The 55,446-nt window shown below is 62.4% G+C and carries 58 protein-coding genes, 3 tRNA genes and 2 pseudogenes (1 of these 63 cut by a window edge); 43 read left to right on the forward strand and 20 right to left on the reverse strand.

Going from position 1 to position 55,446, the window contains the following annotated elements:
* The 4 genes from rph to FA94_RS05860 all read left to right on the forward strand — a co-directional run.
* Positions 1–360, forward strand: partial view of a ribonuclease PH gene (rph, locus tag FA94_RS05845; RefSeq protein WP_035547766.1) — the final stretch only. 381 nt of this gene lie to the left of the window's left edge; only the last 360 of its 741 coding nucleotides appear in the window; its start codon lies beyond the left edge, outside the window; its stop codon occupies positions 358–360.
* Positions 353–1,000 (forward strand): RdgB/HAM1 family non-canonical purine NTP pyrophosphatase, encoded by a 648-nt coding sequence (gene rdgB, locus FA94_RS05850; RefSeq protein ID WP_035547768.1) that lies wholly within the window; start codon positions 353–355, stop codon positions 998–1,000. Before rph ends, rdgB begins: the two co-directional genes overlap by 8 nt.
* Positions 997–2,226: a radical SAM family heme chaperone HemW gene (gene hemW, locus FA94_RS05855; protein WP_035547770.1), complete on the forward strand. Its 1,230-nt coding sequence runs from the start codon at positions 997–999 to the stop codon at positions 2,224–2,226. Before rdgB ends, hemW begins: the two co-directional genes overlap by 4 nt.
* Before the next feature lie 55 nt (positions 2,227–2,281).
* Positions 2,282–2,371 (forward strand) — tRNA-Ser (locus FA94_RS05860).
* A 195-nt stretch (positions 2,372–2,566) separates the two neighbouring features.
* Here the strand turns inward: FA94_RS05860 and FA94_RS05865 are convergent.
* A complete protein-coding gene (locus FA94_RS05865; RefSeq protein ID WP_156126537.1) occupies positions 2,567–3,439 on the reverse strand; it encodes a hypothetical protein in 873 nt (290 codons plus the stop codon).
* Between the two features lie 196 nt (positions 3,440–3,635).
* Between FA94_RS05865 and FA94_RS05870 the strand changes: the two genes are divergently transcribed.
* On the forward strand, positions 3,636–4,103 hold the full coding sequence (locus FA94_RS05870) for a FapB/FapC family functional amyloid domain-containing protein (protein WP_051980385.1): 468 nt from the start codon (positions 3,636–3,638) through the stop codon (positions 4,101–4,103).
* Here FA94_RS05870 and FA94_RS05875 read toward each other — a convergent pair.
* Entirely contained in the window at positions 4,093–4,323 is a 231-nt protein-coding gene (locus FA94_RS05875; RefSeq protein ID WP_035547774.1) for a hypothetical protein, read from the reverse strand. The genes FA94_RS05870 and FA94_RS05875 overlap by 11 nt on opposite strands.
* Positions 4,324–4,487: 164 nt before the next feature.
* Positions 4,488–5,708, reverse strand: coding sequence for a Bcr/CflA family multidrug efflux MFS transporter (locus tag FA94_RS05880; RefSeq protein WP_035547777.1), 1,221 nt, complete (start codon positions 5,706–5,708; stop codon positions 4,488–4,490).
* Positions 5,709–6,042: 334 nt separating this feature from the next.
* On the opposite strand from FA94_RS05880, the gene FA94_RS05885 reads away from it, so the two are divergent.
* From FA94_RS05885 to FA94_RS05905, 5 genes are all read left to right on the forward strand, one after another.
* Positions 6,043–6,576, forward strand: coding sequence for a hypothetical protein (locus tag FA94_RS05885; RefSeq protein WP_035547778.1), 534 nt, complete (start codon positions 6,043–6,045; stop codon positions 6,574–6,576).
* A 131-nt stretch (positions 6,577–6,707) separates the two neighbouring features.
* Positions 6,708–7,991: a glutamate-1-semialdehyde 2,1-aminomutase gene (gene hemL, locus FA94_RS05890; protein ID WP_035547781.1), complete on the forward strand. Its 1,284-nt coding sequence runs from the start codon at positions 6,708–6,710 to the stop codon at positions 7,989–7,991.
* A gap of 5 nt (positions 7,992–7,996) precedes the next feature.
* Positions 7,997–9,154, forward strand: a complete 1,158-nt coding sequence (gene ribD, locus FA94_RS05895; RefSeq protein ID WP_035547783.1) for a bifunctional diaminohydroxyphosphoribosylaminopyrimidine deaminase/5-amino-6-(5-phosphoribosylamino)uracil reductase RibD — start codon at positions 7,997–7,999, stop codon at positions 9,152–9,154.
* Between the two features lie 15 nt (positions 9,155–9,169).
* Positions 9,170–9,787: a riboflavin synthase gene (locus FA94_RS05900; protein ID WP_035547786.1), complete on the forward strand. Its 618-nt coding sequence runs from the start codon at positions 9,170–9,172 to the stop codon at positions 9,785–9,787.
* Positions 9,787–10,806: a D-cysteine desulfhydrase family protein gene (locus tag FA94_RS05905; protein WP_035547789.1), complete on the forward strand. Its 1,020-nt coding sequence runs from the start codon at positions 9,787–9,789 to the stop codon at positions 10,804–10,806. The genes FA94_RS05900 and FA94_RS05905 overlap by 1 nt, the downstream gene beginning before the upstream one ends.
* 64 nt (positions 10,807–10,870) lie before the next feature.
* Here the strand turns inward: FA94_RS05905 and FA94_RS05910 are convergent, their stop codons facing one another.
* Together FA94_RS05910 and FA94_RS05915 are read right to left on the reverse strand one after the other, a co-directional pair.
* The gene (locus tag FA94_RS05910) at positions 10,871–11,176 is read right to left on the reverse strand and encodes a hypothetical protein (protein WP_035547792.1); all 306 of its coding nucleotides are present in this window, start codon (positions 11,174–11,176) and stop codon (positions 10,871–10,873) included.
* Between the two features lie 172 nt (positions 11,177–11,348).
* Entirely contained in the window at positions 11,349–12,326 is a 978-nt protein-coding gene (locus FA94_RS05915; protein WP_035547795.1) for a LysR family transcriptional regulator, read from the reverse strand.
* A 154-nt stretch (positions 12,327–12,480) separates the two neighbouring features.
* Between FA94_RS05915 and FA94_RS05920 the strand changes: the two genes are divergently transcribed.
* From FA94_RS05920 to FA94_RS05940, 5 genes are all read left to right on the forward strand, one after another.
* Positions 12,481–14,772 (forward strand): NADP-dependent malic enzyme, encoded by a 2,292-nt coding sequence (locus FA94_RS05920; RefSeq protein ID WP_035547797.1) that lies wholly within the window; start codon positions 12,481–12,483, stop codon positions 14,770–14,772.
* 145 nt (positions 14,773–14,917) lie between these two features.
* Positions 14,918–16,051 carry a bifunctional 3,4-dihydroxy-2-butanone-4-phosphate synthase/GTP cyclohydrolase II gene (gene ribBA / locus FA94_RS05925; protein WP_035547800.1) on the forward strand — a complete coding sequence of 378 codons (1,134 nt, stop codon included), beginning with the start codon at positions 14,918–14,920 and terminating at the stop codon, positions 16,049–16,051.
* 51 nt (positions 16,052–16,102) lie between these two features.
* Complete coding sequence (gene ribH / locus FA94_RS05930) at positions 16,103–16,612, forward strand: 6,7-dimethyl-8-ribityllumazine synthase (RefSeq protein WP_035547803.1); 510 nt, start codon at positions 16,103–16,105, stop codon at positions 16,610–16,612.
* Positions 16,609–17,043, forward strand: coding sequence for a transcription antitermination factor NusB (gene nusB, locus FA94_RS05935; RefSeq protein ID WP_035547806.1), 435 nt, complete (start codon positions 16,609–16,611; stop codon positions 17,041–17,043). Before ribH ends, nusB begins: the two co-directional genes overlap by 4 nt.
* A gap of 156 nt (positions 17,044–17,199) precedes the next feature.
* Positions 17,200–18,396 (forward strand): pyridoxal phosphate-dependent aminotransferase, encoded by a 1,197-nt coding sequence (locus FA94_RS05940; RefSeq protein ID WP_035547808.1) that lies wholly within the window; start codon positions 17,200–17,202, stop codon positions 18,394–18,396.
* Between the two features lie 120 nt (positions 18,397–18,516).
* On the opposite strand, the gene FA94_RS05945 is transcribed toward FA94_RS05940, so the two are convergent.
* A complete protein-coding gene (locus FA94_RS05945; RefSeq protein ID WP_035547812.1) occupies positions 18,517–19,698 on the reverse strand; it encodes a lytic transglycosylase domain-containing protein in 1,182 nt (393 codons plus the stop codon).
* A gap of 609 nt (positions 19,699–20,307) precedes the next feature.
* Here FA94_RS05945 and FA94_RS05950 point away from each other — a divergent pair.
* A complete protein-coding gene (locus FA94_RS05950; protein ID WP_035547815.1) occupies positions 20,308–21,876 on the forward strand; it encodes a UbiD family decarboxylase in 1,569 nt (522 codons plus the stop codon).
* A 53-nt stretch (positions 21,877–21,929) separates the two neighbouring features.
* Complete coding sequence (locus FA94_RS05955) at positions 21,930–22,607, forward strand: LysE family translocator (RefSeq protein ID WP_035547818.1); 678 nt, start codon at positions 21,930–21,932, stop codon at positions 22,605–22,607.
* A gap of 96 nt (positions 22,608–22,703) precedes the next feature.
* Here FA94_RS05955 and FA94_RS05960 read toward each other — a convergent pair whose 3' ends face one another.
* The 3 genes from FA94_RS05960 to FA94_RS39080 all read right to left on the reverse strand — a co-directional run bounded on the left by FA94_RS05960 (position 22,704) and on the right by FA94_RS39080 (position 24,678).
* On the reverse strand, positions 22,704–23,669 hold the full coding sequence (locus FA94_RS05960) for a threo-3-hydroxy-L-aspartate ammonia-lyase (protein ID WP_035547820.1): 966 nt from the start codon (positions 23,667–23,669) through the stop codon (positions 22,704–22,706).
* 150 nt (positions 23,670–23,819) lie between these two features.
* Complete coding sequence (locus FA94_RS05965; protein ID WP_035547823.1) at positions 23,820–24,137, reverse strand: hypothetical protein; 318 nt, start codon at positions 24,135–24,137, stop codon at positions 23,820–23,822.
* A 379-nt stretch (positions 24,138–24,516) separates the two neighbouring features.
* A complete protein-coding gene (locus FA94_RS39080; RefSeq protein WP_176058684.1) occupies positions 24,517–24,678 on the reverse strand; it encodes a hypothetical protein in 162 nt (53 codons plus the stop codon).
* Positions 24,679–24,900: 222 nt separating this feature from the next.
* Here FA94_RS39080 and FA94_RS05970 point away from each other — a divergent pair, with 222 nt between their 5' ends.
* The 6 genes from FA94_RS05970 (at position 24,901) to FA94_RS05995 (ending at position 29,248) form a co-directional block, all read left to right on the forward strand.
* On the forward strand, positions 24,901–25,836 hold the full coding sequence (locus FA94_RS05970; protein ID WP_035547827.1) for a Rossmann-like and DUF2520 domain-containing protein: 936 nt from the start codon (positions 24,901–24,903) through the stop codon (positions 25,834–25,836).
* A 77-nt stretch (positions 25,837–25,913) separates the two neighbouring features.
* On the forward strand, positions 25,914–26,234 hold the full coding sequence (locus FA94_RS05975) for an EthD family reductase (RefSeq protein ID WP_035547830.1): 321 nt from the start codon (positions 25,914–25,916) through the stop codon (positions 26,232–26,234).
* A gap of 240 nt (positions 26,235–26,474) precedes the next feature.
* Entirely contained in the window at positions 26,475–27,038 is a 564-nt protein-coding gene (locus FA94_RS05980) for a YggT family protein (RefSeq protein ID WP_035547831.1), read from the forward strand.
* An 83-nt stretch (positions 27,039–27,121) separates the two neighbouring features.
* Positions 27,122–27,195: transfer RNA gene (locus FA94_RS05985), tRNA-Gly, on the forward strand.
* 321 nt (positions 27,196–27,516) lie between these two features.
* Positions 27,517–27,858, forward strand: coding sequence for a helix-turn-helix transcriptional regulator (locus tag FA94_RS05990; protein ID WP_035547834.1), 342 nt, complete (start codon positions 27,517–27,519; stop codon positions 27,856–27,858).
* A gap of 10 nt (positions 27,859–27,868) precedes the next feature.
* Positions 27,869–29,248: a type II toxin-antitoxin system HipA family toxin gene (locus tag FA94_RS05995; protein ID WP_051980387.1), complete on the forward strand. Its 1,380-nt coding sequence runs from the start codon at positions 27,869–27,871 to the stop codon at positions 29,246–29,248.
* 24 nt (positions 29,249–29,272) lie between these two features.
* On the opposite strand, the gene FA94_RS06000 is transcribed toward FA94_RS05995, so the two are convergent.
* The gene (locus FA94_RS06000; protein WP_231584855.1) at positions 29,273–29,602 is read right to left on the reverse strand and encodes an aggregation-promoting factor C-terminal-like domain-containing protein; all 330 of its coding nucleotides are present in this window, start codon (positions 29,600–29,602) and stop codon (positions 29,273–29,275) included.
* Between the two features lie 474 nt (positions 29,603–30,076).
* Between FA94_RS06000 and trmB the strand changes: the two genes are divergently transcribed.
* A complete protein-coding gene (gene trmB / locus FA94_RS06005; RefSeq protein WP_035547839.1) occupies positions 30,077–30,859 on the forward strand; it encodes a tRNA (guanosine(46)-N7)-methyltransferase TrmB in 783 nt (260 codons plus the stop codon).
* A gap of 106 nt (positions 30,860–30,965) precedes the next feature.
* Here the strand turns inward: trmB and FA94_RS06010 are convergent, their stop codons facing one another.
* From FA94_RS06010 to FA94_RS06020, 3 genes are all read right to left on the reverse strand, one after another.
* On the reverse strand, positions 30,966–31,802 hold the full coding sequence (locus FA94_RS06010) for an undecaprenyl-diphosphate phosphatase (RefSeq protein ID WP_035547842.1): 837 nt from the start codon (positions 31,800–31,802) through the stop codon (positions 30,966–30,968).
* Positions 31,803–31,881: 79 nt separating this feature from the next.
* The gene (locus tag FA94_RS06015; protein ID WP_035547844.1) at positions 31,882–32,475 is read right to left on the reverse strand and encodes a DUF1439 domain-containing protein; all 594 of its coding nucleotides are present in this window, start codon (positions 32,473–32,475) and stop codon (positions 31,882–31,884) included.
* A gap of 55 nt (positions 32,476–32,530) precedes the next feature.
* Positions 32,531–32,839 carry a YkgJ family cysteine cluster protein gene (locus tag FA94_RS06020; protein ID WP_035549396.1) on the reverse strand — a complete coding sequence of 103 codons (309 nt, stop codon included), beginning with the start codon at positions 32,837–32,839 and terminating at the stop codon, positions 32,531–32,533.
* Positions 32,840–33,173: 334 nt separating this feature from the next.
* On the opposite strand from FA94_RS06020, the gene hemN reads away from it, so the two are divergent.
* The 4 genes and pseudogenes from hemN to FA94_RS39365 all read left to right on the forward strand — a co-directional run.
* Positions 33,174–34,559: an oxygen-independent coproporphyrinogen III oxidase gene (gene hemN, locus FA94_RS06025; RefSeq protein ID WP_035547847.1), complete on the forward strand. Its 1,386-nt coding sequence runs from the start codon at positions 33,174–33,176 to the stop codon at positions 34,557–34,559.
* A 106-nt stretch (positions 34,560–34,665) separates the two neighbouring features.
* Positions 34,666–34,750 (forward strand) — tRNA-Leu (locus FA94_RS06030).
* Between the two features lie 162 nt (positions 34,751–34,912).
* On the forward strand, positions 34,913–36,127 hold the full coding sequence (locus FA94_RS06035; protein ID WP_035547849.1) for a tyrosine-type recombinase/integrase: 1,215 nt from the start codon (positions 34,913–34,915) through the stop codon (positions 36,125–36,127).
* Positions 36,128–36,188: 61 nt separating this feature from the next.
* A pseudogene (locus FA94_RS39365) lies at positions 36,189–36,374 on the forward strand (preprotein translocase); the annotation flags it as partial.
* 174 nt (positions 36,375–36,548) lie between these two features.
* Here FA94_RS39365 and FA94_RS06045 read toward each other — a convergent pair.
* The 4 genes from FA94_RS06045 to FA94_RS37805 all read right to left on the reverse strand — a co-directional run bounded on the left by FA94_RS06045 (position 36,549) and on the right by FA94_RS37805 (position 41,188).
* Complete coding sequence (locus FA94_RS06045; protein ID WP_156126541.1) at positions 36,549–37,874, reverse strand: ABC transporter transmembrane domain-containing protein; 1,326 nt, start codon at positions 37,872–37,874, stop codon at positions 36,549–36,551.
* Between the two features lie 690 nt (positions 37,875–38,564).
* Positions 38,565–39,734 carry an IS91 family transposase gene (locus tag FA94_RS06050; protein ID WP_035547855.1) on the reverse strand — a complete coding sequence of 390 codons (1,170 nt, stop codon included), beginning with the start codon at positions 39,732–39,734 and terminating at the stop codon, positions 38,565–38,567.
* Positions 39,735–39,755: 21 nt separating this feature from the next.
* Complete coding sequence (locus FA94_RS06055) at positions 39,756–40,631, reverse strand: site-specific integrase (protein ID WP_035547857.1); 876 nt, start codon at positions 40,629–40,631, stop codon at positions 39,756–39,758.
* Positions 40,632–40,789: 158 nt separating this feature from the next.
* A complete protein-coding gene (locus tag FA94_RS37805) occupies positions 40,790–41,188 on the reverse strand; it encodes a VOC family protein (RefSeq protein WP_081935718.1) in 399 nt (132 codons plus the stop codon).
* A gap of 373 nt (positions 41,189–41,561) precedes the next feature.
* On the opposite strand from FA94_RS37805, the gene FA94_RS39085 reads away from it, so the two are divergent.
* The 10 genes and pseudogenes from FA94_RS39085 (at position 41,562) to FA94_RS06100 (ending at position 48,161) form a co-directional block, all read left to right on the forward strand.
* Positions 41,562–41,714 carry a hypothetical protein gene (locus FA94_RS39085; RefSeq protein WP_197070177.1) on the forward strand — a complete coding sequence of 51 codons (153 nt, stop codon included), beginning with the start codon at positions 41,562–41,564 and terminating at the stop codon, positions 41,712–41,714.
* On the forward strand, positions 41,707–42,183 hold the full coding sequence (locus tag FA94_RS06060) for a hypothetical protein (RefSeq protein WP_081935720.1): 477 nt from the start codon (positions 41,707–41,709) through the stop codon (positions 42,181–42,183). Before FA94_RS39085 ends, FA94_RS06060 begins: the two co-directional genes overlap by 8 nt.
* 114 nt (positions 42,184–42,297) lie before the next feature.
* Positions 42,298–43,262, forward strand: a pseudogene (locus FA94_RS06065) (DUF932 domain-containing protein).
* A 73-nt stretch (positions 43,263–43,335) separates the two neighbouring features.
* Entirely contained in the window at positions 43,336–44,331 is a 996-nt protein-coding gene (locus tag FA94_RS06070) for a YqaJ viral recombinase family nuclease (protein ID WP_035547859.1), read from the forward strand.
* 20 nt (positions 44,332–44,351) lie between these two features.
* The gene (locus tag FA94_RS06075; protein WP_035547862.1) at positions 44,352–45,305 is read left to right on the forward strand and encodes a recombination directionality factor; all 954 of its coding nucleotides are present in this window, start codon (positions 44,352–44,354) and stop codon (positions 45,303–45,305) included.
* A complete protein-coding gene (locus FA94_RS06080) occupies positions 45,302–46,333 on the forward strand; it encodes a hypothetical protein (RefSeq protein ID WP_035547865.1) in 1,032 nt (343 codons plus the stop codon). Before FA94_RS06075 ends, FA94_RS06080 begins: the two co-directional genes overlap by 4 nt.
* A gap of 99 nt (positions 46,334–46,432) precedes the next feature.
* Positions 46,433–46,693: a hypothetical protein gene (locus tag FA94_RS06085; RefSeq protein ID WP_035547868.1), complete on the forward strand. Its 261-nt coding sequence runs from the start codon at positions 46,433–46,435 to the stop codon at positions 46,691–46,693.
* A 106-nt stretch (positions 46,694–46,799) separates the two neighbouring features.
* Positions 46,800–47,183, forward strand: a complete 384-nt coding sequence (locus FA94_RS06090) for a hypothetical protein (RefSeq protein ID WP_035547871.1) — start codon at positions 46,800–46,802, stop codon at positions 47,181–47,183.
* Positions 47,180–47,473 (forward strand): hypothetical protein, encoded by a 294-nt coding sequence (locus FA94_RS06095; protein ID WP_035547872.1) that lies wholly within the window; start codon positions 47,180–47,182, stop codon positions 47,471–47,473. The genes FA94_RS06090 and FA94_RS06095 overlap by 4 nt, the downstream gene beginning before the upstream one ends.
* Position 47,474: 1 nt before the next feature.
* Positions 47,475–48,161: a cysteine peptidase family C39 domain-containing protein gene (locus FA94_RS06100; protein WP_051980389.1), complete on the forward strand. Its 687-nt coding sequence runs from the start codon at positions 47,475–47,477 to the stop codon at positions 48,159–48,161.
* On the opposite strand, the gene FA94_RS06105 is transcribed toward FA94_RS06100, so the two are convergent.
* Positions 48,105–48,446 carry a helix-turn-helix domain-containing protein gene (locus tag FA94_RS06105; protein ID WP_035549403.1) on the reverse strand — a complete coding sequence of 114 codons (342 nt, stop codon included), beginning with the start codon at positions 48,444–48,446 and terminating at the stop codon, positions 48,105–48,107. The two genes, FA94_RS06100 and FA94_RS06105, sit on opposite strands and share 57 nt — an antisense overlap.
* Before the next feature lie 255 nt (positions 48,447–48,701).
* Here FA94_RS06105 and FA94_RS37810 point away from each other — a divergent pair, with 255 nt between their 5' ends.
* From FA94_RS37810 to FA94_RS06115, 3 genes are all read left to right on the forward strand, one after another.
* Positions 48,702–48,959 (forward strand): GntR family transcriptional regulator, encoded by a 258-nt coding sequence (locus FA94_RS37810; RefSeq protein WP_081935722.1) that lies wholly within the window; start codon positions 48,702–48,704, stop codon positions 48,957–48,959.
* Positions 48,960–49,021: 62 nt separating this feature from the next.
* The gene (locus FA94_RS06110) at positions 49,022–51,007 is read left to right on the forward strand and encodes a hypothetical protein (protein WP_035547876.1); all 1,986 of its coding nucleotides are present in this window, start codon (positions 49,022–49,024) and stop codon (positions 51,005–51,007) included.
* A gap of 76 nt (positions 51,008–51,083) precedes the next feature.
* Positions 51,084–51,689: a hypothetical protein gene (locus FA94_RS06115; RefSeq protein WP_156126544.1), complete on the forward strand. Its 606-nt coding sequence runs from the start codon at positions 51,084–51,086 to the stop codon at positions 51,687–51,689.
* A 218-nt stretch (positions 51,690–51,907) separates the two neighbouring features.
* Here the strand turns inward: FA94_RS06115 and FA94_RS06120 are convergent, their stop codons facing one another.
* Entirely contained in the window at positions 51,908–52,792 is an 885-nt protein-coding gene (locus FA94_RS06120) for a LysR family transcriptional regulator (protein WP_035547882.1), read from the reverse strand.
* 124 nt (positions 52,793–52,916) lie between these two features.
* Here FA94_RS06120 and argC point away from each other — a divergent pair, with 124 nt between their 5' ends.
* Complete coding sequence (gene argC / locus FA94_RS06125) at positions 52,917–53,843, forward strand: N-acetyl-gamma-glutamyl-phosphate reductase (RefSeq protein WP_035547884.1); 927 nt, start codon at positions 52,917–52,919, stop codon at positions 53,841–53,843.
* Between the two features lie 239 nt (positions 53,844–54,082).
* Positions 54,083–54,619 (forward strand): hypothetical protein, encoded by a 537-nt coding sequence (locus FA94_RS06130; RefSeq protein ID WP_035547887.1) that lies wholly within the window; start codon positions 54,083–54,085, stop codon positions 54,617–54,619.
* A 106-nt stretch (positions 54,620–54,725) separates the two neighbouring features.
* On the opposite strand, the gene FA94_RS06135 is transcribed toward FA94_RS06130, so the two are convergent.
* The gene (locus FA94_RS06135) at positions 54,726–55,121 is read right to left on the reverse strand and encodes a nuclear transport factor 2 family protein (protein ID WP_035547890.1); all 396 of its coding nucleotides are present in this window, start codon (positions 55,119–55,121) and stop codon (positions 54,726–54,728) included.
* Positions 55,122–55,446: the final 325 nt, after the last annotated feature.

Consider the following 55,446-nt stretch of genomic DNA (forward strand, 5'->3'; position numbering starts at 1 on the left):
GGCGGCACGCGCACGGCGAGCATTACCGGCGCTTTCGTGGCCGCGCATGACGCGGTGGCCAAGTTGCTGGCCACGGGCCGCATCGAAAGCTCGCCGATCAACGACTACGTCGCGGCGATTTCGGTCGGCGTGTACGACGGCTTGCCGGTGCTCGACCTCGATTACGACGAAGACTCGCAGTGCGATACCGACATGAACGTCGTGATGACCGGCGCGGGCGGTTTCGTCGAAGTTCAGGGCACGGCCGAAGGCGTGCCGTTCTCGCGCGCCGAAATGAACGCGCTGATGGACCTGGCGAGCGACGGCATCACCACGCTGATCGCGAAGCAGAAAGAAGCGCTGGAGCAAAAGAGTGAATGAGGTTCGTCAAAGCGGCGGCGAGTCCGGCTCGGATTCGCCGTTGAAAAAGGTGGTGCTGGCGTCGAATAACGCCGGCAAGCTGCGCGAGTTCGCGGCGCTGCTCGGCGCGGCCGGCATCGAACTGATTCCGCAAGGCGAGTTGAACGTGCCGGAGGCGGAAGAGCCGTATCCGACTTTCGTCGAAAACGCGCTGACCAAGGCGCGTCATGCGGCGAAGCTGACCGGCCTGCCCGCCCTCGCCGACGACTCCGGCCTGTGCGTGCGTGCGTTGCGCGGCGCGCCGGGCGTTTATTCGGCGCGCTACGCGCAGTTGGCCGGCGGCGAGAAAAGCGACGCCGCGAACAACGCGCGGCTCGTCGCCGCGTTGCAAGGCGAGACCGATCGTCGCGCGTATTACTTCTGCGTGCTGGCGCTGGTGCGTCACGCCGACGACCCCGAACCGCTGATCGCCGAAGGCCGCTGGCATGGCGAAATTCTCGACACGCCGCGCGGCGAGCATGGTTTCGGCTACGACCCGCACTTCTTCCTGCCGTCGCTGAACGCGAGCGCCGCGCAGCTCGAACCGGCGGTGAAGAACGCCGGCAGTCATCGCGCGATGGCGTTGCGGCAACTGCTCGCGCGCCTGACGGAGGAAGCGTGATTCCGATCAAACCGGTGCCGGCCGACATCGGCAATGGCGTCATCAAGGCATTCACGTCGCCGGGCAGTATCCGGCTGACGTCGCTGCCGCCGTTGGCGTTGTACGTGCATTTTCCGTGGTGCGTGCGCAAGTGTCCGTATTGCGATTTCAACTCGCATGAGTGGAAAGGCGACACGTTCCCGGAAAACGAATATCTCGACGCGTTGCGCGCCGATCTGGAGATGGCGCTGCCGCTGGTGTGGGGACGCCAGGTGCATACGGTGTTCATCGGCGGCGGCACGCCGAGCTTGCTGTCGGCGGCGGGACTCGACCGGATGCTGTCGGACGTGCGTGCGCTACTGCCGCTCGACGCCGATGCGGAAATCACGCTCGAAGCGAACCCCGGCACCTTCGAAGCCGACAAGTTCGCGCAGTTTCGCGCGAGCGGCGTGAACCGGCTGTCGGTGGGAATTCAAAGTTTCAACGAGGCGCATCTGAAAGCGCTCGGCCGGATTCACGACGCGACGCAGGCGCGCCACGCGGTCGAGGTGGCGGCCACCACGTTCGACAACTTCAATCTCGACCTGATGTTCGCGCTGCCGGGGCAAACGCTCGCCGAATGCCAGGCCGATATCAATACGGCGTTGGCATTCGCGCCGCCGCATCTGTCCTTGTATCACCTCACACTCGAACCCAACACGCTGTTCGCGAAGTTCCCGCCGGCGCTGCCCGACGACGACGCCTCCGCGGATATGCAGGACTGGATTCACGAGCGCACCACGGCTGCCGGTTACGGTCGCTATGAAGTGTCGGCGTACGCGCAGCCGCATAAGCAGAGCAAGCACAATCTGAACTACTGGCGCTTCGGCGACTATCTCGGCATCGGCGCGGGCGCGCATACCAAGCTGTCGTTTCCGAATCGCGTGCTGCGCCAGGTGCGCTACAAGCATCCGTCCACCTTTATCGAGCAGGCCATGGCCGGCACGGCGGTGCAGGAAGAGAACGAAGTCGGGCCGCGCGATCTGCCGTTCGAATTCATGCTGAACGCGCTGAGGCTGGTGGAAGGGTTTCCGGTGCATCGGTTTATCGAGCGCACCGGGTTGTCGATGACGTCGATCGAGCCGGCTTTGCAGGAAGCGGAACGTCGCAAGCTGATCACGCGCGACCATGAAAAGATTGCGCCGACACCGCTCGGTCAGGCGTTCCTGAACGACTTGCAGGAGCTGTTTCTGAAAGATCCGCTGTGATAGCGGTTCGAGCGAGTGCCGCACGGCCGATTTTTCAGGTTACAATTTAGGGCTTGGAGGTGTGGCCGAGTGGTTTAAGGCACCGGTCTTGAAAACCGGCGAAGGAGCAATCTTTCCGTGAGTTCGAATCTCACCGCCTCCGCCAGAACAAGTGTTTTATCTCTTCGGAATCGCTCTGATTCCTTGGCCGGGAAGCCTCGCAGGTTGCACTTCCCGGCATCGACAGTACTGTCTTTCCCTCAGCAAAACCCGAAACGCCGAATGCGCCGACAGCCATCCTGGTCCGATGGTCCCGTCTGGATTGCTAGCGACCGGCTGACTCTCGACGACGCTGTTGTCGCTACTGCGGCAACTCGTTTTGAAGGTGTTGTAACGCCTGATTCGCCTGTTGCAGTTGCTGCTCGACCCCATGCAATTGATTGTTGACGTTAGCAAGCTGCGCGCTCAACGCGCTCTGCAGAAACGCCAGTTCCAGTGGCGACCGGTTCGCGTGCTGGGGCCCCGGAAATGGATGCAGCTGACCTTGCAAGTGTTGGCGCTGCTGCAGTAAGTCCTGCCTCTGAAGCTGCAACTGTTGCACCTGCTGCTGCAACTGTCCGATGGCATGGTGCCCAAAACTCATCCCCCCAGGCGCCCCACCACGCCAGCCTCCCGGCACCCCGACCTCACCGTGCGCATGCCAGCTACCGCTATCGTCCGGTTTGACGGGATACGCGTACTTCGTCGGCCTATCCGGCCGGTGGACTCGCCAGGTACCGTTGTCTTTGTCGTACCTCACCGGGTAAGTCTGAGTGCCTTGCCTGATGTATGCCGCCCCGCTGTCGTCTTTGTACACGCCTCGATGGATCGCATCGGCCCGTAGTCGACCCACCGGTTCGATCGCGTAATGCGCGGGCACACCGAACCCCGCGTTGCTCGTGAACGGCCGCGACTCGTCCGGACTGACTCCACTCGCGCGTCTTTCCCCATTCGACGACCCGTGTGCCGACGTATCGAACACGGCTGGCGCCGCACCCGACGTTTCCGCCGGCCCTGCGCCTTGCGTCGCCTGTGCCTGTGCCTGTGCCTGTGCCTGACCTGATGCGTTCGCTTGACTGTTGGCTGACTGGACTCTCATTTCGCTATCCTTGTCTACGTGAAAAGTCGAATCGGCTTCGCCGAGCACTTTCCATTGCAGAAGTGCGAGTCCATTGAAGCACCAGAGCGCCGGCACAAGGTCGTAGTCTTATATCGGGCATATTGTTTCGTCAGCCTCCATCTCTCCAGCGACGCTCACTTCGTTCGGCCCGATTCAAACAGGCGTATCGCTCTACCGATAGAAAACTCAGGTCGACCGCGCCCCTCAACTTCCCGTTTCCCCGGTCGATATCCAATCTATCGATGCGGTACGCACACGCCAGGAGGCGCTCATGAAAGTCCGTTCATTAGTCGTTACGTTGATTTACGTGGCCGCGGGTTCGGGCGCATCGTACGCGTTCGCAGGGGTATCGACGGCTTTGTCCGACGATGACAGCGCCGCCGTGTTCGGCTCGGCGACATTGTCAAATCTGCAGGATATCGGCGGCAGCGCGAAACTCGGGCCCGCTTCGGCGGCACTCGGTACGGATGCGTTGCGCGGCGTCAGCGGCAACCTCGGCGTCAATCTCGCCGCCGGTGCGCTGAACGCGCAAGCCAATGAAATCGCGGTGATCGACACGCCTCGCGCGGAGATTTCCACGCAGCAGAATGTGCATGCCGTCGCACAGTTGAGCGGCAGCGATAGCGCAGAACTCGGCGCTCATGCATTAGCCGGTGCGAGCGGCAACGTCGGTGTGAATATCGCCGCCGGCGCAGGCAATGCGCAGTTCAATGGACTCGTGGTCCATCTCACACACTAAGCGCTTCCAGCCTTTCGCGCGCGTCCGCACACCGGCGATTCAGGTCGCGATGCATCAACTGGCTGTCGAGCAGCGCCGATACATCAGACAAACCGAAATCAAAGCGCAGGACGTATTCGATGTCCGTGTAATCGTGATAGGCGCCGCTGTCAGCCAGCTTCTGCGCTTCAGCGAAAGCGGCATGTTGCCGTTCGCCATTCATCAAATCTCTGATCGCCATGATTGCCGCTCCGAGGAACAGTGGTCCCATCATAGCAATGCAAATCGAAACACAGGGTCGCGCGCGTGCAACACCTGGTGTTTTCCGTAGACACATCGCATTGCGCGACGTGCACAAGCGCGCGCCGCTTCAGGCACCTTTGTCACCGTTGCGTAACGCGGCGTTCACACAGCCGCGACCGGCGCCTTCGTTCCATGCCATCTGACAACGAGAATCCGGCCCACATAACACAACACGCCCGCGACGCCGATGACGACACCCATGCCCTTCGGCGAGCCGTCCTGCCACCATCCGACCGCCAGACTCGACACCGCGCCGAGCGCCAGCTGCACCGCGCCGAACACGGCCGCCGCGGCGCCGGCATTGACCGGATAGCGATGCATCAGATCGGTCGTGCAATTGGCTGACAACAGTCCCACCACGCCGACCACGAAGAACAGACCGAACACGATCGACCACAATCCGCCGAGCCCGGTCAGCGACACGAAACACACGAACAACGACGCGATACAACTGACGGTGGCCGCGAACGAGATGATCGGCAGCGACCCGAGTTGCCCAACGAGCCGCGTATTCATGAAGTTGCCGAACATGATGCCGACGATATTCAGCGCGAACAGAAAGCCGTAATGCTGGGCCGACACATGGAAGTACTCGATATAAACGAACGGCGTCGCCGTGATGTACGCGAACATCGACGCGAACGCCATGCCGCCGCACAGCATGTGCCCCCACGCCACCGGATCGCGCAGCAGCTTGCCGTACGCGCCGAACGACTTCAGCAGCGCCGACTCGGCCCGCTTCTCGCGCGGCCACGTTTCCGGCACCTTGAGAAACGCGGTGACCGCGCACAGCGTGCCGAACAGCGTCAGCACCACGAACACCACGCGCCAGCCGCCGAGCAGCAGCAACTGGCCGCCGATCAGCGGGGCGAGCAGCGGCCCGATCGACGTGACGATGGCGAGCATCGACAGCACGCGGGCGGCATCGGTTGGACCGTGCGCGTCGCGCGCGATTGCCCGTGCGAGCACCGACGCCGCGCCCGCGCCCAGTGCCTGCACGAAGCGGAACGTCACCAGCGAGCCGATCGAGAACGACAACGCGCAGGCCACGCTCGCCAGCGCATACATGATGATGCCGCCGAGCAGCACCGGCCGGCGTCCATAGGTATCCGACAGCGGACCGTAGAGCAGCATGCCGATCGAAAAGCCGAACATGAAGCTGGTCAGCGTGGTCTGCGCGGCGCCGTTGGTGATCGCGAATGCCTGCGCGATAGTCGGCAGGCTCGGCAGATACATATCGATGGAGATCGGCCCGCATGCGGCGAGCGCACCGAGCAACAGAATCAGCCGGCCATCGGGCCGGCGTCTGGTGACGTGAGACATGGGAATCCAGATGATGCGCCGCGCCGTGACCGGCGGCGGAACGGGTGAAACGGGGAATGCGACGACTTGACCGCCTCAATTGTACGCGACGGTTAATCTGAACATCGTGCAACACCGCTTGGCACCGCATGGCACCACTTGGCGCCGCGACACACCGCGCAGCCGCACGCACTATCGCATCCGCGAATAATGCGCGTCCATGCTGAACCGCACGCGTAGGCCCCGGCCCACCACGGCGACCGCACCGCCGATCGGTTAAGCTGCCGCCAGACCGATCCGGACGCCGCATGACGATCCGGGCCGCCCATCTCCCCCCTCCCGCAACGACCACGCGATGACCGCCTTCCTGCTGATCTGGAGCCCCAAGAAATGGCCTTGGCCCGAACTGCCTGACGTGGCGAAGCGCGTCGCCGCAGGTGTCGCGGTGTCCGACGTCTGGGGCTGCGGATTCGCGCGCGGCATCCTGCCGGGCGATCGGGTGTTTCTGCACCGTGTGGCCATGGAACCCAAGGGTATCTTCGGCTCCGGCTACGTGACGCGTGCGCCGTACGAGGTCCCGGACGCGGCGACGAAGCGCGGCTACCGCCTGTGTATCGACTTCGCGTACGACTGGCTGGTCGATGCGCATGCAAGCGTGGTGATTCCGCGCGACACGTTGCGCGTGCATCCATTCTCGGTGCAGACATGGGACGCGCAAAGTTCCGGCACCGTCATCAAGCCGATCGCCGAAGGCGCGCTGGAAAAGCGTTGGCGCGAGCTAACCGGTGCACGTCCGTCGCCGGCACTCGAACCGCCGACCACACCGCCGCGTTCCAGTAAAGTCAGCGCGCACGCCGCGGTGGCGGCAAAAAGCGCGCGCAAAACCTGAGGTCACGTACAAGGCCAGCCGCAAAGCCGCTTCACGCTGACTCCGGTACAATTTCCTCACCGATCCCAGCGCCGCGCGAACCGCCTTCCGGCAACCCGCGCCGCTGCGCAACCTCTATTCCAGCTATCGCCATGTCCAACAACGAAACCCTCTTCGAACGCGCGCAACATACCATCCCCGGCGGCGTGAACTCGCCGGTACGCGCGTTCCGCTCGGTCGGCGGCACGCCGCGTTTCATCGAGCGCGCGCAAGGCCCGTACTTCTGGGACGCGGACGGCCAGCGCTACATCGACTACATCGGCTCGTGGGGGCCGATGATTCTTGGCCACGTCCACCCCGACGTGCTCGAAGCGGTCCAGCGCGTGCTCGGCAACGGCTTCTCGTTCGGCGCGCCGACCGAGTCCGAAATCGAAATCGCCGAAGAAATCTGCAAGCTGGTGCCGTCGATCGAACAGGTTCGTATGGTGTCGAGCGGCACGGAAGCCACCATGAGCGCGCTGCGTCTCGCACGCGGCTTCACGGACCGCAGCCGCATCGTCAAGTTCGAGGGCTGCTATCACGGTCACGCGGACAGCCTGCTGGTCAAGGCCGGCTCGGGCCTGCTGACCTTCGGCAATCCGACCTCGGCGGGCGTGCCGGCCGATATCGCGAAGCACACCACCGTGCTCGAATACAACAACGTCGCGGAACTCGAAGAAGCGTTCAAGGCGTTCGGCAACGAGATCGCTTCCGTGATCGTCGAGCCGGTGGCGGGCAACATGAATCTCGTGCGCGCCACGCCGGAATTCCTGCAAGCCTTGCGGCGCCTGTGCACCGAATACGGCGCCGTGCTGATTTTCGACGAAGTGATGTGCGGTTTCCGCGTCGCGCTGGGCGGCGCACAGCAGGTCTACGGCATCACGCCGGACCTGACGTGTCTGGGCAAAGTGATCGGCGGCGGCATGCCGGCCGCGGCATTCGGCGGACGGCGCGACATCATGGCGCACCTCGCGCCGCTCGGCGGCGTCTATCAGGCCGGCACGCTGTCGGGCAATCCGATCGCGGTCGCCGCGGGCCTGAAAACCTTGCAACTGATCCAGGCACCGGGCTTTTACGACACGCTTACCGCCCGCACCACGCGCCTCGCGCAAGGTCTGGTGAAGGTCGCGCATGAAGCCGGCGTGCCGTTCGCGGCCGATTCCCTCGGCGGCATGTTCGGCCTCTACTTTGCCGACGCGATTCCGGCGAGCTTCGCCGAAGTGACGAAGAGCGACGTGCCGCGCTTCAACGCGTTCTTCCACAAAATGCTCGACGCCGGCGTGTACTTCGCGCCGTCGGCGTACGAAGCGGGCTTCGTGTCGATCGTTCACGACGACGCGATCATCGACGCCACGATCGACGCGGCGCGTGGCGCGTTCGCTTCGCTCGCGGCCTGAAGCCGATGTTCTCGCAAACCGACTTCGTCCATATGGAACGCGCGCTCGCTCTCGCGAAGCGCGGCATGTACACCACCGATCCCAATCCGCGAGTCGGCTGCGTGCTCGTCAAGAACGGCGAAGTGATCGGCGAAGGTTTCACGCAACCGGCCGGCCAGGATCATGCGGAAATCCGCGCATTGAAAGACGCGCGTTCGCGCGGTCACGATCTGCGCGGCGCCACGGCCTACGTCACGCTCGAACCGTGCAGCCACTTCGGCCGCACGCCGCCGTGCGCGAATGCGTTGATCGAAGCGCAGGTCGCGCGTGTGGTCGCGGCAATGGAAGACCCCAATCCGCAAGTGTCCGGACGCGGCCTCGCAATATTGCGCGACGCCGGTATCGAAGTGCGTTGCGGACTGCTCGCGCAGGAAGCGCATGAACTGAACATCGGCTTCGTATCGCGCATGACGCGTGGCCGCCCGTGGGTGCGCATGAAGGTGGCGGCGTCGCTCGACGGCCGCACGGGCTTGCCTTCGGGTGTCAGCCAGTGGATCACTGGCGAAGCGGCGCGCGCCGATGGTCACGCGTGGCGCGCCCGGGCGTCGGCGATTCTGACGGGTATCGGCACCGTCAGGGAAGACGATCCGCGCATGACCGTGCGCGCCGTCGACACGCCGCGCCAGCCGCAACGCGTGTTGATCGACAGTCAGCTCGACGTGCCGCCCGAGGCGCAGATTCTGGCCGGTGCGTCCACGTTGATTTTCTGCGGCAATCTGGATCAACGCCATACCGAGCGCGCCAACGCGCTGCGCGATCGCGGCGCCGAGATCGTCCAGCTGGCGAACCCCGCCGGCAAGGTCGACCTGCCCGCCGTGCTGAACGTGCTCGGCCAGCGCAACGTGAACGAACTGCATGTCGAGGCGGGCTACAAGTTGAACGGTTCGTTGCTGCGTGAAGGCTGCGTCGACGAACTGCTTGTGTATCTCGCGCCGAGCCTGCTCGGCATGGACTCGATGAGCATGTTCAATCTGAGCGCGCCGGACACGCTGGACGGCCGCGTCAAACTGAATTTCCATGCGATCGACCGGATCGGCGACGATCTGCGGATTCTCGCGCGCTTCACGCCTCACGGCGCGAGCGAGCCCGGCACCGATCCCACGTCTGAACCCATTTCAAATTGATCGAGGATTAGCACGATGTTCACAGGAATCGTCGCGGCAGTGGGCCGCATTGAATCAGTCAAGTCGCTCGGCACCGACGGCGACGCGGGCGTGCGCCTGAACGTCGAAGCGGGCGGGCTCGATCTCGGCGACGTGCAACTCGGCGACAGCATCACAATCCAGGGCGCCTGCATGACCGTGGTCGCGCTGACCGCGCATTCGTTCGAAGTCGACGTGTCGCGCGAAAGTTTGAACTGCACGGCAGGGCTCGGCGAAACCGGCGAGGTGAATCTCGAGAAGGCGCTGCGCGCGCATGACCGGTTGGGCGGGCATATCGTTTCCGGTCACGTCGACGGACTCGGCACGGTCACGCATTTCGCGCCGGTGGGTGAATCGCATGAATTGCGCGTGCTGGCGCCGCGTGAGATTGGCCGCTACCTGGCGTTTAAAGGATCGATCACGGTGAATGGCGTGAGCCTGACGGTGAACTCGGTTAAAGATCGCGACGATGGCTGCGAGTTTTCGATCAATCTGATTCCGCACACGGTGCAGGTGACGTCGCTGAAGAATCTGCGCGAGGGGTCGGCGGTTAATCTGGAGATCGATCTGATTGCGCGGTATGTGGAGCGGATGCTGTCGACGTCGCAAAGCTAATGGCCCTCGCCCCCACACCCCAACTCGATCTGTCGAAGTTTCCGCGCCGCGCCCTCCTCGAAGGGCCGACGCCGATCCAGCATCTGCCTCGCCTGAGCGCCCACTTAGGCGGCGTGAGCGTGTTCGTCAAACGAGACGATCTGAACGGTCTGGGCGGTGGCGGCAACAAGTTGCGCAAGCTCGAATTCCTGATCGGCGAAGCATTAGCGAGCGGCGCGGACACGATCATTACCGTCGGCGCGCGGCAGTCGAATCACGCGCGCCTGACGGCTGCGGCCGCTGCGCGTGTCGGCCTCGGGTGCGAGCTGGTTCTGACGAGAGCGGTGCCGCGTGACGACCCCGACTACGTCGACAACGGCAACATTCTGCTCGACGCATTGTTCAACGCGCGCGTGCACGATTTGCCGGGCTCGGCCAACGCGCTGCAATTCGCCGAGGACCGCGCGAACGAGTTGCGTGCGCAAGGCCGTCGCGTCTATGTCTGTCCGTTGGGCGGCTCGAGTCCGGTGGGCTGTTTGGGCTATGCGGATTGCGCGGCTGAAATCGTCGGCCAGGCGAAGGCGGATGGCCTGTCGTTCGATCGCATCGTGGTTCCCAACGGCAGCGGTGGGATGCACGCCGGGCTCGTCGCCGGATTGGTGGCGATGGGACGGGATCCGTCGCTCGTGAGCGCGTTCACGGTGTATGGCAAGGCCGAACAGGCCCGCTCGACCACGCTCGATAAAGCGAACCAGACGGCTCAACTCATCAACGCGACTCTCCGCGTCGACAGCAGCGCGATTTCAATCGACGAGGCCCAACTCGGCGCCGGCTACGGCATCCCAACCGATGGCATGCGCGCAGCAGTTCGCCTGATGGCGTCGACGGAAGGATTGCTGCTCGATCCGGTCTACGGTGGAAAAGCGTTCGCGGGTCTCGTGGAAAACGCCGCCGCCGGGCACTACCGCGCAGGACAGAACATCCTGTTCGTCATGACCGGTGGTCTGCCCGGGCTTTTCGCCTACCGAAGCGAGTTCTGACGGTTTAACCGTCGGCCAGGAAAAGCCGACGCTTAAACCGCTAAACCGCTAAACAATCAAACGCTTACGCGCTGATATCGATGCTCTTGCCCACCGCGGCATTAGCGCCGCTCGCTTGCGACGTCGACGGCACGGCATCGGCCGACGCGCTCACCACGATTCCCTTGGAATGCAGATGAGGGTGATGGCTTCCCGTCGTACTGGTCGACGAGGTCGCCGCCTTCAGGTGGGTGGCAAAAGTGGGTTGCTGGCTGGCGCTGGCGCCCGATGCGCTGGAGCTGCTCTTGTTGCCGGCCAGTTGCGACAGACCGGAACGGATTGCGCTGCCCACATTGCTGAGCAGCGTTGAGGCTAGACCGATTGGAATCATTTCGACGTCCGTCGTGAGAAGGGGTGGCTGAAACAGCCATGCCGACCGACTATATCGTGCCTCCCTGGCAGCGAACGCGGCGAATAGAGCGGGTAATTGCCGCCTTTTCACTCCGCTCGCGAGAAGTTCGACAAGTCACTGGCCCGCGCAACGACACGATCCGACTCTCGACTCACCCGTCCCTGCGCCGTTCCGCATAGGTCTCCGCGCAAATCGCCTGCAACGATGCGATGAAAAGCGTCAGCGCCTCCGGACGCGGCCGTTGCGAATGTGTGAACACGGCGATCGGCGGCAGCGTCCACTGAAACGAATACGGCACGATCGCCACGCCCGCGATTCGAACCAGCTCTTCGGCGATATCGGCCGGAACAATCGACACGGCGTTTTCACCCGACGCAATCATTTCGCCGATCAGCTTGGACGAGTAACTCTCCACCATCGGCACGGGTGGCGCCGCGCCCGCAGCCAGAAACAGATCCGACACCTGCTCGCGCATCGGCGTCTGCGGTGCGCCGAGAATCCAGTCGAGTGTGCGCAGCGTGTTCCAGTCGAGCTTCACGCGCGCCAGTTGCGCGGCCAGCCGCCGGTTCGCAATCAGCCGGGGTTGTTGCTGGTACAGCACCTGGAAGCCGACTTGCGCCAGATCCACCGCCGCCGACGCCCGGCCGATCACGATGTCGACGGCATGGTCGTGTAGTTGCGAGAGCAACTGCTCGCTGGTGCCTTCGTGAATCGTCACGGTCAGGCGCCGCTCCATGCCGGATTTCAGGCGCCGTAAGGTCGCCGACAACATCTGCCCGGAAATGAACGGAATCACCCCGACGTGCAGATGCGCCGCATGCCCGGACGCCACCGCCTGCATATCGCGCGCGAGGTGGTCAAGATCGTGGACCATGGCCTGCGCGCGCCTGAGCACCACGGCGCCCAACGCGGTCGGCAGCATGCCGCGCGACGAGCGCTCGAACAGCGGCGTGCCGAACATGCTCTCCAACTCCGCCAGCGCGTTGGTCACGGCGGGTTGACTGCTGGCCATGTGCTCGGCGACCCGCGTGAGCGACCGGTGCTGCTCGATGTGCAGCAACAGCACCAGATGCCGCATTTTTAGCCGCGCGCTCAGGCGCCTGACCAGATCGTTCGATTCGAATGTCATCGCAAAGTCGTCGCAAAGTTGCCGGTTAGCCCGCACTCATCATAAAAAAGTGATGGGTCGATATTAAAACAGAATGATCCCCTTATAACGACTGTCTAGAATCGCCTTAACAGATCGCGCCGGGACCGGCCCGGCGCGCACCAAGGCGAGAAACATGAACCCGACCGACCAGCAAGCCGCTTTCGACTATCACGAATTCCCGACCCCGGGAAAGATCTCCGTGGTGGCCAGCAAACCGCTCGCGACCCAGCGCGACCTGGCGCTCGCCTACACGCCGGGCGTCGCCAGCGTGTGCTCGGCCATCGCCGAAGATCCGCTTCAGGCGTATCGCTTTACCGCGCGCGGCAACCTGGTCGGCGTGATCAGCAACGGCACCGCAGTGCTGGGCCTCGGCAATATCGGCGCGCTGGCCTCCAAGCCGGTCATGGAAGGCAAAGCCGTGCTGTTCAAGAAGTTCGCCGGCGTCGACGTGTTCGACATCGAGATCAATGAAACGGACCCGGACAAGCTGGTCGACATCATTGCCGGCCTGGAGCCGACCTTCGGCGGGATCAACCTCGAAGACATCAAGGCGCCAGAGTGCTTTATCGTCGAACGCAAGCTGCGCGAGCGCATGAAGATTCCGGTCTTTCACGACGATCAGCACGGCACGGCGATCACCGTGTCGGCCGCGTTTATCAACGGCCTGAAGGTGGTGGGCAAGTCCATCGCCGAGGTCAAGGTCGTCACGTCCGGCGCGGGCGCGGCGGCGCTGGCCTGCCTCGATTTGCTGGTGGACCTCGGCCTGCCGGTGGACAACATCTGGGCGACCGACATTGAAGGCGTCGTTTATCGCGGCCGCACAACGCTGATGGATCCGGACAAGGCGCGCTTCGCGCAGGAAACCCCGGCGCGTACGCTGGCCGAGGTGATCGAGGGGGCCGACGTGTTCCTCGGTCTGTCGGTGGGCGGCATTCTGAGCGCGGACATGCTGAAAACGATGGCCGCGCGGCCGCTGATCCTCGCGCTCGCCAATCCGACGCCGGAGATTTTCCCGGAACTCGCGCACGCGACCCGCGACGACGTCGTGATCGCGACCGGCCGCTCGGACTATCCGAACCAGGTCAACAACGTGCTGTGCTTCCCTTATATCTTCCGCGGCGCGCTCGACGTGGGCGCCACCACCATCACGCGGGAGATGGAAATTGCCGCCGTGCACGCCATTGCCGGCCTCGCGGAAGAAGAACAGAACGACGTGGTCGCGGCCGCCTACGGCGCCTACGACGTGGCGTTCGGCCCGCAATACCTGATTCCGAAGCCGTTCGACCCGCGTCTGATCGTGCGGATCGCGCCGGCCGTCGCGCGGGCCGCCATGGAAGGCGGCGTCGCGACCCGGCCGCTGCCGGATCTGGACGCCTACGTCGAACAGTTGCAGCAGTTCGTCTACCACTCGGGCGCGTTCATGAAGCCGCTTTTCTCGAACGCGCGACAATTCGTGCGCGACGGCGGCAAGGCACGCATCGTCTTCACCGAGGGCGAGGACGAACGCGTGCTGCGCGCGGTGCAGGTGGTCGTCGACGAAAAGCTCGCACGGCCGATTCTGGTCGGGCGGCCGGAGGTGCTGCTCGCACGCATCGAGAAATTCGGTCTGCGCTTGCGGCTCGGCCAGGACGTCGAAGTCACCAATCCCGAGTACGACGAGCGTTTCACGCAGTACTGGACGACTTACTGGGAATTGATGTGCCGCGACGGCATCACGAAGGAAATGGCACGCGTCGAGACGCGCCGGCGCCTGACGCTGATCGGCGCGATGATGGTGCGCCTGGGCGACGCGGACGGCATGGTGTGCGGCACGGTCGGCGCGTATCACGACCATCTGCGCTTCGTCGATGAAGTGATCGGCAAGAAGCCCGGCGCGCGCACCTATGCGGCGATGAACATTCTGCTGCTCGACGAGCGCACGGTCGCGCTGGTCGACACGCACATCAACGACGACCCCACCGCCGAACAGATCGCCGAATACACGATCGCCGCCGCGAAGCAGATGGCGTGGCTAAACCTGACGCCCAAGGCCGCCCTGCTGTCGCGCTCGAACTTCGGCTCGGGCGCCGCGGCCTCCGGCGCGAAGATGCGCCGCGCGCTGGAACTGGTGCGGGCGCAGGCGCCCGAGCTCGAAGTGGACGGCGAAATGCACGGCGATTGCGCACTGGACGAAGCGTTGCGCCTTCGTATTCTGCCCAACTCGCCACTCAAGGGCGCGGCCAATCTGCTGGTCTGCCCGAACGTGGACGCCGGCAACATTGCCTACAACCTGCTGAAAACCGGCGCGGGCAGCAATGTCGCCGTGGGTCCGTTCCTGCTCGGCGTCAACGCGCCGGTCAATATCCTGACCTCGAGCTCGACGGTCAGGCGGATCGTCAACATGACGGCGCTGACCGTGCTGCAGGCGAACCTGACGGATCACTGAGTGGTTTGGTAAGCGTTGGCCGGCCGATTGTGGAGGTCCGCCGGGCCTTCCACAAGCCGGCCGAATGGCCTATCCCATCCGGCGGATGGCGACTTGAGACCGCGCGTGGCGTAAAATACGCGCTTTCCCGAAAATCTCCGCCAACATGACGCTCGCCTCCACTTTAGAGATCATCGCCGAACTGAAAGCCGGCCGGATGGTGATCCTCGTCGACGAAGAAGACCGCGAAAACGAGGGCGACCTCGTAATCGCCGCCGAATTCGTCACGCCGGAAGCGATCAACTTCATGGCCCGCTACGGCCGTGGCCTGGTCTGCCTGACGCTCACCCAGGAGCGCTGCAAGCTGCTGAACCTGCCGCTCATGACGTACCGCAACGGCACGCAGTACGGCACGGCGTTCACGGTCAGCATCGAAGCGGCTGAAGGCGTGACCACCGGCATCTCCGCGGCGGACCGCGCCCGCACGATCGCCGCGGCGGTCGCGCCGGACGCCAAGGCCGAGCACATCGTGCAGCCGGGCCACGTGTTCCCGATCATGGCCCAGCCGGGCGGCGTGCTGGTGCGCGCCGGCCATACCGAGGCCGGTTGCGACTTCACCGCGCTGGCAGGCCTCACGCCGGCCGCGGTGATCTGCGAAGTCATCAAAGACGACGGCACCATGGCGCGCCTGCCGGACCTGATGGAGTTCGCGAAAGAACACGATCTCAAGATCGGCACGATCGCGGATCTGATCCACTATCGCAGCCGCACCGAGTCGATCGTCGAGCGTATTTGCGAACGCACCATGCAAACGGCGCACGGCGCGTTCCGCGCGGTCATGTATCTCGACCAGCCGAGCGGCCAGCCGCATATCGCGCTGGTGCGCGGCACGCCGTGCACGGATCAGGACACGCTGGTGCGCGTGCATGAGCCGCTGTCGGTGCTGGATCTGCTGGAAGTCAGCGAATCCACCCACTCGTGGACGCTCGACGCGGCCATGAAAGAAATCGCCGCGCGCGACTGCGGCGTGATCGTGCTGCTGAACTGCGGCGACTCGAAAGACCATCTGATCGACGTGTTCAAGGCCTTCGATTCGAAGGAAAAAGCCGAGGCGCTCAAACGCCGTCCGGTCGACTTCAAGACGTACGGCATCGGCGCGCAGATTCTGCGCGAGCTGGGTGTCGGCAAGATGCAGGTCCTGTCGAACCCGCGCAAGCTGGGCAGCATGTCGGGTTACGGTCTCGAAGTCACCGGCTTCGTTCCGATGCCGGGCAGCAAGGCACAAGCTCCACAAGGCTGATCCGACCACTCTCGCGCATTAGCGCCCACTCAAAACACTACGGAATTCACAATGGAAATCGGACAATACCAACCGAATCTCGACGGCGACGGACTGCGCATCGGCATCGTCCAGGCGCGCTTTAACGAACCCGTTTGCAACGGCCTCGCCGACTCCTGCATCGAAGAACTCGAACGCCTCGGCGTGACCGGCGAAGACGTGCTGCTGGTCACCGTGCCGGGTGCACTGGAAATTCCGCTGGCGCTGCAAAAGCTCGCCGAAAGCGCGCAATTCGACGCACTGATCGCGCTCGGCGCGGTGATTCGCGGCGAGACGTACCACTTCGAACTGGTCTCGAACGAAAGCGGCGCGGGCATCACGCGTATCGGTCTCGACTTCGGCATTCCGGTCGCGAACGCCGTGCTGACCACCGAAAACGACGAGCAGGCCGTCGCCCGCATGACCGAAAAGGGTCGTGACGCAGCGCGCGTGGCCGTCGAAATGGCGAACCTCTCCGTCGCGCTCGAACAACTCGGCGGCGACGACGAAGAAGAAGAAGACGAAGAAGAGGAAGGGGCATGAAGAGCGCACGCCGACGCTCCCGCGAACTGGCCACGCAGGGGCTTTACCAGTGGCTGCTATCAGGTTCGTCCAGCAGCGAAATCGACGCGCAACTGCGCGGCGCGCAAGGCTACGACAAGGCCGATCACGAACATCTGAACGCGCTGCTGCAAGGCGTGATCCGCGATTCGGAAGCGCTCTCCGCCGACATCGCGCCGTGTCTGGACCGTCCGCTCGAACAGCTCTCGCCAGTCGAACGCGCGGTTCTGCTGGTCGCCGCCTACGAGTTCAAGAACCATGTGGATATTCCCTATCGCGTGGTCATCAACGAAGCCGTCGAACTCGCCAAGACGTTTGGCGGCGCGGACGGCTACAAGTACGTGAACGGCGTGCTGGACAAGCTGGCGGCGCAATTGCGCTCGGCTGAAACGCAAGCGGCCCGCAAGTCTTGAGTTTGATGCAGCACATGACTGCGGCGTGAGCCGCGGCATGTGCTGGGTTTGCTGAGTCTGGCTGTGCGCGCTTGAACGTGAAGCGCGTTGCCGCGAAAGGCGCCGTCCGTCTTTGCTTCTGCCGTCTTTGCTTCTGAATGGATCTGATCTGATCGTATGAACTCCGTGACCGAACCCTTGGTGCGGCTCGCCGCTCGCGTCGATGCCATCCAGCCTTTCTATGTGATGGAGCTGGCCAAGGAGGCCGCGCTGCTGGAGCGCGACGGGCGCGACATTATTCACATGGGAATCGGCGAGCCCGATTTCACCGCGCCCGAACCGGTCATCGAGGCCGCCGCGAACGCGCTGCGCCGCGGCGTCACCCAATACACCAATGCGCTCGGCCTGCAGCCGCTGCGCGAAGCCATCTCCGCGCACTACGCCGACTTCTACGGCGTGAACGTCGATCCGGCGCGGATCGTGGTCACGGCCGGCGCTTCCGCCGCGTTGCTGCTGGCATGCGCCGCGCTGGTCGATCGCGACGACGAAGTGCTGATGCCCGACCCGTGCTATCCGTGCAACCGGCATTTCGTGATCGCCGCCGAAGGCAAGCCGGTCATGGTGCCGGGCGGCCCGGCCGAACGTTTCCAGCTGACCGCCGCCGACGTCGAACGTCTGTGGAACGAGCACACGCGTGGTGTGCTGCTGGCGTCGCCGTCGAATCCGACCGGCACGTCGATCGAACCCGCCGAACTCGAACGCATCGTCAAAGCGGTGCGCTCGCGCGGCGGCTTTACCATCGTCGACGAAATCTACCAGGGCTTGAGCTACGACGCGAAGCCCGTGTCAGCGCTGTCGTTCGGCGACGACGTGATCACCGTCAACAGTTTCTCCAAGTACTTCAACATGACCGGCTGGCGACTCGGCTGGCTGGTGGTGCCGCCAAACACGGTCGGCGCTTTCGAAAAGCTCGCGCAGAACCTGTTCATCTGCGCGTCGGCGCTCGCGCAGCACGCGGCGCTCGCGTGCTTCGAGCCAGACACCATCGCCATTTATGAAGGCCGGCGGCTGGAATTCAAGCGTCGGCGCGACTTCATCGCACCGGCTCTGGAATCGCTGGGGTTTTCGGTGCCGGTCATGCCCGACGGCGCGTTTTACGTCTACGCGGATTGCCGCACGGTCGCGCATCCGGCCGCCGGCGACAGCGCCGCGCTGACCAAAGCGATGCTGCACGATGCGGGCGTGGTGCTGGTGCCAGGAATGGATTTCGGCACGCATGCGCCGAAGGACTACATCCGGCTGTCGTATGCAACGGCTTATCCGAAGCTGGAAGAAGCCGTCGACCGGCTGGCGAAGCTGTTCGGGCAGCATTGATCGTTCCGGATCGCCAGACGCAAAAAAGGACACCCGAGGGTGTCCTTTTTTATGGGCGACGGCCTTGCATCGGCCCAGTCGCGTTCAGCTCATATCGCCGACGCAAAACAACGCTAAACGTTAAGCGCCGAACTCCGAATTCGAAGCGACATGCTTGGTCGCGTTGGAACTGGCGTCGTCCTGCTCGGACACTGGCGTCTTCACCGGCGCCGCGCTCAGCGGATGACCGCCGTCGAGCGTCATCTGTACGCGCTTGCCGCTGGCAGCCGCCGCAGCCGTCGTATTCGCCGATGCGGTCGTCAGAACCGGCGATTGCGGTGCATTGATCGGCACCTTGCGGCCACGCGCCACGTCGCGCAGACGACCGCGCTCAGCCATCACCTTGGCGCCGTAACCGCCGTCGTCCTGCGAGGTCGAGCCCACATACAGGCGCAAGCCGCCCGGCAACGAACCGCCACGGGCGATGCAATCCTTCAGCACCAGCGCGCCCACCTTGATGTTCGCGACCGGTTCGAGCGCCGCGCTCTGGCCGCCGAAGTACTGGAACTTGTCCGAGTGCACCTTCGACATGACCTGCATCAGGCCTTGCGCGCCCACGCCGCTCTCGGCGTACGGGTTGAAGCCGGATTCGATCGCCATCACGGACAGCAGCAGCAGCGGGTCGAGACCGACTTCGCGGCCGGTGTCGAACGCGGCCTTCACGAGCTCGCTAACGGGCTCCTGGGCGACGCGATAACGCCGCGCCAGGTAAGACGCGACCAGATCCTGCTCACGGGTCGACACCAGCACGCGGTCATCGCGGGCGTCGGCGGAGACACGCTGCGACGGGATCAGACGCGCCAGCGCGCTGACGCTTTGCATGGTGCGCGGGTCGAGCCCGTTGAGGGCTGCGACGCCCATACCGGCCGAACCGGAGCCGTCGAAGGCGCCGTCAAAGCTGGTATTGCTTACGGTGGCGGCGGTGTTGCCGTTGGTCGCACCGCTCGCGCTGTCGGCGCCGTTCGAATTGGCGGACAGCGATTCGTCGGAAGACGGGCTGCCCGGCGGGCCGAACGACGGCAGCGGGTTGCCCTGCAGCAACCGGGCGGGCCCGGCTTGCACGGCGGCTGACACAACCGGCATCAGCTTGGCGGCGAGCGTGCCGCGCAGGGCCGGCATCAGCCACAGTACGAGTGCCAGCACGACAGCGATACCGCCGACAATGCTGAACAGGTGATGACTCATTCGCGTCCCGCGACGCAGCACACCACGCACAACCTGCGCAATACGCTCATCGGGACGCCACGATAACCAGGCGTTCATTCAGATCTCCCATGGTGCATGATCCCCGAACTCCGCCATGTAAACAGGCGGTAACACACGTTCGAAGAGTCAAGACATCGCGTGCTCTGTCTGGTTAGGGCAGCAGCGACGTCGGGAAAACGGCAAATACCGTCTCTGTGGGGAGCCGTCCTGAAAAGTGGACGCGGCATACCAAAAAAGTATGCAGGCGATGGCTCCCACGCGAAAAACCAGCGTCAGTTGGCGCTGGCGAGGACTTCAGTAAGGCCGTCAGATACCGTGCAGGGGTTCGGTAAACGGTGACGCGTTGCGTCTAAAGGGACCGGGGGCAGTGGTAAAAAGGTTCACGCCCTGCAACCAATGTGGACGGATTCTATGCAGGGTTTTATAGATCGTCAACACTATAGACGGGCAAAAGTATAACTAATTGTAATAATGAACAGTGTTCAGTCGGTCAAGAACCGCGCAGCATGCGCCTTTTGAGCCATCTCAAATGAGTTCCTCTACCCAGGCCGTTCGGCTGAGCTACGTGCGCTAGTCAACGCAGGTAAAATCGACAATCGTTTTGGAGCGGTAGCAGCCTGCCGCGCCCTTCCTTCCCGCCGCTCGCGCGGCACTGAACCGCACCAGATGAAATATAAAGACCTGCGTGATTTCGTCGGCCGTCTCGAATCGATCGGAGAACTGCGCCGTATCTCGCAAACCGTCTCGCCTGTCCTGGAAATGACCGAACTGTGCGACCGCGTGCTGCGCGCCGGCGGCCCGGCGTTACTGTTCGAGAGCCGGGCCCAGCATGAGTTTCCAGTGCTCGGCAACCTGTTCGGCACACCGCGTCGGGTGGCGCTCGGTATGGGTGTCGACGCGCAGGCCGGTGAAGGCGACGGCGCTGCGCTCGAGTCGCTGCGCGATGTCGGTCGGCTGCTCTCCGCGTTGAAGGAACCGGAGCCGCCGAAAGGCCTCAAGGACGCGGGCAAACTGTTCTCGCTGGCCAAGGCGGTGTGGGACATGGCGCCCAAAACGGTGAGCGCGCCGCCCTGCCAGGAAATCGTCTGGGAAGGCAACGACGTGGACCTCGCCAGACTGCCGATTCAGACCTGCTGGCCGGGCGATGCCGGCCCGCTGATCACATGGGGCCTGACCGTCACAAAAGGCCCGAATAAGAGCCGACAAAATTTAGGTATATATCGCCAGCAACTGATCGGGCGTAACAAACTGATCATGCGCTGGCTCGCCCATCGCGGTGGCGCGCTCGATTTCCGCGAGTTCGCGCTGCAGAATCCGGGCAAACCGTATCCGGTGGCGGTCGTGCTGGGCGCCGATCCGGCCACGATCCTCGGTGCGGTCACGCCGGTGCCCGATACCTTGTCCGAATACCAGTTCGCCGGACTGCTGCGAGGCGGGCGCACCGAGCTCGCCAAATGCATCACGCCGGGCGTCGACGGTTTGCAGGTGCCCGCGCGCGCCGAGATCGTGCTCGAAGGGTTCATCTATCCGCAGGAAGGCACGCCCTCGCCCGCTCCGGCCGGCGCGCCGCCGCGGCCCACAAAGGGTGCATCGGCCGGCTACGAACATGCGCTGGAAGGCCCGTACGGCGACCACACCGGCTACTACAACGAGCAGGAGTGGTTCCCCGTCTTCACCGTCGAACGCATCACCATGCGGCGCGATGCGATCTATCACTCCACCTACACCGGCAAACCGCCCGACGAACCCGCGGTGCTCGGCGTCGCGCTCAACGAAGTGTTCGTGCCGCTGTTGCAGAAGCAGTTCAGCGAGATCACCGATTTCTATCTGCCGCCCGAAGGCTGCAGCTACCGCATGGCCATCGTGCAGATGAAGAAAAGCTACCCCGGCCACGCCAAGCGCGTGATGTTCGGCGTGTGGAGTTTTCTGCGGCAGTTCATGTATACGAAGTTCATCGTGGTGGTCGACGAAGACGTCAATATTCGCGACTGGAAAGAGGTGATCTGGGCGATTACCACGCGCATCGATCCCGCGCGTGACACGGTGCTGGTGGACCGCACGCCGATCGACTATCTGGATTTCGCGTCGCCGGTGGCGGGGCTCGGGTCGAAGATGGGGCTCGACGCCACCAACAAATGGCCCGGCGAAACCGATCGCGAATGGGGCCGCCCGATCGAGATGGATAAAGCGGTCAAACAACGCATCGACTCGTTGTGGAACGAACTGGGCCTGTAGGCGAGCCGCACGACAAGTTCAAATAACAAAACACCGAGGGAGTGGTCGCGCGGATGCATGCTTTTTCAATGATGTCGGATGGTTTTTTTCTGTCGTTGTCGTTGTGTCTGGATATCGGTCTCGTGAACGTCGCAATGATTTCGCTGACGCTCTCGCACGGCTTCAAACCCGGCTTCTGGCTTGGCCTCGGCTCGTGCATCGGCGACCTGATTTACGCAGCGCTCGCGCTCGCGGGCATGGCCGCGTTGCTGCAGTTCGAATCGGTGCGCTGGGTGGTATGGATCGGCGGCGCGGCGATTTTGCTGTTTCTCACGTGGAAAATGGCGCGTGAGGCAATGTTCCCGGCGCCGGCGCCCGCAGTCGCCGGCAAGGCGGACGCGAATGCGCCGCATCTGTCCGCATGGCGCGGCTTTTTGCGTGGCGTCTTGCTGGCGGTGTCGTCGCCTTCGGCGATTCTGTGGTTCGCGGCCGTCGGCGGCGCGTTGATCGCGAAAGCCGGTGCGACGAGCGTCACAACAGCGCCGGTGTTTCTCGGCGGCTTCTTTCTCGGCGGATTGTGCTGGACGATCTTTATCTGCGGGCTCGGCAGTCACGGCCGCAAGCGCGCCGGCACCGGTTTGCTGCGCGCGTGTCATGTGCTGTCCGCGCTGCTGTTCGCGTACTTCTCTTATAGCGTGATCGTCAACGGGTATCGCGATCTGATCGTGCAGACCGCGCACGCGGTGAGTTGATACGAAAACGGCTCGCTTTAGGCGAGCCGTTTTTCCATCTGCGACCTTCTATTCCGTTCAGCGAACGTCAGCGTACGCGGCAACGCGAGCGATCTATCACGCGAGATACTGCGCGAGCTTCTCCAGATCGACGTTCCCCCCGCTGATCACCACGCCGACGCGTTTGCCCTCAACCGGCACGATGCCGTTCAGGACCGCCGCCGCCGCGAGGCAGCCCGTCGGCTCGACCACGATCTTCATGCGCTGTGCGAAAAAACGCATCGTGTCGATCAATTGCGCGTCGCTGACCGTTTCGATTCGCGCCACCAGTTTGCGAATAATCGCGAACGTGTAGTCGCCGAGATGCGTGGAGGCGGCGCCGTCGGCGATAGTTCGCGGCGTGTCGATACGCACGATCTCTCCGCGCGCGAGCGATTGCTGGCCGTCGTTGCCGGCTTCCGGTTCGACGCCGATCACCGTGCATGCCGGGCTCAACGCCGCCGCCGACAACGCGCTGCCGCCGATCAATCCACCGCCGCCGAGACAGACGAACAGCATGTCGAGCGGGCCGGTTTCATCGATGAATTCCTTCACCGCGGTGCCCTGCCCCGCGATCACATGCGGATGGTCGTAAGGCGGAATCAGCGTCATGCCGCGCTCTTCGGCGAGGCGGCGGCCGATCTCTTCGCGGTTCTCCGTGTAGCGATCGTAGGTGATGACTTCACCGCCGTAGCCCTTGGTCGCCGCGACTTTGGCCGCGGGGGCGTCGTGCGGCATGATGATCGTCGCGCGGATGCCGGCGAGTTGCGCGGACAACGCGATGGCTTGCGCATGATTGCCCGACGAGTACGTCAGCACGCCGGCTTTGCGCTGCTCCGCGTCGAAGTGCGAAATCGCGTTATAGGCGCCGCGAAACTTGAAGGCGCCCATGCGCTGAAAATTTTCGCACTTGAAGAATACCGACGCACCCGTGCGTTCGTTGAACGTGCTCGAGGTCAAAACAGGGGTGCGATGCGCGACGCCTTCGAGACGCGCGGCGGCGTCGAGGACGTCGTCGAAAGTGGGAGCGGGAAGCGCATGCATCGGCGAAACTCTCCAGAGCGATGGTTAAACAACCATTGTCCCAGCTTCACCGGTGCTTTGGATCACGGCCGCGCCAACAAAAGACAAACGGCGTAACCCGGCGATCAAGCCGGCGTTACGCCGTTAAACCCGCGCTAAACGCTGGTGCGATTAGCGGCGGTAGTAACCATGGCCGTAATAACCGTGTCCGTAATAGCCGCGGCCATAATAACCGTGATGGTAATAAGGACGGCCATAGCCACCGTAATACCCGCCCACCACGACGGCAGGCGGCGGCGCATACACCACCGGCGGCGGAGCATAGACCGGCGGCGGTGCGTAATAAACCGGCGGCGGCGCAGCATAAACCGGATAAGCCGGCGCGATCGGCACCCCGATACCGATACCCACGGAAACGTGTGCTTCGGCTGCACTGGCGAGCCCTAAGCCGAGTGCGGCGGCAACGACAAACGGAACGATCTTTTTCACTTGTATTCTCCTGGCGCGGCCCACTCAGGTCGCCGACTTTGCACGCGTTGCATGCTATGAATCCAATGTATCGAAAAAGCCCAATCGTATTTGTGCGCATTTGTTGCAAATTGCAATTGACGGCAATACGCCGCAATTAGCCCGTGCGCGAGAAATGCCGAACGGCCGACGTAGCGGGCTGAAAACTAAGGGTTTCCGCGCGGCCGCGGGATCTCATTGGCCGCTTGACGAAGCGCGCGGCGTCGAATGCGCGCTTTTCAGTAATCTTTGATTACAAATTAGCTTCAATCCTGACGGCTCGATTGACGCGCCAAAACGAAAAATGCCCGGCGCTGAGGCCGGGCATCTCTTACCTGCAAACAGCGCTAGCAGCGGTGTGTCAACCGACCTTCACGTAGGCGAATTCGCGCGACACGCTCGGCGGGACGTAGGCGCCGCTAATCCGCACGCGCGGCGTCAGGCGTTTTTTCTGGTCCCACCAGCGGCGGCGCTGGGCGTGGGTGAGGAACCGCAAGTGCTTTCGGTAAGAAAAAATGCTCATCGTGACCTCCCGAATCTGACTGCGAGACGAAATACCCGGAACTGCAACGGCCTAAAGCGGTACATAAAGAAATTGTGAGCAGTTTTCAAGCCTGCGGGGCGCGTGCCGCCGGATAACCGGCCTGCTGCGCCATACGGCGCGCCAACTGATCAGAGGAAAGCGCGGCCGGATGCGCGATACTTCTGCTTTCCCGTCCCAATGTTCCGTCTGGAGCAGGCAACCATGTCCCAGTCTTCTCTGCCGCGCCTCGGCTTTATCGGTGCAGGCCGGCTCGCGCGGTGCCTCGCGCTGAGCTTTTCCCGCGCCGGCTATCCGGTCACGGCGGTGACGAGCCGCACAGCGGCTTCAGCCAGCCGGCTCGCCAGTCAAATCGGGCATTGCGCGGCTTGTGACGACCCTCAACAGGTAGTCGACGCCGCCGACATCATCTTTTTAGCCGTTCCGGACGACCATATCGGTTCGTCAGCCCACACTCTGCGCTTCGGCCCGGCGGCAGCGAGCGACTCGCGTAAGGCGCTGGTGCATTGCAGCGGCGCCTCGCCGGTCGAGCTGCTGGCCCCGGCGCGCGATCAGGGCGCGGCGATCGGCGGCTTTCATCCACTGTACCTCTTTGGCGGTGACCTCGCCGACCTCGAGCGGATTGCCGGCTGCTCGGTCACGATCGAGGCCGACGGCGCGCTGAAAGACGCGCTGACGGCGCTAACCGTCGCGCTACGCTGCCATCCGCTGTCGATTCCGGCAGGCGGCCGCATGCTGTATCACGCGGCCGCGCACTATGCCGCCAGCTTCGCGCTGTGCAGCCTCGCCGAATGCGTCGCGCTGTGGCGCACGCTAGGTTTCGCGGAGGACGACGCCCTGCGCGCGCTGCTGCCGATGCTCGCCGGCACGATCGAAACGGCGCGCGACAAGGGCCTGTCCAATGCGCTCGCCGGCCCCGTGTCGCGCGGCGACACGGGTGTCGTCGAAAAGCAGCTGGCGCTGCTGGAAGGGCTCGGCGGCGACCACGCCGCGCTATACGGTTTGTTGTCGCGGCGCGCGGTCGGCCTCGCCGAACGCCGCGCCACGCCGCCCGCCGCCATCGACGCGATCGCCGAGGTTGTCGAAGAATCGCTCAACCGCTCGCTGAATCAGGCGGCAGCAGGTGCAAGCGTCAAGTAAGCCGTGATAATGTGACGTCCGGCGCCGCGCGCAATCCGCCAGCGCCGCGCTTCTGGACCAACAGACGAGAACGCACAATGATCAAGGTCAGCATCCTTTATCCGTACCGGGAAAACGGCCACTTCGACGTGGACTATTACTGCGTCACGCACATGCCGCTGGCGGCCAGGCTGTTCGGGCCGTCGCTGAAAGGCTGGTCGGTCGACGTCGGCATCAACGCCGGGCCGCCGGGAACGCCACCGCCGTACGTCGCAGCGGGACACTTCCTGTTCGAGAGCACGGACGACTTCTACAAGGTCTTCAAGTCCGCAGCCGAACAACTCACCGCGGACATTCCCAATTACACCGACGGCGGCAACGGCACGATTCTGATCAGCGAGATCAAGATTTCCGTGTGATGGCAAGCGGAGACGGCCAGGGCGGCGACTTATCGTTGGACCAGCCGCTCAAGCTCGCTGGAAGGTAGCGCGATCGAAGTAAGCTGGGCAAACGCCGAGCGGCCGCTCGAAACCGCACATGACGCGCCCTTCCGCGGAATCGGCGCATGGAAACCGAATGAAACCGCCGGCGCACCGATCGGCTCGCGCCGGCTCCCCGCGGCCGATCGACGGCCGCCATCAGAAGGATAAGGACACACGATGTTTGGCGATATCGCCCGTTTTCTGCTCAATACCGTCTTTACGCTGTTCGGCGCGGCGTTGCTGCTGCGCGCCTGGCTGCAGGTCGTGCGCATGCCGCCGTACAACCCGGTCACGAACGCCGTGCTGCAAGCCACCAACTGGATCGTGCTGCCGCTGCGGCGCATTCTGCCGAGCACCCGCAGCATCGACTGGGCGAGCCTTGTCGCGGCGCTGATCGCGGCGATCGTCTATGTGGTGCTGATGGTGGTCCTGACCGGCGCCGATCCGCTGACCCTCGTGCCGACGCTGCTGATCGTCGCCGTGCTGACGCTGATCAAGTGGGCGCTGAATCTGATCATCTGGATGACGATCCTGATGGCGCTGCTGTCGTGGCTCAATCCGCGTTCGCCGGCCATGCCGATTCTGTATCAGCTGACCGCGCCGTTTCTGAATCCGCTGCGCCGGGTCGTGCCGCAGCTCGGTGGCATCGATCTCTCGCCGATTCTGCTGTTCGTGATCGTGCAGGTGCTGCTGATGGTGGTGACGCGCGCGGCGGTTCAACTGACTTACTTCGTGATCTGAAGCTGACCGCGGCATCGGCTTTGACGGGAAATGGCGGCGCGATTTGCGCTAACCGCCCTTTCCCGAGTAAAATCATGCGCTCTGCGGGCGTCGTATAATGGTAATACCCTAGCTTCCCAAGCTAGAGCCGTGGGTTCGATTCCCATCGCCCGCTCCACCGCTTCCGTTCGTGAAGCGTTGCAAGGTGGTTCATCCGCCTATCTCATCAAGGCCGTGCTGGACCTGGTCGACATTCACCAGAATCATTGATTGCAAAAGCCGGTCCGGTCGGGTTAATCCGTCGTCGTCTGGCGAAATTGGCGCGCGCTTGGCCTGTGCGCTTGGGATTAACTCGCGACCATAACCCGAAAATGTCTGCAATCCCAGTCCTTAACCGACATAAGGTCTATGATTCCAGTCTTGACGACGAAACCCGAGCGGCATAGCATGTTCTCAATCACAAGCCATAAGTCACTTTAAGACTACGATTGCAGACATTATGAAGCGCAACGAAACGCCTCTCCTGCCCTCCGTCCGTCTCACCGAAGCGCAAATGCTGGGCGAGCGCATCGCCCAACTCAGGCAAGGCGTCAAGCTGCGCCAGTCCGACGCGGCGGCGCGTGCCGGGCTGTCCCGGTCCACGGCGATTCTTATAGAAAAGGGCGACCCTGGGCGCACGTTGGCGCAAGTCCTGCGCTACGTGCATGCCATGGCACCGGAAGTGTCGTTGCAAGCGTTACTGGCTGGCGACGTGCCCGCCCTGATTGCACTGCACGCACGCAAGTTGCCGCAGCGCGTGCGTAGCGCGACCAAAACCGAACTTCGCGATCTCGACTTTTAAGGAGCCGTACTTGGCAACTCGCCGCGTCCCTGACCGGGTAGCTGTTTTTGCTCACGTGCCCGATCAGGTCGACGGCGCGCATCAATTCGTGCCGGCCGGCCTGCTGGACAGCGAGACAGCCGCAGCGGATCAACGGACCGTCAGTTTTGCCTACGGCACACGCTACGTAAAACGCCCGGAAGCCTTCGAGGTGGACCCGCTCGCGCTAAACCTGGCAAAGGCACGCGAAAATCCCGGCGCACGGTGGTATCCGCTGCCGGCGGTCGGAGAATTTGGCGGCATTCGCGACGCCACACCGGACGCCTGGGGCCGGCGCGTCATCGAGGCCCGGCTCCAGGCCGCGCCGAATAGCCTCGACGAATTCACCTATCTGCTGGAAGCCGGCAGCGATCGGGTCGGCGCGCTCGACGTTCGCGAACGCCTCGACACACCGCCCCGACAGGCCGCCGGCAATATGCTGGGCTTGCCGTATCTGCTCCAGGCAGCGGCGGCCGTCGAAGCAGGCGAACCAATTCCGGCGAATCTCCTGCCCTACCTGGGCGGCGCACCGTCGGCCGGTGGCGCGCGTCCCAAAGCGTCCGTACGCGACGAACACGGCGTGCTGTGGCTCGCCAAATTTCCGGCAAAAAACGACGCGTACAACCTGGCGATTGTCGAGGCAGGCGCTCTGGAACTAGCCCGTGCGGCCGGTCTGACGGTGCCGCCGGTGCGGATCATCGCCGTGGGCGACCATCCGGTTCTGCTGATTCGCCGGTTCGACCGTTTCTGGGCGCCGACGGGCCAGCCGCTCACGGCCATGGCGCGCGGCTACGACACCGAACCGCGGGCGGGATTCACTGAAGGACGCATTCCGCAAGTCAGCGCGCTGACCTTGATGGCTTGCCCCGAGATGGAATCGATCGCCAAGGGCTACAAGGATCTCGCGCAGACCATCCGCGAGCAGGTTCATCCCCAGTGTATTGCGCGCGACAACGAAGAGCTGTTCGCCCGGATGGTGCTTAACATCTTCGTGACCAATGACGACGACCACCTGCGCAATCACGCGTTCTCCTACGACGCGCAGTTACAGGGCTGGCGGCTAAGCCCCTTGTACGACGTGGTCCCGCGGCCGTCGGCCTCGCAGGAGAGGCGCTTGCATCTGAGCGTTGGAACCCAGGGAAAACTGGCCACGCTAGACAACGCCATGAGCGAATTCGCGGCCTTCGTGCCGGATCGCCCCGCCGCGCTTGGCGTTATCCGCCGCGTCTGGGGTGCGGTTCGAAGCTGGAAGACCGTCTTCGAAGCGCAGGGCGCCACCCCGTCGCTCATCAGGATTCTCGAGCAAGCCATTCGGCCTTTGGACGAGATTGCCAGCGCGAAGCTCGAACACGAATTGCGCCGTACCACCTAGAACCACGGCGCATCGCAACGCGCATTAAACCCAGTGATTCGCTTCCCACACCAACCTGGCGGCGCCGGCATGATGATAACGGCCAAGAATATAGCGAATGCCGCCCTGGCATTCTTCAACGGCATTGCCGAAAGACTTGTCGCCATCAGGATTCAATCGGGACTGCGCCGGTAATAACTGATAAAGCCCGCGCGCGGCAATCTTCGGATTGCGCAGGTCCACGACCCCGCCCGATTCCTGCGCCATCAACCACAGTAAATCGTCGAATTGGGTCAGCGACACTTTTTCGATCGACAACGCCTCGCGCAGCGCATGTCGTGAAGTGGTCGGAACGGTACTCGGATCGACAGCCACCCAGCCCTGTTTGGCCGGTTTCGCCTGACGATGATTGTGTGCGTGCTTACTCATAGTGGATAGTCGTTCAGATAATCGTTGGAAACAGGTGGCTTACAGAACGATTAAATCATACGAATGCCCATCGCGGTTATTGAAATGTAATGTACCCGCGATTTCCATGCGCAAAGCACGCTCCTGTCCGTCTGGACGCACCCTTTTCGGTTGTGCTACCTTACGCGCACTTGCAACGCCCGCTCCACCTTGCTGCTGAACCTCAGCAGAATCCAGCACGAGCCGCCTCCACGAAGGCGGCTTTTTTGTAGTGGCGGCGGCCCGGCGGCGCGATTCGCCGCGCACGGTGCTGACAAACCGCGCGTGCGAACCACGGCGGCCCATGGCCCATGTCACGCGCAATACACCGCGAGCGCGGAGCGCCGCGTAGCGATACGCCGCCCGAGCCGCGCAGCCCTGACCCTTGTAGCAGCATCGACAATGATCCACGATCCCAACGACGCCGGCCTGCCGGACGACCTCCCTACGCCTTCCAGCGCAGCCGACGACCACCCCGCCACCGGCGACGCCGCCGCGCCGCAAGGCGAAGCCCTGCACCTGCGCCGCATCCGCAGCTTTGTGACGCGCGCCGGCCGCGTCTCGACCGGCCAGCGCCGCGCCATGGACGAGCTCGGCCCGCGCTACGTGGTGCCGTTCACGCCGCAACAACCCGACTGGAACAGCGTGTTCGGCCGCGCCGCGCCGCGCGTGCTGGAAATCGGCTTCGGCATGGGCGCGACCACGGCGGAGATCGCCTCGCACCGCCCTGACGACGATTTCCTCGGCGTCGAAGTACACGAGCCCGGCGTCGGTGCGCTGCTGAAACTGATGGGCGAGCAGAACGTGTCGAACATCCGCATCATTCAGCACGACGCGGTGGAAGTGCTCGAGCAGATGATCGCTCCGGACAGCCTCGACGGCGTGCACATCTTCTTTCCGGATCCGTGGCACAAGGCGCGTCATCACAAACGCCGGCTGATCCAGCCGAAGTTCGTCGCATTGCTGGTGTCGCGGCTGAAACCGGGCGCGTATCTGCACTGCGCGACCGACTGGCAAAACTACGCCGAGCAGATGCTCGAAGTACTCGACGCCGAACCCGCGCTGGCCAATACCGCCGACGGTTACGCCCCGCGTCCCGACTATCGTCCGGTGACGAAGTTCGAGCGCCGCGGGCTGCGGCTCGGCCACGGCGTTTGGGATCTCGTATTCCGCAAACGCGACTGACGGCAACGTCTCAGACGGAACGGTAAAGCCGCCGTCGTCAAACAAAAAGGTCCGCAAACGCGGACCTTTTTTCATGGTGCAAGCTAACCACCCGACGCGAAGAAACTCAATCCGCCCAACTCAGCGCGCCGCTATAACCAACCAGCAGGATCAATAAGCCGAAGCCGATCCGATACCAGGCGAACACGGTGAAATCGTGCGCGGAGATATAGCGCAGCAACCAGCGCACGCAGGCGAACGCGCTGACAAAGGCCGCCACGAAGCCGAGCGCGAAGCTGCCGAGCGCATCGACGGAAAGCAGGTGCCAGTCTTTATAGAGCTCGTAAGCGGTCGCGCCGAAAATGATCGGAATCGCGAGGAAGAACGAAAACTCGGTGGCGACGCGCCGTTCGAGACCGAACAACATCCCGCCGATGATCGTCGAGCCCGAGCGCGACATGCCCGGAATCAGCGCGAAACACTGCGCGAGGCCAACTTTCAACGCGTCGAGCGGGCTCAGTTCGTCGACGTTTTGCACGCGCGCCGGCGCATTGCCGCGCGCGCGCTGCCGCGCTTCCGCCCACAGAATCACCACGCCGCCCGCCACCAGCGCGAACGCGACCGGCACCGGCGAAAACAGCGCCGCCTTGATCGACTTCTCGAACAGCAAGCCCAGCACGATCGCCGGAATCGTCGCAATGATCACGTTCAGCGTGAAGCGGCGCGCGTCGGGACGGCTCGGCAAACCGGTCACCACACTGCCGATACGCCGCCGGAACTCCCAGCACACGGCGAGAATCGCGCCGAGCTGGATCACGACGTCGAAGGTTTTCGCGTGCGCGTCCGTGAAATTCAGCAGACTGCCCGCGACGATCAGATGCCCGGTGCTCGACACCGGCAGAAATTCCGTCAACCCTTCGACGACGCCCAGAATCAGCGCCTTGCAAGCCATTAGCCAGTCCATCCGTGACCCTCATCGCGGTAAATAGTCGGAACGACAGGGCCGGCACGCTCAGGCGCGGCCCTGACGGCCGCACGCCACGTCATTTTTCGACGATCTGCACGCGTATGCCGTTTGTAAGGATCGTGATTGTACCGGGTTCGTAATTCACGCCGGCAAATTGCAACTGTTCGGGCTTAAAGGTGTAAATCGGATAGTTGGTCAGCAATTGGGTGGCGAGCACCGCCGCTGCGGCGCTGATCTGTTGCGTATAGGCCTGCGCCTGGCCGCTCACGCTAACATTGTCGACGTTCGGCGACTTCAGCACGACCGACTTGCTGGCGGCGTCATAGGCGAGTTCGCTCGATAGCGTGAAGACGCCGTCGACCGGCTGCGGCATGAACGGGCTCGCGAAACGCGCGTCGAGCTTCACCGAAATACGGTTCGCGTCCGGCAGGAAGCCGACCACCGGGTTGGACAGCGCCACGTCAAACACTTGCGAAACCGTGCGCTGATACGGGAATTTGCGCTGCACCGCGTCCTGCACCTGCTGCTGCGAGAACGTGTAGTGCGAGGGGATGAACGGGAAAGTCGGCGTCGCGCAAGCGGCCAGCGAGATGGTGATGCCCAGCGCGCTACAGCTTGTCAGCGCGGCGAGCAGAAAGCGGCGCCGGGCCGGCGCGGTGGGTTCAATCATGCGGAATCTCCTGAAGAAGGTTGTTTGTGCACGCGGTTGGGCCGGGGCGGGTTGTCTAATTGCGCGGCCGGGTTTGCACTTCGAGCTGCGTCAGCCACGCGAGGGCTTCGTCGCGCTCCGTGCCGCACATGTCCATCTGCGGTTGCAGACCGGAACAGCACGCCGGACGCTCCGGCTGACCGAAGATCGCGCAGCGCAGATCGTCGCCGAGTTGCACGCAGCGCACGCCGGCCGGCTTACCGTCGGGCATACCGGGAATCGGACTCGAAATCGACGGCGCGATACAGCACGCGCCGCAATCGGGCCGGCACGCGTGACCCGCGACGCGAAACGGCGACTCGCGTTTCCCCGCGCGGTCCGCCACGGCGTTTTGCGCCGGGTTCCGCACGTCGATCTGCCCTGCGTTTCGCACTCGATCTTTCACTTCGTTCACCACGTCATTCACCGCTTCATCCACCCAATCACTCACGCCATCTCCCGAAACCCACCAACCGCCGCCACCCTGTAGACCCGCATTGTGCCATCGCATTCCATGCGACCTTTTTACGCAATCCAGCAAACGGCCGCTCACGTAAACTCAGAGGATCACAAAGGCCACGCTCAAGAGGCACCGACCGGTGATGTCCGATCCCGTTCCGCTCAGGCAAAGCGCGCCCGAGCCTGCCTCTTCCAGGGTGGCCAACCAACCCGAGCCCCTCATGACCACCGCCGAGACGCTGTTCCGCCCCGACCTGCTCGCCAAATACAGCGCGAACGGTCCACGGTATACGTCCTATCCGACCGCGCTGCAGTTCCGCGACGAGTTCGATCCCGCCGACTACCTGCGCGCCGCCGCCGACCCGGGCGCCGCTACGACGGACCTGTCGCTGTACTTCCATATTCCGTTCTGCGACACCGTGTGCTTCTACTGCGGCTGCAACAAGGTCGCGACAAAGAACCGCGCCCACGCGCGGCCCTACCTCGACCAGTTGAAGCGCGAGATGGCGTTACAGGCCGCCTGTTTCGACACGCGGCGTCCGGTGTCGCAACTGCATTTAGGCGGCGGCACGCCGACCTTCCTGTCGCACGATGAAATGGCGGAGTTGATGGCCGCCGCGCGCGAGCACTTTACGTTGCTGCCCGAAGCCGAAGGCGAGTATTCGATCGAAGTCGATCCGCGTGAAGCCTCGCCCGACACGATCGCGCATTTGCGCAAGCTCGGCTTCAACCGGCTCAGCCTCGGCGTACAGGATTTCGATCCGGTCGTGCAGCAGGCGATCAACCGCATTCAGCCGCTCGCCATGACCGCGTCGGTCATGCAAGCCGCGCGCGAGACCGGCTTTCATTCGATCGGCGTCGATCTGATCTACGGGCTGCCGCATCAAACGGTTGAGAGCTTCAGCCGCACGCTCGACACGATGCTCGAACTCGCGCCGGATCGTCTCTCGGTGTTCGCTTACGCGCATATGCCGCAGCTCTTCAAGATGCAACGGCAGATGGACCCGGCCACGCTGCCGTCACCGACAGTGCGGCTCGCGATCCTGCAACGGGTGGTCGAGCGCCTGACCGGCGCGGGCTACGTGTACATCGGCATGGATCACTTCGCGCTGCCCACCGACGAGCTCGCGCGCGCCCAGGCGCAGCGTACCTTGCACCGCAATTTCCAGGGCTACAGCACGCGCGCGGAATGCGATCTGATCGGCTTCGGTGCGTCGTCGATCGGCAAGGTCGGCGATGTCTACGCGCAGAACGTCAAGGACCTGCCTGGCTACGCCGCCGCGATCGACGCAGGCCGGCTCGCGATCACACGCGGCGTGCGCCTCACCGCCGACGACCGTCTGCGCCGCGACGTGATCACGCAACTGATGTGCAATCTGGAACTCCGCTTCGACGAATTCGAAGCGGCTTACGGCATTCGCTTCGCCGACACATTCGAGCCCGAGCTGGAGCGTCTGCGCAGTTTCGAAGACGACGGACTGGTCACGCTCGGCGCCGGCAAGCTCGAAGTGCGAATGGCCGGACGCATGCTGGTGCGCAACATCGCGATGGTGTTCGACCGCTACCTCGGTCAGCAGACACTCGAACGATTTTCGCGGACGGTTTGACGGCATCGCGGCTGAATCGAGCAACCGGCTTGCCCGTCGTCCGATTTTTTGCCATAATCTGCGTCTTCGCCGCGCGCCATGTTCCGACGCGTGTGCTGCAAGACCTGCCCAGGTGGTGAAATTGGTAGACGCAGGGGACTCAAAATCCCCCGCCGCAAGGCGTGCCGGTTCGATTCCGGCCCTGGGCACCAACAGCATATCCGACGATGTCCGAGATCGTCCGAAAACCCCAATAAATCAATGAGTTTGTTGGGGTTTTTGCTTTTCTGGCGTCGAATGATGTCCGATACAATCCAAAAAACTTGATGGTATATTCGTTGGTATCGACCTAACTCGTGTTGGTATCAACGTACATGAGCCTCACAGATCTTGCCGTCCGCAACGCCAAGCCTCAGCCCAAGCCATACAAACTGACTGACGGAGATGGCATGTTCCTGTTGGTACAACCCAATGGCGGGAAATATTGGCGCCTTGCGTATCGCTTTCTAGGCAAACAAAAGACGTTGGCCCTGGGCGTTTACCCAGAGGTAAGCCTCTCCTTAGCTCGGTTACGTCGCACGGAAGCTCGAGAAAAGTTAGCCTTGGGGGTCGATCCGAACGAGGCGAAGAAGGCTGACAAACAGGCGTCTCGACTCGCCGCCAACAATTCGTTTGAGGCAGTTGCTCGCGGCTGGATGGATGAGCGTAAGTCGAATGTCGAAACTGGGCAGTACGACAAGACCCTCGCTCGCTTCGAAAAGGATATATTCCCATGGCTCAGCAAACGTCCGATTGAAAATATAGAGGCGCCCGAAATTCTGGCCGTGTTGAAGCGGGTCGACAGCCGTGGAGCACGCTTCACTGCACATCGGGTGCGCAGCGAGATCAATAGAGTATTCCGATACGCTATCAAGGAAGGATTTTGCAAAAGCAATCCAGCCACGGATCTCGTAGATGCGATCCCTCCGGCTCAAACTACGCACTTCGCAGCGATCACGGAACCCGTTAAGGTTGGGGAAATGCTGCGTGCTTTCGATGGGTTCGGCGGTACCTTTCCGGTGCTTTGCGCACTCAAGCTGGCACCTATGCTGTTTGTACGTCCTGGCGAGCTACGCAAAGCCGAGTGGTCCCAGTTCGATTTCGAGAAAGCTGAGTGGCGCTATCTGGTCACGAAAACCAAGACGGAGCATCTCGTTCCGCTCTCTCGACAAGCAGTACAAATTCTCAAAGATCTGCAGGCGTTGACAGGCGATGGACGTTACGTGTTTCCAGGAGCGCGGTCGAAATTACGTCCGATGAGCGATGCCGCAATCAATGCAGCGCTACGTCGCTTAGGGTACGACACTCGTACCGAAATCACCGGACATGGCTTTCGAGCAATGGCGCGTACGATCCTCCATGAGGAACTGGAGCAAAAACCCGAAGTGATCGAGCATCAGCTTGCTCATACAGTCCCAGACACCCTCGGTCGAGCATACAACCGAACGAAATTCATCAAGGAACGGCGACTAATGATGCAGAAATGGGCAGACTACTTGGATCAACTTAGAATTGGTGCGAAGATTCTTCCACTTCAAGCAGCGGGATGACTCGGTGAATCGGAAGCATTCAACACTTTCTATGGGCATGGTGTCGCCTATCCGAGTGGGTGAAGTGCCCGTCCGAGTTGTTGCTCAGATCCAAGAACACAAGCCGTCCGCCATCGCCGAAAAGCATTATCGGCGGATTGATTTGCTGCGTCAGTCGCACGGCAGGATCGAGTCCTGGATGTTGACGCAAGCCGGAATTTCGCTTCAAGAGGTCAACGGGAATAAGAGAAACAGCACCAACACTTAGATCAAGGGGCATAAGCGCCGTACGCGGGCGCCAAGCCTGCGTACGGTAAACTGGCCGAATCAGGTACGTCCCCAAAGATAGCTGCCGTATGCCTCCTCGTCCCTCGCAATCAAATCAACAAGTTCGAACCGCCACCCAACATTGGACCCGTCTGCTGTGTTTGTGGCAACAAGGCTACGTCCTCAATCTAGGCCTGTTGATCAGATCAAGTAATCTCTCCAGCTCTAGCCCGTACTCGTTGGGTTCAAAGGTCGGCAATATACCTTCCATCATGAACTCTGCGTTTATCAGCCCGCATATCACATCAATCTCAGCGAAGGTCATTTCCCCCGCATCCAGGCTATCGAACGTCGCCGTGTTTTTCCCTGCGTCTTTGACACGAAGGTTGCTCACGATTTCCTTTTGACGATCAGTTAGTGCCAGTTTCATTTTCCAACTCCCGCTGCACTTGTTCCCCATGTAGTGACCACATTGCCTTGTGGATTGACCACTACGGTTGCGTTCTGTCCGATGTATTCCAAGCGTCACGAACTTACCCACAAGCTGGATCAGCTGCTGCCCTACATTGCCAAGCGAGGAGACGCGAAAGCCTGCAGCGACGTAAGCTGCTAGTTGCCCCTCCCAGCGCCTGACAAACTGCGGCTCAACCGCCATTGATTTGACGGTTTCGAAGCTGGAGACTGCTTCGACCAGAAACGACTGGTTGTCGGCGCCGCGCGCAAATTTCTCATTCAGTCTGCCACGAAGGATTGGATTGAGCCCGGCGGAAATGGCAGCATAGATTGGCAACGACACCGCGACAATTAGCGTGAGCCAAACGCTGTACATGCACATCACTGCGAGGAAGATTACCGAGAAGGTTAGATCAATGACGGCGGTGAGCGCCTGCCCGGTCAGAAAGTTTCGAATGTTCTCGAGTTCCCGGACACGTGCCACGGTATCGCCGACACGGCGGGCACCAAAATACGCAAGAGGGAGGGCGAACAGGTGCCGGAAAAGGCGGGCACCGAGCTCGACGTCGATCCGGTTTGTCGTGTGAGAGAAAATATAGTTACGCAGCCCTGTAAGCAGGATTTCGAACACCGAACTGACCAGCAACGCAATACAGACCACGTTAAGCGTATCGTACGCACGGTTCGTCAAGACCTTGTCCATCACGACCTGAAACATCAACGGCGAGACGAGACCGAAGAGCTGAAGGATCAACGATACGAACAGCACCTCCAGCAATAGCCGGCGATACTTGACGACTGCCGGGATAAACCAGGAGAAATCGAAACGCGCGAGTTCGCCAGCGAGCGACGCCCGCGACGCGAAAAGCATCAGTCGTCCGTTTGATCGCTCGGACACCTCTTCGCGCGAACGTACGACGGTGGCCTGTGCGTTTGGTTCGAGTACGAGGACAGTCTCTCCGTCGCTGCCTGCGAGAATGAAGTGCTTGCCATCGTGACCGAAGGCCAGTGCGGGAAACGGGGTGCGCGAAAGCCTCTCGGGCGACATCTTGACGATTCGCTAGCTTCTAGCATTCAGTGCCCGTGGTTGTTCGTGTCATTCATCGCAAATGATGCGTTGCTGAAAAAGATGACTGTACGTTACGCGAAAGCATACGGACTTCGTGCCATAGGCACTGGACCCGATCAGCAGTAGTCCCACGCGCACCGTATGAGATTTCCGCATCGCCGACCCAGCACCAGTATATCGACGTCGCGGAACGAGACAAATGCCTCCTCGACCGTCCGCTAACGGGAAATCTGGGAGACCGCTTCGGGTCGACTTCTACCCGACGCGGACCACTCAATGGCGGTCCGCTCCGTCAGTTCAACGTCGGACCGGGCTCGTTAAAGGTTATTCGATGCCTGCCATGGACCACAGGAATGTGACGGTGCCTCTGCGCGTGCTGGCAGGCGTCGAATAAGCCCGATGGAGGAAACCGCGGAGTGCCCCAACGCGGTTGGAGGTTTCGCGGCTATGGCGATTGATGGGCCGGGGTGGTCAGTGGTGTCGGATAAGGCCGGGTCAGGCGGGGTGCCGGACGGGCGCTGACGCCGTAGCGAAGTGGTGCAGTCGTGCATTCGCGATGATGAAGCGGGCGAGCGAAGCGCCTGGCGAGGCGACACGCGCAAACGTCCGCCCGTGGGCCGCGTTGCCGCAGAGCCGACGTTCGACAGGCAGATCGAGCAACTGTTGCGCTCATGTTTGACGCCGGCACATGGGCGGTGCGCGGATCGGGGCGCTGCGCGCGAGGATGTCGATGACGATCATCGGTGCTCCGCAGTGCCGGCAGATGAAGACGGGCCGCGTCTGGAGGACAGTGTCATCCGGTGGCGGGCTGACCTTGGGTGCGACGTGCAGCAGGTCCCGCAACTTCGCGAGACGGGCGCGGCGCACCGGGTTGGCGAGCAGTCCGTAGTGACGGATGCGATGGAAGCCACCGGGCAGCACATGGAGCAGGAAGCGGCGCATGAATTCGCCGGCTTCGAGGGTCATGGTCTTGTAGCGGGTGCGTCCCTTTGCGCGGTAGTCCTTCCAGCGGAACGTCACGCCGCGCTCATCGAAGGCGACGAGGCGCTGGTTGGAGATGGCGACGCGGTGCGTGTAGCGTGAGAGGTACTCGAGCACCGCTTGCGGTCCGGCGAACGGGCGTTTGGCATAGACCACCCATTCGCAGGTACGTAGCGGCGCAAGCCACCGGGCAAAGGTAGCGGGATCAGCGAGCCCGGTGTACTCGCCGAAGAACTGCAACTGGCCGCGCCGGTGTGCGTCTGCGAGTGCTTCGAGGAAGCGGCGCCGGAACAGGCGTGAGAGGACGCGCACGGGCAGGAAGAACCCGGGCCGGCAGGCGATCCAGCGCTCACCGTCAGGCGAGAGCCCGCCACCGGGAACGATGCCGTGCACATGCGGGTGATGCGTGAGCGCCGAGCCCCAGGTGTGCAGTACGAGCGTGGCGCCAATGTGGGCGCCGAGATGCCTGGGATCCCCGGCGATCGTGCGCAGCGTGTCAGCGGCGATGTCGAGCAGCAGGCCGTAGATGATCCGTTTGTTGTACCAGGCAATCGCACTGATGGATGCGGGAAGCGTGAAGACGACGTGGAAGTACTCGATGGGTAGCAGATCGGCCTGGCGTGCCTCCAGCCAGCGGTGTGCGGCGCTGGCCTGGCACTTCGGGCAATGCCGGTTCCGGCACGAGTTGAACGACACCTCTGTCCTTGTGCAGCCTGAACAGCGCAGCACATGTCCGCCCAGTGCCGCCGTGCGGCACCGTTCGATGGCCGACATGACCTTCAGCTGCCCCAGGCTCAGGTGTGTCGTGGTCCGCCACGCTGGCCCGTGGCTGCGGAAGATGTCCGCAACCTCCAGCATGAGGCGCTACAGCGCGCGGGCCTACCCGGGAGGCAGACAGTCCAGGGGACTGGTGACCTCGTGAAGCAGGTCGGTAGCCACCTGGACGTAGAGTGCGGTGTTCTCGAGCTTCGCATGGCCGAGCAGCACCTGGATTACGCGGATGTCGACCTTCTGTTCGAGGAGGTGTGTCGCAAAGCTATGCTGCAGCGTATGCATGGACACGCGCTTGTCGATGTGCGCGGCCTCGGCGGCGGCATGAATGGCACGGTTCAACTGTCGCGTGCTTAACTGGTCGAGCGGATCGAGCCCGGGAAACAGCCACCCGCCATCGGGCATCTTGCCCTGCGCACGGGCCACGCGCCACCACACACGCAGACGTTCGAGCAGCACCGGCGAGAGCATGGCGTAGCGGTCACGGCGACCCTTGCCCTGCTCGATGCGCAGTGTCATGCGTTCGCTGTCGACGTCGGCGACCTTCAGCGCTACCACTTCGCTGGCGCGTAGCCCCGCGCCGTACGCGACCGACAGCGCGGTCTGGTGCTTCAGGTTGCCAGCCGCCTCGATGAGTCGCCGCACTTCGTCGGGACTGAGCACGACGGGCAATATGCGGGGCACGCGCACCGGTTGCATCCTGACCATCAGCTCGGGCCGGTCGAGCGTGACGGTGAAGAAGAACTTCAGGCCGGTGATCGCGTGATTCAGCGACACGGCCGATGTGCCGTGGTCGACCAGATAGAGCTGGTAACGGCGCAGGTCCTCGACGGTGGCCGTGTCAGGTGAGCGCCCGAGAAACCGGGTGAACTCACGCACGATGTGCAGATAGATGTCCTGCGTCTTGGGGGCAAGCTGGCGCATGCGCATGTCGTCGATCATGCGCTGGCGCAGTGGGCTGGTGTTTGCCGGTAAGGAGGTCATGATTCGGCTCCTGCTGAAGAACGAGGCGGATTGCCTCATTCGCCAACATAAAGCCGCGTGACCGGCCTCTCCCTGACCTCCAGCGTCTGACCGTAGCCCCTACCGCGCGAGCGGTTTAGTCCTTCGGCCATGAAGAGACGGTCGCTATCACGCCAGAACTACTGTGGTTCCGGATCGTGACAGCAAACACAAATCTTGTTTCCCTCAGGATCACGGAAGTACGCACCGTAATAGTCGGGGTGATAGTGCGCTCTCAAACCGGGTGGGCCTTCGCAAGAGCCCTCGTTCGCCAGCGCGTTAGTGTATGCGTTGTCGACTGATCGGCGATTAGTGGCGAGCAACGCCACCATTTGACCATTTCCGCGTTTGGCGGGGTTGCCATCGTAGGGCTGACCAATAAGAAAGAGCGGACGGGGCAGTCCCTCGGCTACCCAACCCGCCCAAGGCTTATCGGGTTCACAGAACTTCAATTTATGCCCCAATTCATTCATCAAGACCGAATAGAATTTGAAGGCACGGTCGAAGTCGTTAACGCCGACAAAAACATGCGAAATCATCTTGTTTTTCCCGTAGACATGCGGTGATGTTTATCCACGTTACCACGGCGGAAATTGATTGCGCATCCGTTGAACCTCTGACAGCTGAATGACCGCTTTGCGGAAGCGCGACCGTCCCTTTTGGGTCGACTTCGGAAGTTCGGGAAGCGCAATCGAAATCGCTGCCCCGACCGTCCGCTAAAGAGAAACGAGAAAGCTGAGGGTCCATGCAGGGCCGCACCCGGCCAGAGGCCGCAGCCTTCGTCCGCCTGTCCACCCATGCAGGATTGAAGATTTTTTCAAACCTATATGACTGCTGCGAGCCCAGGCCCTTCCTGCGGCTTCGCCAGTACACATCCATGCTGGCGTCGTCATCCTTCCCAGGAGTCAAGCGATGCTACCCACCTCTTCTCCCCTCGACTATCTCGCCGCCTTCGCGCTCGCCTTCCTCGGCGGTGCGTTGCTCGCCGCATGCCACTGCAAGTATGTGGGCAAGGTGCGGCGCGACACCCATGCCCGTGCATACCGGGTCCAGATCCATGCATGAGCGTCCTCCGTTCTTTCCTTATGGCGACGAGGACGAAGATGAAGACGACATGTTGCAGCACCGTCTGCACGGGCTGCCCCCGCCGCCCGAGCCGGACGAACGCGAATCGCCACGCTTTCGCCCCGGCAAGGGCAACCTTATCTGGCCGTGTCCGTCGTGCGAGTCACTGCGCACCGAGCAGCGCCACATCGCCCGGCGGATCTGTGGCGCCGTCGGCGCTGCGGCAGGCGCAACGAGCGCGATCGCAGCCTCGCTCTGCGGAGCGGAGACCGGCGCGGCGATCGGCCTGCTCGGCGGTCCGGGTGGCGCCGTGTGCGGCGGCATCGCGGGCGCCATCCTCGCCGGGCTCGTGGCTGGCGCCGCTGGCTGCGCCACAGGCTCAGCGTTGGGCGAAGCCATCGATCAGACGGTCTTGAACAACTGGCGGTGTCTCGCCTGTGGATGCGTCTTCACCGTCTGTTCCGGCTGACCGTTTCAGATCGGTCCTGAGCCTCGCCCCCCACTTTTCTCTTCGCTTTCCTTCCTTTCACGTTGCCTGGCCTCGCGCCGGGCTTTATGCCTTCATTTTTATCGGAGTCTCAATATGCATCTCGTTCAATCAATGGCCTACGCTAACGAAGTCCCTTGGCACGGCCTCGGTAATCCGCTCGCCCGCAACCAGTCGCTCGAAGTCTGGGCCAAGGCTTCAGGCATGGACTGGAAGATTGAGGAATCCGAAGTGCGCTTTGTTGCGGGCACATCGGGCCTTGGCTCCATCCACGCGTTCCCCGAACAGAAGGTCCTGTACCGCTCGGACACGAAGGCTGCGTTATCGGTCGTCTCCAGCCGCTATCAGGTCGTTCAGCCTGCCGAGATCCTGGACTTTTACAAGGATCTCACAGAGGTCTCGGGCTTCGAACTCGAAACCGCCGGCGTGCTCAAGGACGGCAAGAAGCTGTGGGCGCTCGCCCGCACCGGCCAATCCGTCGCGCTCAAGGGTAACGACACGGTCAACGGTTACTTGCTGCTAGCCACCGCTTGCGATGGCACGCTCGCGACCACCGCGCAGCACACGACAATTCGTGTGGTATGCAACAACACACTTTCCGTCGCGCTCGGCGACAGTACCGGCGCAGTCAAGGTCGGCCACCGCAGCCAGTTCGATGCACAGGCCGTCAAGCGCCAGCTCGGTATCGCGGTTTCCTCCTGGGACGGCTTCATGGCCCGCATGAAGGCACTCTCGGAGCGCAAGGTGTCCGATGCCGTTGCAGAGAAATTCCTGCGACGCGTACTGACTTATTCCGCGACCAACCCTGCCGATCGCGATGCGCTCGCCGTCAACGAACGCGCGATCAAGGCGGTTGCCCAGCTTTATGCGGGGCGCGGCAAAGGCGCGGATATGGCATCCGCATCGGGAACCGCATGGGGCTCGTCAACGCTGTTACGGAATACGCCGACCACCATCGCCGCGCGCGCAGCGACGATCACCGGCGCGACGCGGCGTGGTTCGGCGCGGGTGCCACGCTCAAACAGAAGGCGTGGCATGAGTCCATGAAGCTCGTCGCATGAGTGTTTCACCGTTACGGCATACGTGCCCGGTTGAGCTTCGGCTCACCGGGCTTTTTCATTTCTGGAGGTGTTCATGTCTCAACCTGAATCAGCAGGACCCGGCAGGAACCGTCCGGCATTGCGGCTTGTTGAAACGAAGGATCTTGCGCGTGAAGACTGGCTCAAGGTGAGGAAATCCGGGATTGGCGGATCGGATGCAGCCGCCGCCGTAGGACTCAACCCGTACATGAGCCCGCTGGAGCTGTGGCTCGACAAGACCGGACGCGATGCCGGACTGGCAAAACCCGACCCGCACGACACGTCTGAGCCCATCTACTGGGGCACGCTGCTTGAGCCGATCGTTGCTGCCGCCTATACACAGCAGACCGGCAATCGCGTACGCAAGGTTAACGCAGTCCTTCAGCATTCGACCATCTCCTTCATGCTCGCGAACCTCGACCGCGAAATCGTTGGCGTGCCGGGCGTGCAGATTCTGGAGTGCAAGACCGCTGGCGAGTTTGGTGCACGGCTCTGGCGCGATGGCGTACCGGAATACGTGCAGTTGCAGGTGCAACACCAGCTTGCCGTCACCGGCAAGCTGGCTGCCGATGTCGCAGTGCTGCTGTGCGGCCAGAAGCTGGAGGTTCACCGCATCGAGCGCGACGACGAACTCATTGCCCGCCTGATCCCGCTCGAGGCGCGGTTCTGGCGCTACGTCGAAACGGATACCCCGCCGCCTGCGGACGGATCGGAATCGGCCGATCGCGCATTGCGGCACCTGTATCCGGGCAATGCCGGCACGGTGGACTTTACTGACGACCGGCGCATGTCGCAGGCCTTCGCCGATCTGGTCGCCGTGCGGGGCGAGATCGAACTTCGCGAGGAGCACGGGGCGAAGCTCAAACAGACCATCCAGCAGGCCATGGGCGACGCATCCCGGGCGCGGTTCGAGACTGGCGAAGTCTCATTCAAACGTAGCAAAGACTCGGACGGCATCGATCTGAAACGGTTGCTGGCCGATCACCCCGAACTCGAATCGCAGTACGCCATCACGAAACCCGGCTCACGCCGCTTCCTCATTAACGTCTGATATCCACAAGGAAAACCATCATGCTGAAGGGTCTCGCAATCACGCCGCCAGTCATCGGCAGAATTTCCATCGGCCGCGTCGTTGAGAAGAACGGCAAGCGCCTGCCCGAGAAAGATGACCAGTTCACGCTCACCACGCAGGTTCAGCAGCGCGGCGAATGGGTGCTGCATCCGTTGAACGAATCTTTGCGCAAGGCCACCACCGGGAAGCTGCGCGCGATCCCCGTGCGTTTCCTCTTTAACGATCCCGACCTCAACCTGCGTGCCGAGTATTCGCTGTTTGACCGTGAGTCCGGGCGGCCCGTCTGTGTCGGCAATGGAGAGACTTGCAGACGCGCAGGCGACGCAGGCGACGCAGGCATTGAGACACTGCCGTGTCCGTCGCCAGACGGTTGCACGTTCGGGCAGGCTGGCAACTGCAAGCCCTACGGGCGGCTCAACGTCGCAATAGGTGACGAGGATGAACTCGGGTCGTTCGTCTTTCGCACGACCTCCTATAACTCGATCCGGTGTCTCGCCGCCCGTCTTCATTACTTCAGTGCCGTCTCGGGCAACCTGCTCGCGTGTCTGCCGCTGGAGTTGAAGCTGCGCGGCAAATCGACAACCCAAAGCTATCGAGCGGCGATCTACTACGTGGACCTCGGCGTACGAGGCGGCGGCCCGCTCGAAGAAGCCATCGTACAGGCGCGCGAACTGGATGCGCGTCGAAAGGCGGCGGGCTTTGACCAGGCGGCGCTGGATGCCGCTGCACGGATCGGCTTCAGTAACGGTGCGTTCGAAGACAGTATCGAGGACGGGTCTGCTGTCGTCGAGGAGTTCTATCCTGCTCCCGAGCGTCTGGATGAAGGCGACGGCGGCAATGGTGACGCGGACCAAACAACCGGCACATCAAACGGAACAGCCTCGGCCAGCCGTTCGACGCTACGTGACAAGCTTGAGCGCAAGGCGGTGCTGCTCGGCGGGGCGGCGGCATGACGGTGCCAGCCCGCCTGGCGTTCATGCTGGCGGTCGGCGCAACGGCCACCGCGCTCAGCCTGTCGGTTCTGGCAGGCTGGCAGCGCGGCGGCTCACTGCCCGAACGGGTCGTGTGGGTCGCGGTCGGCGTCGTGCTGGTCATCAGCGCGCATCTGCTGCCCGCGCTCATCCGGGACGTGGAATTACCCGTGCGCGCAACAGGTAGCCTGCTGTGGGTCGCGTGTCTGGCGACCGCCTGTTACGGGCATGGGCAGTTCTTCCTGCTCGCCCAGCAGCATGCAGGAGACCGGCGGGCGGCGACCGTTACGGCAGTCGGCATCGCAGAGCCCGGTCGCAGTCTGACCATCGTGATGGCGGAACGTGCAACGGTAGTCGCTCAACTCGCGACTGCGCGTGCCCGTTACTGCGTCGGCAACTGCCCGACGCTGGAAGCTCGTCGCGTGACGCTTGCCGCGAAACTCGACGCGTTGAACGCCGAAGCGGACGATGTACGACGCATCGAAGCCGGGCGCGACCGGGGCACGGCACGACGCGACGCGTTACTCGCCGATCCAGTCACGTCGCGACTCGCGGCGTTACTCGGCACGACTACCGCACGCGTCGATCTGCTGTCGGGGCTCGCGTTCGCAGCCGTCCTGGAAGGCGTCGCCTGCCTGCTGTGGACGCTCGCACTGCGGTCATCACCCCTGCCCGCTCCAGTCGCCGCGACTCCGCCAGTCGTCGCACCGCTGCCCGGACCAGTCGTGGATGTGACCCGCGTGACCCAGCCCGCAGTAACGGCAGTCGCACCGGTTGACGCATTGCCAACCGTTAGTTGCGAAGGGAAGACCGCTAGTCACGAGGTACCGGGCAATCCCGTCTCACCGTTACCGGTTGCCGGACCGACCGACGACGACGTGACGCAGCTCGCCCGTGACGTCGCGGCCGGTCGCGTGCGCGCAACCGTCGCGGGTATTCGCGGCCACCTCGGCTGCTCTCAGGCCAGGGCCGTTGCACTGCGCCGCCAGCTCGCCGACCTCACGGCATAAGCCGGGCGCGTCCTGCGCCCGATCTCTTTTCCACCACGACACGATCACGTTATCCGGTTCATCCGGAGGCCCGTGCTCGCCCTTTATCTGGAGTAATCCATGCACGAAACGACATTCGTTCACCTGCCGCCTCGCCTCTGTCCCGTGACAAAGGGGCTCGGCGTCGTGGCCGGTATCACGGCCATTAGCTTCGCCGCAGCCTGGGCTTTCGAGCTGCATCGCCAGCGCGAGCTGGTCCGCATCCTCGCCTCGATGCCCCGTGTCGCCAGCATCTTCCCGGCGCTCCGCGCGCATCTGGAGATAGTGCCCAGGCAGTTCGGTACAGGCGTTCCGCTGAAGCCGAACAACCGTAGGCCGTAACTCCCAGACCTGTTCGAGCCGGCGCATGCCGCCGGGCTTCCCTTCATTTCCCGCATGCATCCGGCTCGACCGGAGGGGCGTGCCCGTCCATTTTCAGGAGAAGTCGATGTTCCAACCTACCCGCCTCAAACCGCTATTTCATCCGGGCAAGCTGCTCATCACGCCCGCTGCGTTTGCCGCATTGCGTACGAACGGCGTTCCCGTCATCAGCGTCATGCTGCGTCACCTTGCTGGCGACTGGGGCAGTGTTTCTGATAACGATAAAGAACAGAACGACCTGTCGATCGCCACTGGCCTGCGCCTGCTGTCGATATATCGCCTGCCTGATGGCAACCGGATCATCGTAACCACGGAATGGGACCGCTCAAGCACCACCGTCGAGCGGTTCGACGAAGTTGTGACCGGTCAGAAAGCGCGATCGACGTCGACAACCCGACGCAGCTATCCAGCGTGGCCAATCTCGCAATACGTCCAGGAGGCCCATTCATGAGCCTCGATACGAAGAGCGGTCCACGCTTTCCGATGGGCAAACCGGTTATCACACCAGCCGCGCAGGATGTACTCGATGCAGCGGGAATCTCGGGAGTTTTACTGCTCGCGCGCCACATTCGTGGCGACTGGGGCGATCTTTCCGTGGAAGACCTCGCCTCGAACGAACTGGCCTTGCTGACCGGTAAGCGTCTGCTGTCGAACTATGCGCTACCGGGTGGCGGGAAGGTGTGGATGATCACCGAAGCGGATCGCTCGATCACGACGATCCTGTTACCCGGCGACTACTGAGATGCTGATCCAGAAATTTCATCCAGACATCCGCCTCGGCCAGCAGCCCGCACTCACTGATTCAGGCAACCCGCTCTTCAGCCGGCAGGGACATTGGGACGGCGGCAGCACCCTGCATTGCGTCGCAATGGCGCTCGCGATACTCGGCAAGCTGTCCGATCCGGTTCATCTGCCGTATCACACGAGCGGCAATGAGGCCGTTGTGTGGGATCACGCCTGGCAGCATTACCCACACGGACTGACGCTATCGGAACTGGCGAGTTTTGTCGCGGAGCTGAATCTCGGCATCCGCACCACAACGTACATAGCCAGGGGAACGGAACTGATGCGCTTTGCCGGACGCGAACTCGGCGCAGGCCGGCCCGTCGTCGTCGGCTGGGGCCAGCGGCATCCGGTGAAGTGGCATGCCGCGCTCGTGACCGGTATCGAAGGAACCCGGGAACAGCGCGCCTTCACGCCCCACGCGCTGTTGCTGCTCGACCCGGCGGGCAATGCCCCGGTACTGGCGGGATACAACGCCCGTATCGACGTGCGCGGGCGTGGCCGGCCGCGCTATCTGTCGCCGGACGCTACGCGCAACATCACGTTCGCAGGCGCGCTGTCGGTCCGCAACGTCACCGCGCCTCCGTCGTCAGCGCAGGCGGCTGCGTTTGATCTCGGGCGGCGTCGCCGCGTTGGCCCGGCGTGAACCTGTCGGCGCAAGCGACACACCCTCCAGCGGCTCAAACAGCCCCGCCAGCGTGATGCCCAGCGCATGGCAGATGTTCGCCAGCGTCTCGACGGACGGATTCGCAATGCCGCGTTCGATCGCTGAGATGTAGGTGCGATCAACGTGCGCCTCGAAGGCGAGCGTTTCCTGCGATTTGTCGGCTTCGTGCCGGCACTCCTTGATCCGCTTGCCGAGAGCAATCGAGATCGGGGCCGGACGGGCGGCGGGAGGTGCTGAGCGCTTGACGGTCATGGCGTGCAGGATGCCCACCTGTCGACTGATTATCGACGCAATAAACACTTCATTTGTTGTAGCATTTACTCTTCAGTAATACGATTCTGGGCCGATATACAGCCGATTGGACATCTGCGGCGGCACCTGCCCGTGCGCCCGACATTGTCGAGTAAACACTACAAAACAATGATGGCCCCGGGCGTCGCAGGGCGTGACTGGACGCTTTAGTCCTGTCGCTCATCGCGAATGGCGCACCCGGGCTTCTCATCCAGAGGAAAACAATCCATGCATTCATTGCGTTACCTGAACTTAACCCCGCAACGCGGTTGGACCTGCACAGCCATTGTCGCCGCGCTGGAAACGGCGATCCCTTCCGGCCATATCCGGGCAGCCGATGTAATGCCCTCCCAGCGGCTGATGGCCGACTTCATGGGTGTCCCTAGCAACACTGTCAATCGCGCCATGCGGGAAGCGGCACGACGTGGCCTCGTCAGTGCACACACCCGCCCCGGTACGACGGTTATTGCCCGGCCAAAGACGTAATCCCAGCGGCACCCGCCGCTTCATCGCCGTAGTACATACCAACCATCAAGGACGAAAGAAGAATGAAAATCCGATCCAATACGGGGATCGCACGGCTCGCGCTGTGCGCATCCATGAGTGCCATTCTCGCCGCGTGCGGCGGCGGTGGCAGCAGCGCGTCATCGCCGTCTGGGACCAGCAGCCAGCCGACGACCGCCGCGGCAACAGCCATGACAGGAACGGTCGCGATCGGCACGGCCATGATCGGGGCGACCGTCACGGTCACAGATGCGCTCGGCAAGACCGCAACCGCTACTTCCGGAACGAACGGCACGTACAACGTCTCGCTGTCCGGACTGACTGTGCCGTTCCTGATTACCGCGACCGAGCCATCCGGTGTGTCGGGTACGCTGTATTCGGTGGTCGCCAGCACCGGTACGGCCAGCGGCGCGCCGGTGACGGCGAACGTGACGCCACTGACGACGGCTGTCGCCGCCCTCATGACCCAGTCGGGTAATCCGGCCGCGCTCGCCGGTAACGCATCGGCCATCAAGTCGTCCGCCATTACTACGGCGGAAGCTACCCTCGACGCCGCGATCGCCCCGATCCTCTCGGCCAACAGCGTGGCGGCCAGCTTCGATCCCATCGGCACGACGTTTAGCCCCAACCAGACTGGCGCAGATGCCGTGATCGATTCCGTCGCAGTCACGCCTTCGGCATCGGGTGCGGGTCTCCAGATCACGAGTCTTGCGAACCCCGATACGGCGATCCAGCTCAGCTCCAGCACGACCGTATCCACGGCACTCGCAGCGCCCACCACACCAGCAAACTATCTGGCGAGCCTGCAAACTGCACTGGCAGCCTGTGCGTCGGAAGTCCAGGGCGGTGCCACTGACACATCGGACAGCAACTGCACGTCTGCAATCGATGCGAGCTACCTGAACAACGGCATCGGCACGGGCGTCGCCGGCTTCGAGAAGCGTCATACGCTCTTCGTCAAGGGCACGATGCTGACCGGCATCAAGACGGTAGCTTTCCTGCCCGCCGGTACGCTCGCCAGCATCAGCAATCCAGCTGCGCTGGTCTATCTGCTGATGACCGATCCGGACGGCACGCCCGACTTCGGCATGGATTACGTGCAGCAGTTGCCCAACGGCCAATGGGACATCATCGGCAACCAGCTGCAGGACAGCACCTACATCGCGTCGTTCCTCGGCCGTGTCCAGTACACGGATTCAGCGGATGCGTCCAATGCGCACTACGAGTCGGGTCTCGACATTCAGATTCCGTCTTCGGTGACGGTCAGCAGTACGACCACGGGCGTTGGTTCTGCCGTGGTGACGGGACCAGGCCTGCCCGCCAGCGGGTTGTGGTTCCAGACCGCAGGAAACGGCACGGGAGCGGGCTATCTGGAAATTCCGACAGGTATGCTTGCCGCACCGCTCACGAGCACCGGCAATCGAGTGAATGGCGGCATGTCCACGACCTACAAGTGGGCATGGGCACCGATCTCGGGCAGCACGACTTCGTTCTCGCCCAACGGTCTGCCGGAATATGCATCATCTTCTCAGGACGTCTCGACGATCACGAATTTCGGCGTTTACACAGTCACGCTGTACGACACGACCGGCACCGAGATCCGTTCGGAACAGATCCAGAACATCGCCCGCAACTATGCGGCAGCGGCAGGCAGCACGGTGGCGTGGCAGACGCTTGGCAGCGACGTGATTGCGAACTACCTGACGCCGGGTGGTTCCGGTACGCAAAGTGCACCCGGCACATCAGCCTCGCTCGACTGGACGACGCCGGCCAGCTCGTTCTATCCGAACTATTGGGCATCGATCAATTCACTCGGCGCCGCCCAGACCAGCATACCCGCCACCACGTACGACGCGACTGTGTGGGGATCGGGCAGCGGCAATACACCGTCGCCGTTTACGTTCAATACGTCGTTCACCGACGTGCTGACCTCAACCGCAACCGCGACGGCGGAGCAGGCTGTGCAGGTTCAGCTCGGCTGGCAGGCGGATGGTGAGTACTACGTTAACTCCTGGCAGTACAGCAACTAAACCATTTCAGGCAGGGATCGCTTCTCGCGGGTTCCCTGCCTTTCTTTTTTACACCACCAGATCACATTCCCGAACGATGAAAATTTCCTTTTGCACAAAAGGCGCGCAGGCCGTCCTGTGCACCGCCATGATCTCGATGCTGGCAGCCTGCGGCCATTCCGCTCCGAGCGAATCCGATGCGAAACAAGCCGTTCAATCAGCGCTTGGAGATTGCAAATATATCGAGATATCCGATTTCAATCGGGTCAATGGCGTCCAGGGTAGCGATGATCAGCATTACCAGGTCGAAGTGCAGTACAACCTGACACTTGAAGCTGACAGCGACCAAAGGGACAAGCTTGAGGCGTGGGTGAAGAAGACGTCTGATCGCCAGGATTTAATCAACCAGGAAATGCAGATCCGCAAGGACGATTCGGACAACGGTAGAAGCGCAGCCGACGATCCGGCGCTGAAAGAAGACGACCAGAAACAGGCGGCGCTGTATCAGCAACTCGTGACGAGCTACGGCCCGAGAACGTTCCGCTCGGAATTCGACCAGGTCTGTCCGAACTTCCCAGGAGATGCAGCCCGTGATCTTTTCAACAAGGTCGACGGTCCTGGATTCGACGGCAAGAACACGCTTCAGTTTCACTATACGCTGGGCATGATCAAAACCGACAACGGTTGGCAGACGGATCGCTGACACAAGGAAGTTGTGAGCACGTCGCAAGAGGGCAAATTGCACATGGCAACCAACGGGCTCCGCAGGTATCGCAGGAGCCCTCTTTTTTTGCTCCCAATGGCAGGCACCGACCCAATTCGGTCTGTCAAATTTCTACAAACCGGCCATTCGTTCGTCGTGGCGTGCAATAGGCTACTGTCCCATCGCGAGAACGAACCGAAGCGACAAATGGCAAATTCCTACGCCAATCGCAGATCCCACAACGCATCGAGTACATGTTGCGTGGAACGCTCGACATGCCCCGCACGATGCGCAATGCCGAGCCGACGCCACAACGCTGGACGCAGTGGACGCATGACAATGCGCCTGTCGGGTAATGGCGTAGTGGCCTCATGAGGCAACAGCGCCGCGCCATATCCTGCCGCTACCAGACTCTTGATCGCATCGTTGTAGTTGAGCTGAATGCGCGGCGCGGGATGGTGCCCTCCGGTCGCAAACCACTCCGCAGTCAGACGCGAGAGACGCGTGGTCGCATCATTAAGAATGAGAGGTTGAGCGGCGAGCCATTCAGGCGTAATGCGAGCCGGACACCGCCAATGCGCCGGCACAAAGGCCATCACGGGGTCGCGGCGCCAAGGCCTTATCACGAGTCCAGCCGCCGGAGGCTGAGGCAGTGCGACCAGTCCAACATCCAGCGTCCCATCCGCCAATCGGGTTAGCGTTTCATGCGAGGTGAGTACCGCGATCTGAATATCGATAGCGGGATGGTGCTCACGCAGCACTTCGAGCGCTTGAGGCAACAGGTTCGCAATCGCGCCGGTCGATGCTCCGAGCCGAACGCGTCCGACAAGCCCTTGAACCTGGCGGTGAACATCGTCTAACGCCTGTTCCGCGTCGGCCAGCAGTCGACGCGCCCGCTCGACCAACAACTCGCCTGTTGCCGACGGCCGAACATGTCCACGCTTGCGCGACAGGAGCGGAGCCCCGATGCGCTCTTCCAGTTCAGCGATGTGGAGGCTGACCGTCGGTGGAGCCAGATGCAACGCACGCGCCGCGTCGGCGAATGAGCCACGGTCGGCAATAGCGACCAGGGTGCGCAAACGGTCCAGGCTGATCTCTCGCATGTTTTCGTCCAGATTCAGAAAAACTGAATGTCCACGTCATGAAATTCAACTTTCGCTATTCTAGCGGTGCGCGGAAGATAACAGGCTCGTTCCACTTGTTACCAGTCACCGGAGTAGTCCGCGCATGAGCTCTCCCCTTGTTTTCATCGACGGCGACCAAGGCACCACCGGGTTGCAAATTCACGAACGGCTTCGCGACCGGACCGATCTGAAACTTGTCACGCTTCCCGCGGCGGAACGCAAGGATTCCAAGCGTCGCGCCGAAGCCATCAACGCCTGTGACATCGCCATCCTCTGCCTGCCCGATGGCGCCGCGCGCGAGGCGGTGGACGCCATTGTTAATCCTGCCGTCAGAGTAATCGACGCAAGTTCGGCCCATCGCACACAGCCGGACTGGACATACGGATTTCCGGAAATGACTCTGGGACAGGCTGAGCGCATTGCGAACGCACGTCGGGTCACCAATCCAGGTTGCTATCCGACCGGTGCAATTGGCTTGCTGCGTCCCCTGCTGCACGCCGGGCTCATACCAGGCAACTACCCGGTCAGCATTTACGCGGTGTCTGGTTACTCCGGACGCGGGCGTGTCGGCGTCGAAGAACACGAGGGGCCGGGTGCTGTCAACGCACCGTCGTACCAGGTATATGGTCTGGAGCTCGCGCACAAGCACACCCCGGAGATCCAGCAGCACGCCGGACTCGCGCAGCGTCCGATTTTCGTCCCTGCGTATGGTGCGTTCCGCCAGGGCATCGTGCTGACGGTGCCCTTGGATGTGCGGCTGCTGGCACCCTACGTAGACGGCGGCACGTTACACGCGTGCCTCGCACGCCACTATGCCGAGGCGGCCCACGTACATGTCTTGCCGCTGCACGAATCGTGCGTCTTAAAGCAGCTGGATCCGCAAGTACTGAACGGTACGGACGATATGCGCTTAAGCGTGTTTCCTAACAGGGAACACGGGCACGTTCTGCTATCCGCGGTTTTCGATAATCTCGGCAAAGGCGCAGCCGGCGCTGCGGTTCAGAACCTGAACCTGATGCTCGCGCAGTAATGGTGGCCGATGGCCTACGCTAATGTTTGGCTGCACCTATATGCTAACGATTGTTGGCAATCTGGTCGTGGCCGTCGAATGTCTCATACTGGCCGAACCCGTTCCGATGCTGAATGGGTCACCGATCCGCCGTAGGCCGCCTAGCGTCGGGCTCAGGGCGTGAAGCGGTCCTTCAGATTTCCCAACAGCGGCCGTTCACCAGTATGAAAAGTACATCTCTCACATCAAACTAAACGACAATGAACGCGCAAGAGTTCGACGAGTTGTTCGAAGAAACTGTCGTAAGGCGGCTGGAGAACGAAGGTTTTAGCCCCGAAGGAAAAAGCCTGTACATGGTGGACGGCGTCTGCCAGTTTGGGTGGATACGTGGCGGCGGCCGACTTTTCCAAGCGGGAGCGCTCGCGCATGTTGTCGTCTTCCGGCATAGTTTTCTGCGTGGTAAGTCAGGAGCGCTTCACACAGACGCGCCGCATGCCACCGGCGACTACCCGTGGATATTGAGCGGGGAAGATCTGGTGGGGAGTACGCCGATCGATTGGTGTTTTGAACCATCCCGTTTAATGACGCCTCCATACGGCTGGCTCAACTATGAGACCGTATCAGCGGACCAAGTCGTGGCCTCGTTGGACGCTCGACGGGTTGCCCTGCTCGACTATGTTGCATGGGCCCGTTCATTGAGCCTGTCCGAAGCGCACATTCAAGTCGCCAAGCATGCGAAAGACTATTGGATTGCTCGCGTGTGGGACGAGGACTATCGGACGATCTTGAAACGTTGACGGTCGATGCAGTTTGTCAACGATCAAGGCGTCCGTGTTGGTTGGCCGTTCTTGGCCGGTTCGCGGCGGTGGGTTAGCCCGCGCAACGCTGGCGATACGCGGTCATTTACCCGATGCGCTCGACAAGATGCGCACGATTGACGGGGGCGGCATATGACTCCGGCCAATATTCAACGATGCGATTGATTTTGCCGGCTTCGACTGAGAAAAACGATATGGCTCGCGCGGTCATAGATCCATCGGTAACCGTCACATCGGATACTGCTTCGCTAACCGTGTTAGCCACGACTCTGTTCACGGTGAAACGCCACGGACCCTGCGCCGGGTACTCCGCGTTCATCTGTGCAAACCGGGCGGCACCACGGATCCGTTCGTTCGACTGGGGCCAATCAAGGATAAATTGCTCACCCAACACCGCCTGCACGGATCCAAAGTCGTTTGAACCCATGAGCGCCCAAAACTCGCGGATGAGCACCGAGATATCGTTAATGTCTTCTGTCATCGTTGCTGCGTTCGGCAAATTGAAGGAGTTGTGATCTGAGATTGTCAGCGATTCCACTGTCTGTGTCGTGTAACGTCCGGCGCAACGCCCCCCGCTAGGACTTCCTTTATCAAATCAATGGCATGGCTATCGACCGTTGCTCCGCGATGCTAAGTGACGAATTTAATGCGCCCGCAGGCGAATTGACGAGTTTATTTCGTTTGGACTGTAAATAAACATGTCAACTCGTGCCGTGGCACTCAGCCCGTACAAGCATTCCGGATTGACGGATTTATTGCGTACTACGATTCGCGAGAAGGTAGGCTCCGACCTTCCAGTTACATCT

It is taken from the genome of Burkholderia sp. 9120, assembly GCF_000745015.1.
In the GTDB taxonomy this organism is placed as follows: Bacteria; Pseudomonadota; Gammaproteobacteria; order Burkholderiales; family Burkholderiaceae; genus Paraburkholderia.

What these genes read in the sequence shown, in the direction of transcription:
- FA94_RS05870 (WP_051980385.1), top strand. Translation starts at nt 3,636, where the DNA reads ATGAAAGTCCGTTCATTAGTCGTTACGTTGATTTACGTGGCCGCGGGT.
- FA94_RS05875 (WP_035547774.1), bottom strand. Translation starts at nt 4,323, where the DNA reads ATGGCGATCAGAGATTTGATGAATGGCGAACGGCAACATGCCGCTTTC.
- FA94_RS05880 (WP_035547777.1), bottom strand. Translation starts at nt 5,708, where the DNA reads ATGTCTCACGTCACCAGACGCCGGCCCGATGGCCGGCTGATTCTGTTG.
- FA94_RS05885 (WP_035547778.1), top strand. Translation starts at nt 6,043, where the DNA reads ATGACCGCCTTCCTGCTGATCTGGAGCCCCAAGAAATGGCCTTGGCCC.
- hemL (WP_035547781.1), top strand. Translation starts at nt 6,708, where the DNA reads ATGTCCAACAACGAAACCCTCTTCGAACGCGCGCAACATACCATCCCC.
- ribD (WP_035547783.1), top strand. Translation starts at nt 7,997, where the DNA reads ATGTTCTCGCAAACCGACTTCGTCCATATGGAACGCGCGCTCGCTCTC.
- FA94_RS05900 (WP_035547786.1), top strand. Translation starts at nt 9,170, where the DNA reads ATGTTCACAGGAATCGTCGCGGCAGTGGGCCGCATTGAATCAGTCAAG.
- FA94_RS05905 (WP_035547789.1), top strand. Translation starts at nt 9,787, where the DNA reads ATGGCCCTCGCCCCCACACCCCAACTCGATCTGTCGAAGTTTCCGCGC.
- FA94_RS05910 (WP_035547792.1), bottom strand. Translation starts at nt 11,176, where the DNA reads ATGATTCCAATCGGTCTAGCCTCAACGCTGCTCAGCAATGTGGGCAGC.
- FA94_RS05915 (WP_035547795.1), bottom strand. Translation starts at nt 12,326, where the DNA reads ATGACATTCGAATCGAACGATCTGGTCAGGCGCCTGAGCGCGCGGCTA.
- FA94_RS05920 (WP_035547797.1), top strand. Translation starts at nt 12,481, where the DNA reads ATGAACCCGACCGACCAGCAAGCCGCTTTCGACTATCACGAATTCCCG.
- ribBA (WP_035547800.1), top strand. Translation starts at nt 14,918, where the DNA reads ATGACGCTCGCCTCCACTTTAGAGATCATCGCCGAACTGAAAGCCGGC.
- ribH (WP_035547803.1), top strand. Translation starts at nt 16,103, where the DNA reads ATGGAAATCGGACAATACCAACCGAATCTCGACGGCGACGGACTGCGC.
- nusB (WP_035547806.1), top strand. Translation starts at nt 16,609, where the DNA reads ATGAAGAGCGCACGCCGACGCTCCCGCGAACTGGCCACGCAGGGGCTT.
- FA94_RS05940 (WP_035547808.1), top strand. Translation starts at nt 17,200, where the DNA reads ATGAACTCCGTGACCGAACCCTTGGTGCGGCTCGCCGCTCGCGTCGAT.
- FA94_RS05945 (WP_035547812.1), bottom strand. Translation starts at nt 19,698, where the DNA reads ATGAACGCCTGGTTATCGTGGCGTCCCGATGAGCGTATTGCGCAGGTT.
- FA94_RS05950 (WP_035547815.1), top strand. Translation starts at nt 20,308, where the DNA reads ATGAAATATAAAGACCTGCGTGATTTCGTCGGCCGTCTCGAATCGATC.
- FA94_RS05955 (WP_035547818.1), top strand. Translation starts at nt 21,930, where the DNA reads ATGCATGCTTTTTCAATGATGTCGGATGGTTTTTTTCTGTCGTTGTCG.
- FA94_RS05960 (WP_035547820.1), bottom strand. Translation starts at nt 23,669, where the DNA reads ATGCATGCGCTTCCCGCTCCCACTTTCGACGACGTCCTCGACGCCGCC.
- FA94_RS39080 (WP_176058684.1), bottom strand. Translation starts at nt 24,678, where the DNA reads ATGAGCATTTTTTCTTACCGAAAGCACTTGCGGTTCCTCACCCACGCC.
- FA94_RS05970 (WP_035547827.1), top strand. Translation starts at nt 24,901, where the DNA reads ATGTCCCAGTCTTCTCTGCCGCGCCTCGGCTTTATCGGTGCAGGCCGG.
- FA94_RS05975 (WP_035547830.1), top strand. Translation starts at nt 25,914, where the DNA reads ATGATCAAGGTCAGCATCCTTTATCCGTACCGGGAAAACGGCCACTTC.
- FA94_RS05980 (WP_035547831.1), top strand. Translation starts at nt 26,475, where the DNA reads ATGTTTGGCGATATCGCCCGTTTTCTGCTCAATACCGTCTTTACGCTG.
- FA94_RS05990 (WP_035547834.1), top strand. Translation starts at nt 27,517, where the DNA reads ATGAAGCGCAACGAAACGCCTCTCCTGCCCTCCGTCCGTCTCACCGAA.
- trmB (WP_035547839.1), top strand. Translation starts at nt 30,077, where the DNA reads ATGATCCACGATCCCAACGACGCCGGCCTGCCGGACGACCTCCCTACG.
- FA94_RS06010 (WP_035547842.1), bottom strand. Translation starts at nt 31,802, where the DNA reads ATGGACTGGCTAATGGCTTGCAAGGCGCTGATTCTGGGCGTCGTCGAA.
- FA94_RS06015 (WP_035547844.1), bottom strand. Translation starts at nt 32,475, where the DNA reads ATGATTGAACCCACCGCGCCGGCCCGGCGCCGCTTTCTGCTCGCCGCG.
- hemN (WP_035547847.1), top strand. Translation starts at nt 33,174, where the DNA reads ATGACCACCGCCGAGACGCTGTTCCGCCCCGACCTGCTCGCCAAATAC.
- FA94_RS06035 (WP_035547849.1), top strand. Translation starts at nt 34,913, where the DNA reads ATGAGCCTCACAGATCTTGCCGTCCGCAACGCCAAGCCTCAGCCCAAG.
- FA94_RS06045 (WP_156126541.1), bottom strand. Translation starts at nt 37,874, where the DNA reads ATGTCGCCCGAGAGGCTTTCGCGCACCCCGTTTCCCGCACTGGCCTTC.
- FA94_RS06050 (WP_035547855.1), bottom strand. Translation starts at nt 39,734, where the DNA reads ATGCTGGAGGTTGCGGACATCTTCCGCAGCCACGGGCCAGCGTGGCGG.
- FA94_RS06055 (WP_035547857.1), bottom strand. Translation starts at nt 40,631, where the DNA reads ATGACCTCCTTACCGGCAAACACCAGCCCACTGCGCCAGCGCATGATC.
- FA94_RS37805 (WP_081935718.1), bottom strand. Translation starts at nt 41,188, where the DNA reads ATGATTTCGCATGTTTTTGTCGGCGTTAACGACTTCGACCGTGCCTTC.
- FA94_RS39085 (WP_197070177.1), top strand. Translation starts at nt 41,562, where the DNA reads ATGCTACCCACCTCTTCTCCCCTCGACTATCTCGCCGCCTTCGCGCTC.
- FA94_RS06060 (WP_081935720.1), top strand. Translation starts at nt 41,707, where the DNA reads ATGCATGAGCGTCCTCCGTTCTTTCCTTATGGCGACGAGGACGAAGAT.
- FA94_RS06070 (WP_035547859.1), top strand. Translation starts at nt 43,336, where the DNA reads ATGTCTCAACCTGAATCAGCAGGACCCGGCAGGAACCGTCCGGCATTG.
- FA94_RS06075 (WP_035547862.1), top strand. Translation starts at nt 44,352, where the DNA reads ATGCTGAAGGGTCTCGCAATCACGCCGCCAGTCATCGGCAGAATTTCC.
- FA94_RS06080 (WP_035547865.1), top strand. Translation starts at nt 45,302, where the DNA reads ATGACGGTGCCAGCCCGCCTGGCGTTCATGCTGGCGGTCGGCGCAACG.
- FA94_RS06085 (WP_035547868.1), top strand. Translation starts at nt 46,433, where the DNA reads ATGCACGAAACGACATTCGTTCACCTGCCGCCTCGCCTCTGTCCCGTG.
- FA94_RS06090 (WP_035547871.1), top strand. Translation starts at nt 46,800, where the DNA reads ATGTTCCAACCTACCCGCCTCAAACCGCTATTTCATCCGGGCAAGCTG.
- FA94_RS06095 (WP_035547872.1), top strand. Translation starts at nt 47,180, where the DNA reads ATGAGCCTCGATACGAAGAGCGGTCCACGCTTTCCGATGGGCAAACCG.
- FA94_RS06100 (WP_051980389.1), top strand. Translation starts at nt 47,475, where the DNA reads ATGCTGATCCAGAAATTTCATCCAGACATCCGCCTCGGCCAGCAGCCC.
- FA94_RS37810 (WP_081935722.1), top strand. Translation starts at nt 48,702, where the DNA reads ATGCATTCATTGCGTTACCTGAACTTAACCCCGCAACGCGGTTGGACC.
- FA94_RS06110 (WP_035547876.1), top strand. Translation starts at nt 49,022, where the DNA reads ATGAAAATCCGATCCAATACGGGGATCGCACGGCTCGCGCTGTGCGCA.
- FA94_RS06115 (WP_156126544.1), top strand. Translation starts at nt 51,084, where the DNA reads ATGAAAATTTCCTTTTGCACAAAAGGCGCGCAGGCCGTCCTGTGCACC.
- FA94_RS06120 (WP_035547882.1), bottom strand. Translation starts at nt 52,792, where the DNA reads ATGCGAGAGATCAGCCTGGACCGTTTGCGCACCCTGGTCGCTATTGCC.
- argC (WP_035547884.1), top strand. Translation starts at nt 52,917, where the DNA reads ATGAGCTCTCCCCTTGTTTTCATCGACGGCGACCAAGGCACCACCGGG.
- FA94_RS06130 (WP_035547887.1), top strand. Translation starts at nt 54,083, where the DNA reads ATGAACGCGCAAGAGTTCGACGAGTTGTTCGAAGAAACTGTCGTAAGG.
- FA94_RS06135 (WP_035547890.1), bottom strand. Translation starts at nt 55,121, where the DNA reads ATGACAGAAGACATTAACGATATCTCGGTGCTCATCCGCGAGTTTTGG.